The organism is Streptomyces sp. NPDC051243 (assembly GCF_044455405.1).
Taxonomy (GTDB): domain Bacteria; phylum Actinomycetota; class Actinomycetes; order Streptomycetales; family Streptomycetaceae; genus Streptomyces.
Map to the genome: position 1 here is coordinate 130,974 of NZ_JBITES010000007.1, position 57,671 is coordinate 188,644.

General features: G+C 71.2%; 44 protein-coding genes and 1 pseudogene (2 of these 45 cut by a window edge). 17 read left to right on the forward strand and 28 right to left on the reverse strand.

From position 1 onward, the window contains the following. Together ACIBAG_RS19190 and ACIBAG_RS19195 are read left to right on the forward strand one after the other, a co-directional pair. Positions 1-661 carry the 3' portion of a shikimate dehydrogenase gene (locus ACIBAG_RS19190; RefSeq protein WP_399106546.1) on the forward strand. Its footprint begins 236 nt before the window's first position, so only the last 661 of its 897 coding nucleotides appear in the window; its start codon lies beyond the left edge, outside the window; the stop codon is at positions 659-661. 109 nt (positions 662-770) lie between these two features. Then, positions 771-2,552 (forward strand): bifunctional sugar phosphate isomerase/epimerase/4-hydroxyphenylpyruvate dioxygenase family protein, encoded by a 1,782-nt coding sequence (locus ACIBAG_RS19195; RefSeq protein WP_399106548.1) that lies wholly within the window; start codon positions 771-773, stop codon positions 2,550-2,552. A gap of 1 nt (position 2,553) precedes the next feature. Here ACIBAG_RS19195 and ACIBAG_RS19200 read toward each other — a convergent pair whose 3' ends face one another. Then, a complete protein-coding gene (locus ACIBAG_RS19200) occupies positions 2,554-3,990 on the reverse strand; it encodes a pentapeptide repeat-containing protein (RefSeq protein WP_399106550.1) in 1,437 nt (478 codons plus the stop codon). Between the two features lie 54 nt (positions 3,991-4,044). Next, positions 4,045-4,368 (reverse strand): annotated as a pseudogene (locus ACIBAG_RS19205) (peroxidase family protein); the annotation flags it as partial. A gap of 123 nt (positions 4,369-4,491) precedes the next feature. On the opposite strand from ACIBAG_RS19205, the gene ACIBAG_RS19210 reads away from it, so the two are divergent. Next, positions 4,492-5,736 (forward strand): hypothetical protein, encoded by a 1,245-nt coding sequence (locus ACIBAG_RS19210; RefSeq protein WP_399106552.1) that lies wholly within the window; start codon positions 4,492-4,494, stop codon positions 5,734-5,736. An 18-nt stretch (positions 5,737-5,754) separates the two neighbouring features. Here the strand turns inward: ACIBAG_RS19210 and ACIBAG_RS19215 are convergent, their stop codons facing one another. Genes ACIBAG_RS19215 through tkt form a run of 7 tightly spaced genes read right to left on the reverse strand, consistent with a single transcriptional unit; the run spans position 5,755 to position 14,621 of the window. Continuing rightward, entirely contained in the window at positions 5,755-6,351 is a 597-nt protein-coding gene (locus tag ACIBAG_RS19215; RefSeq protein ID WP_399106554.1) for a histidine phosphatase family protein, read from the reverse strand. A gap of 6 nt (positions 6,352-6,357) precedes the next feature. Continuing rightward, a complete protein-coding gene (gene gnd / locus ACIBAG_RS19220) occupies positions 6,358-7,233 on the reverse strand; it encodes a phosphogluconate dehydrogenase (NAD(+)-dependent, decarboxylating) (RefSeq protein ID WP_399106960.1) in 876 nt (291 codons plus the stop codon). Positions 7,234-7,238: 5 nt separating this feature from the next. Next, positions 7,239-8,897: a glucose-6-phosphate isomerase gene (gene pgi / locus ACIBAG_RS19225; RefSeq protein ID WP_399106556.1), complete on the reverse strand. Its 1,659-nt coding sequence runs from the start codon at positions 8,895-8,897 to the stop codon at positions 7,239-7,241. After that, entirely contained in the window at positions 8,890-9,825 is a 936-nt protein-coding gene (gene opcA, locus ACIBAG_RS19230) for a glucose-6-phosphate dehydrogenase assembly protein OpcA (RefSeq protein WP_399106558.1), read from the reverse strand. Before opcA ends, pgi begins: the two co-directional genes overlap by 8 nt. Beyond that, positions 9,822-11,363: a glucose-6-phosphate dehydrogenase gene (zwf, locus tag ACIBAG_RS19235; protein ID WP_399106560.1), complete on the reverse strand. Its 1,542-nt coding sequence runs from the start codon at positions 11,361-11,363 to the stop codon at positions 9,822-9,824. The genes opcA and zwf overlap by 4 nt, the downstream gene beginning before the upstream one ends. Next, entirely contained in the window at positions 11,360-12,508 is a 1,149-nt protein-coding gene (gene tal / locus ACIBAG_RS19240) for a transaldolase (RefSeq protein WP_399106562.1), read from the reverse strand. Before tal ends, zwf begins: the two co-directional genes overlap by 4 nt. Before the next feature lie 19 nt (positions 12,509-12,527). Next, positions 12,528-14,621, reverse strand: coding sequence for a transketolase (gene tkt / locus ACIBAG_RS19245; RefSeq protein WP_399106564.1), 2,094 nt, complete (start codon positions 14,619-14,621; stop codon positions 12,528-12,530). A 195-nt stretch (positions 14,622-14,816) separates the two neighbouring features. Between tkt and ACIBAG_RS19250 the strand changes: the two genes are divergently transcribed. Then, positions 14,817-15,707, forward strand: coding sequence for a helix-turn-helix domain-containing protein (locus tag ACIBAG_RS19250; protein WP_399106566.1), 891 nt, complete (start codon positions 14,817-14,819; stop codon positions 15,705-15,707). A gap of 114 nt (positions 15,708-15,821) precedes the next feature. Here ACIBAG_RS19250 and ACIBAG_RS19255 read toward each other — a convergent pair whose 3' ends face one another. After that, positions 15,822-17,078, reverse strand: a complete 1,257-nt coding sequence (locus ACIBAG_RS19255) for an MFS transporter (protein WP_399106568.1) — start codon at positions 17,076-17,078, stop codon at positions 15,822-15,824. Further along, positions 17,075-18,451: a rhodanese-like domain-containing protein gene (locus ACIBAG_RS19260; RefSeq protein ID WP_399106570.1), complete on the reverse strand. Its 1,377-nt coding sequence runs from the start codon at positions 18,449-18,451 to the stop codon at positions 17,075-17,077. Before ACIBAG_RS19260 ends, ACIBAG_RS19255 begins: the two co-directional genes overlap by 4 nt. A 68-nt stretch (positions 18,452-18,519) precedes the next feature. Between ACIBAG_RS19260 and ACIBAG_RS19265 the strand changes: the two genes are divergently transcribed. Continuing rightward, entirely contained in the window at positions 18,520-19,182 is a 663-nt protein-coding gene (locus tag ACIBAG_RS19265; protein ID WP_399106572.1) for an ArsR/SmtB family transcription factor, read from the forward strand. Between the two features lie 66 nt (positions 19,183-19,248). On the opposite strand, the gene ACIBAG_RS19270 is transcribed toward ACIBAG_RS19265, so the two are convergent. Next, positions 19,249-20,646 carry a glycoside hydrolase family 16 protein gene (locus tag ACIBAG_RS19270; RefSeq protein ID WP_399106574.1) on the reverse strand — a complete coding sequence of 466 codons (1,398 nt, stop codon included), beginning with the start codon at positions 20,644-20,646 and terminating at the stop codon, positions 19,249-19,251. Between the two features lie 218 nt (positions 20,647-20,864). Between ACIBAG_RS19270 and ACIBAG_RS19275 the strand changes: the two genes are divergently transcribed. Continuing rightward, positions 20,865-21,152 (forward strand): DUF1905 domain-containing protein, encoded by a 288-nt coding sequence (locus ACIBAG_RS19275; protein ID WP_399106576.1) that lies wholly within the window; start codon positions 20,865-20,867, stop codon positions 21,150-21,152. A 33-nt stretch (positions 21,153-21,185) separates the two neighbouring features. On the opposite strand, the gene ACIBAG_RS19280 is transcribed toward ACIBAG_RS19275, so the two are convergent. The 6 genes from ACIBAG_RS19280 to ACIBAG_RS19305 all read right to left on the reverse strand — a co-directional run bounded on the left by ACIBAG_RS19280 (position 21,186) and on the right by ACIBAG_RS19305 (position 28,067). Beyond that, positions 21,186-22,535, reverse strand: a complete 1,350-nt coding sequence (locus ACIBAG_RS19280) for a HEAT repeat domain-containing protein (protein ID WP_399106578.1) — start codon at positions 22,533-22,535, stop codon at positions 21,186-21,188. A 113-nt stretch (positions 22,536-22,648) separates the two neighbouring features. Beyond that, on the reverse strand, positions 22,649-24,760 hold the full coding sequence (locus ACIBAG_RS19285; protein WP_399106580.1) for an MMPL family transporter: 2,112 nt from the start codon (positions 24,758-24,760) through the stop codon (positions 22,649-22,651). A 128-nt stretch (positions 24,761-24,888) separates the two neighbouring features. Further along, positions 24,889-25,557, reverse strand: coding sequence for a response regulator (locus ACIBAG_RS19290; RefSeq protein WP_399106582.1), 669 nt, complete (start codon positions 25,555-25,557; stop codon positions 24,889-24,891). Further along, positions 25,554-26,747, reverse strand: a complete 1,194-nt coding sequence (locus ACIBAG_RS19295; RefSeq protein WP_399106584.1) for a sensor histidine kinase — start codon at positions 26,745-26,747, stop codon at positions 25,554-25,556. The genes ACIBAG_RS19290 and ACIBAG_RS19295 overlap by 4 nt, the downstream gene beginning before the upstream one ends. A gap of 95 nt (positions 26,748-26,842) precedes the next feature. Beyond that, entirely contained in the window at positions 26,843-27,631 is a 789-nt protein-coding gene (locus tag ACIBAG_RS19300) for an IclR family transcriptional regulator (RefSeq protein ID WP_399106586.1), read from the reverse strand. A 10-nt stretch (positions 27,632-27,641) separates the two neighbouring features. Next, positions 27,642-28,067 carry a MarR family winged helix-turn-helix transcriptional regulator gene (locus ACIBAG_RS19305; RefSeq protein ID WP_399106588.1) on the reverse strand — a complete coding sequence of 142 codons (426 nt, stop codon included), beginning with the start codon at positions 28,065-28,067 and terminating at the stop codon, positions 27,642-27,644. Between the two features lie 217 nt (positions 28,068-28,284). Between ACIBAG_RS19305 and ACIBAG_RS19310 the strand changes: the two genes are divergently transcribed. The 8 genes from ACIBAG_RS19310 to fxsT all read left to right on the forward strand — a co-directional run bounded on the left by ACIBAG_RS19310 (position 28,285) and on the right by fxsT (position 40,857). Further along, on the forward strand, positions 28,285-29,202 hold the full coding sequence (locus ACIBAG_RS19310) for an SDR family NAD(P)-dependent oxidoreductase (protein ID WP_399106591.1): 918 nt from the start codon (positions 28,285-28,287) through the stop codon (positions 29,200-29,202). A gap of 11 nt (positions 29,203-29,213) precedes the next feature. Then, positions 29,214-30,089, forward strand: coding sequence for an amidohydrolase family protein (locus tag ACIBAG_RS19315; protein WP_399106961.1), 876 nt, complete (start codon positions 29,214-29,216; stop codon positions 30,087-30,089). A gap of 10 nt (positions 30,090-30,099) precedes the next feature. Then, complete coding sequence (locus ACIBAG_RS19320) at positions 30,100-31,599, forward strand: long-chain fatty acid--CoA ligase (RefSeq protein WP_399106593.1); 1,500 nt, start codon at positions 30,100-30,102, stop codon at positions 31,597-31,599. Positions 31,600-31,607: 8 nt separating this feature from the next. Then, a complete protein-coding gene (locus ACIBAG_RS19325) occupies positions 31,608-32,063 on the forward strand; it encodes a MaoC family dehydratase (protein ID WP_393444679.1) in 456 nt (151 codons plus the stop codon). 414 nt (positions 32,064-32,477) lie between these two features. Beyond that, complete coding sequence (locus tag ACIBAG_RS19330) at positions 32,478-34,610, forward strand: FxsB family cyclophane-forming radical SAM/SPASM peptide maturase (RefSeq protein ID WP_399106595.1); 2,133 nt, start codon at positions 32,478-32,480, stop codon at positions 34,608-34,610. After that, positions 34,607-35,443, forward strand: coding sequence for an aminoglycoside N(3)-acetyltransferase (locus tag ACIBAG_RS19335; RefSeq protein ID WP_399106597.1), 837 nt, complete (start codon positions 34,607-34,609; stop codon positions 35,441-35,443). Before ACIBAG_RS19330 ends, ACIBAG_RS19335 begins: the two co-directional genes overlap by 4 nt. A 52-nt stretch (positions 35,444-35,495) precedes the next feature. After that, the gene (locus ACIBAG_RS19340) at positions 35,496-36,815 is read left to right on the forward strand and encodes a TIR-like protein FxsC (RefSeq protein ID WP_399106602.1); all 1,320 of its coding nucleotides are present in this window, start codon (positions 35,496-35,498) and stop codon (positions 36,813-36,815) included. Beyond that, positions 36,802-40,857, forward strand: coding sequence for an FxSxx-COOH system tetratricopeptide repeat protein (gene fxsT, locus ACIBAG_RS19345; protein ID WP_399106604.1), 4,056 nt, complete (start codon positions 36,802-36,804; stop codon positions 40,855-40,857). The genes ACIBAG_RS19340 and fxsT overlap by 14 nt, the downstream gene beginning before the upstream one ends. Positions 40,858-40,890: 33 nt before the next feature. Here the strand turns inward: fxsT and ACIBAG_RS19350 are convergent, their stop codons facing one another. The 10 genes from ACIBAG_RS19350 to ACIBAG_RS19395 form a co-directional block, all read right to left on the reverse strand. Further along, a complete protein-coding gene (locus tag ACIBAG_RS19350) occupies positions 40,891-41,787 on the reverse strand; it encodes an alpha/beta fold hydrolase (RefSeq protein ID WP_399106606.1) in 897 nt (298 codons plus the stop codon). A gap of 171 nt (positions 41,788-41,958) precedes the next feature. Further along, the gene (locus ACIBAG_RS19355) at positions 41,959-42,807 is read right to left on the reverse strand and encodes a hypothetical protein (RefSeq protein WP_399106608.1); all 849 of its coding nucleotides are present in this window, start codon (positions 42,805-42,807) and stop codon (positions 41,959-41,961) included. Then, on the reverse strand, positions 42,807-44,510 hold the full coding sequence (locus ACIBAG_RS19360; RefSeq protein WP_399106610.1) for a PHP domain-containing protein: 1,704 nt from the start codon (positions 44,508-44,510) through the stop codon (positions 42,807-42,809). Before ACIBAG_RS19360 ends, ACIBAG_RS19355 begins: the two co-directional genes overlap by 1 nt. Positions 44,511-44,529: 19 nt before the next feature. Then, positions 44,530-46,377: a LamG-like jellyroll fold domain-containing protein gene (locus ACIBAG_RS19365; protein ID WP_399106612.1), complete on the reverse strand. Its 1,848-nt coding sequence runs from the start codon at positions 46,375-46,377 to the stop codon at positions 44,530-44,532. A 62-nt stretch (positions 46,378-46,439) separates the two neighbouring features. After that, entirely contained in the window at positions 46,440-49,373 is a 2,934-nt protein-coding gene (locus ACIBAG_RS19370) for a glycoside hydrolase family 2 TIM barrel-domain containing protein (protein ID WP_399106614.1), read from the reverse strand. Then, positions 49,370-50,308 (reverse strand): alkaline phosphatase family protein, encoded by a 939-nt coding sequence (locus ACIBAG_RS19375; RefSeq protein WP_399106616.1) that lies wholly within the window; start codon positions 50,306-50,308, stop codon positions 49,370-49,372. The genes ACIBAG_RS19370 and ACIBAG_RS19375 overlap by 4 nt, the downstream gene beginning before the upstream one ends. 25 nt (positions 50,309-50,333) lie before the next feature. Then, positions 50,334-51,206 (reverse strand): carbohydrate ABC transporter permease, encoded by an 873-nt coding sequence (locus ACIBAG_RS19380; RefSeq protein ID WP_399106618.1) that lies wholly within the window; start codon positions 51,204-51,206, stop codon positions 50,334-50,336. Next, entirely contained in the window at positions 51,203-52,087 is an 885-nt protein-coding gene (locus ACIBAG_RS19385) for a carbohydrate ABC transporter permease (protein WP_399106962.1), read from the reverse strand. The genes ACIBAG_RS19380 and ACIBAG_RS19385 overlap by 4 nt, the downstream gene beginning before the upstream one ends. Positions 52,088-52,211: 124 nt before the next feature. Further along, entirely contained in the window at positions 52,212-53,492 is a 1,281-nt protein-coding gene (locus tag ACIBAG_RS19390; protein ID WP_399106620.1) for an ABC transporter substrate-binding protein, read from the reverse strand. A 46-nt stretch (positions 53,493-53,538) separates the two neighbouring features. Then, a complete protein-coding gene (locus ACIBAG_RS19395) occupies positions 53,539-54,591 on the reverse strand; it encodes a carbohydrate kinase family protein (protein WP_399106963.1) in 1,053 nt (350 codons plus the stop codon). Between the two features lie 136 nt (positions 54,592-54,727). Here ACIBAG_RS19395 and ACIBAG_RS19400 point away from each other — a divergent pair, with 136 nt between their 5' ends. The 3 genes in view from ACIBAG_RS19400 to ACIBAG_RS19410 are tightly spaced (at most 51 nt apart) and all read left to right on the forward strand, a layout consistent with a single transcriptional unit that may run on beyond the window. Continuing rightward, complete coding sequence (locus ACIBAG_RS19400) at positions 54,728-55,492, forward strand: DeoR/GlpR family DNA-binding transcription regulator (RefSeq protein ID WP_399106964.1); 765 nt, start codon at positions 54,728-54,730, stop codon at positions 55,490-55,492. Continuing rightward, positions 55,489-56,829 (forward strand): 6-phospho-beta-glucosidase, encoded by a 1,341-nt coding sequence (locus ACIBAG_RS19405; protein WP_399106622.1) that lies wholly within the window; start codon positions 55,489-55,491, stop codon positions 56,827-56,829. The genes ACIBAG_RS19400 and ACIBAG_RS19405 overlap by 4 nt, the downstream gene beginning before the upstream one ends. A 51-nt stretch (positions 56,830-56,880) precedes the next feature. Beyond that, positions 56,881-57,671, forward strand: the beginning of a protein-coding gene (locus ACIBAG_RS19410) for an alpha-mannosidase (RefSeq protein ID WP_399106624.1). 2,266 nt of this gene lie beyond the right edge of the window; only the first 791 of its 3,057 coding nucleotides appear in the window; its start codon is at positions 56,881-56,883; the stop codon falls past the right edge of the window.

The following is a 57,671-nucleotide window of genomic DNA, read 5'->3' on the forward strand; positions in this document are numbered from 1 at the left end:
CGTCATCGAGCACCTGGACGCGCTCGCCCCGCAGGCCGAGGCGCTGGGCGCGGTCAACACCGTCGTCTTCGAGGACGGCCGGGCCGTCGGCCACAACACCGACGTCACCGGCTTCGCCGCGTCCTTCGCGCGCGGGCTGCCCGACGTACCGCTGGAGCGGGTCGTGCAGCTGGGCGCGGGGGGTGCCGGCGCGGCCGTCGCGCACGCCGTGCTGACCCTTGGTGCCGAGTGCGTGACCGTCGTCGACGCGCTGAGCGACCGGGCCGTCGATCTCGCCGGGGCGCTGAACCGGCACTTCGGCGCGGGGCGCGCTGCCGCGGCGACGCCGGATCAGCTGGCCCGGCTGCTCGGGTCGGCCGACGGCGTCGTGCACGCGACGCCTACCGGGATGGCCGCGCATCCTGGGCTGCCGTTTCCCGCGGAACTGCTCGATCCCGGGTTGTGGGTGGCCGAGGTGGTCTATCGGCCGCTGGAGACGGAGCTGCTGCGTGCCGCCCGTGCGGCTGGCTGCGCCGCTTTGGACGGGGGTGGGATGGCTGTGTTTCAGGCTGCGGATGCGTTTCGGCTGTTCACCGGGCGTGAGCCGGACAGCGTGCGGATGCTGGCGGACATTGCGGAGATGGCCGGGGTTGTCGAGAACTCGGTGGGCAAGGCCGTGTGATTGCTGCAGGTCGTCCGTGGTTGCTCGCGCCCACGCGGCGGAGCCGCATATCGACACAGCCCCGCGCCCCTGGCGGCGTTGCCGCACGGCATCTTGAAGGAGCACCCCTATGCGTACATCCATCGCCACTGTTTCTCTGAGCGGATCCCTCACCGAGAAGCTCACCGCCGCCTCCCGAGCCGGGTTCGACGGCGTCGAGATCTTCGAGAACGATCTGCTCGCGAGCCCCCTCACCCCCGAGGAGATCCGCAGCCGCTGCGCCGATCTCGGGCTCACCGTCGACCTCTACCAGCCCATGCGGGACATCGAGGCCGTGCCCGCCGACGAGTTCGCCCGCAATCTGCGGCGTGCCCGGCACAAGTTCGAGGTGATGCGGCGGCTCGGTGCCGACACCGTGCTCGTCTGCTCCAGTGTTCATCCGCTCGCCGTGGACGACGACGCCCTCGCCGCAGATCACCTGCGCCAACTAGCCGATCTGGCACAGGAGTTCGGGATCAGGGTGGCGTACGAGGCGCTGGCCTGGGGGCGGAACGTCAACACCTACGACCACGCCTGGCGCATCGTCGAGGCCGCCGATCATCCTGCGCTCGGCACCTGCCTGGACAGCTTCCACATCCTCTCCCGGGGCTCCGACCCCAAGGCAATCGCGGACATCCCCGGCGAGAAGATCTTCTTCCTCCAGCTCGCCGACGCTCCTCTGCTCGCGATGGACGTCCTCCAGTGGAGCCGCCACTACCGCTGCTTCCCCGGGCAGGGCGGATTCGACGTGGCGGACCTCGTACGGCGTGTGCTGCAGACCGGATACGACGGTCCGCTGTCCCTGGAGGTCTTCAACGACGTCTTCCGGCAGGCCGACGCCGGCCCGACCGCCGTGGACGCCCACCGTTCCCTGATCGTGCTGCAGGAGACGGTCGGTCTGGCTGCCCCGCCCGCGCCCGTCGTCCCGACCGGCGTCGCCTTCGCCGAACTGGTCACGCCGGACGCCGAACCGGTCTCGGCGCTGCTCGGCGCCCTGGGTTTCACCCGCACCGCACGGCACCGCGGCAAGCCGGTCGACCTCTGGCAGCAGGGCGAGGCCCGCGTCCTCGTCAACACGGCGGGCGCCGCGCGCCGGGACGGCACCGGCCTCGCCGCCATCGGCCTGGAGTCCCCGGACCCGGCCGGAGCGGCCCGCCGCGCCGAGGCGCTCCTCGCCCCCGTCCTGCCGCGCCGCCGAGCCCTGGAGGACGCCGCGCTGGACGCCGTGGCGGCCCCCGACGGAACCGAGCTGTTCTTCTGCGCCACGGCCCACCCCGAACTGCCCAACTGGCGGGCCGACTTCACGGACGTCGAGCAGGAGCCGCCCGGCACCCCCGCCGTGCATCGCATCGACCACCTCGCCCTCGTCCAGCCCTGGCACCACTACGACGAGGCGACCCTCTTCCACCGCAGCGTCCTCGGCCTGCACGCCCAGGAGAGCGTCGACGTCGCCGACCCCTACGGCCTGATGCGCAGCCGTGCGGTCACCAACCCCGACGGCAGCGTCCGGATCGCCCTGAGCGTCGGGGCGGCGCCCACGGACGACACCGTGCACGCCCAGCACATCGCGCTGGCCACGCAGGACGTGGTCGCCGCGGCCCGCCGCTTCCGGGAGGCGGGCGGGCGGCTGCTGCCGATCCCGGCCAACTACTACGACGACCTGGCGGCCCGGTACGAGTTCGCGGACGGAGAGCTGGAGACGTACCGCGACCTGGGCATCCTCTACGACCGTGACGCGCACGGCGAGTTCCGGCACTGCTACACCGCGACGGTCGGCCGCGTCTTCTTCGAACTCGTGCAGCGGGACGGCTACCGGGGTTACGGTGCGCAGAACGCGCCGGTGCGGCTCGCCGCACAGCACCTGACGCGGTGACCTACTGCCGGCTGACGGTCCGCGTCACGCCGGCGACGACGGTCGTGGCCAGGATCCAGCCGGCCAGCACCAGGACGTAGGACAGCCACTGCTGCCCGCCCTCCGGGGCGAACGCCGGCTCCTGGCCGAAGGAGATCACCGGCAGCAGCAGATCGAGCGTGTAGAACACCGGGTTGAAGTCCGGTACCTCGTCCGCCTTCAGCGGTGGTGGAGCGTCCACCGCGAACGCCACCGAGCCGATGGCCAGCAGGGACAGCAGCCAGCCGAGCGCGCGCATCGGCCGGAAGCCGTAGCCGACGGTGGCGTCCTGGACGTGGCCCCACAGACGGCCGTACCAGGGCAGGGTCGTGCGGTGCCGGCGCTGCTTGGCGAGCTGGACCAGGCGGGCGGCGTGGTCGTCGCCGGTGCGGCGGTAGCAGGCGGTCAACTGCTCGTAGCCGTGCGGGTCGAACGTCTCCTCGTCCCGCTCCAGCATCGGCAGCCGGTGCTCCGGCGGCACATGCGGGGTCAGGGAGGTGTAGGTGAGGTCGAGGAGGCGGACCTGGTCCGGGAGCATCTCCGGCTCCAGGTCGAGGTGTTCGATCTGCGAGCGGCGCAGGTTGAGCCTGCCCTCCATGGGCGGTCCCTTGCGCAGCCACACCTCGCCGATGACACAGCTGCTCGCCCGCATCGCGGTGCCGCCGGGGTTGGACAGCGTGCTGTTCAGCAGGTCGAGCCGGCCGGGTATGCGGGCGCCGCGCAGATCGATACGGCCGTGCGCGCGCAGCCGCCTGCCGAGGACGTTCGCGCCGACTTCGAGGGCCTCGGCGTTGAGGACGAACCCCACGGGATGACGGAGCTCGGCGTCCTCCAGACGGAGGGAACCGCTGATGGTGGCGCCGTTGAGCCGGATCTCACCGTGCGTGCGCAGACGGGACGCGCACAGGTCCTCCCCGACGGTCACCTGATGGAGCTGCAGAACCGGCCGCTCGTTTCCGTCCGGCGCGGTGACCTCGGCGCTTTCCAGGTACAGCGCCCCGGCGATCTGCGCCCCGCCGAGCCGCACCGGCCCGGTGAACCGGCAGTTCGTCAGCCGCAGTCCGCCGTCGACCCGGACGCGCGCGGACGCCAGACCCGGCAGCCGGGACCCGGTCAGATTGAGGTACTTCAGCTGGGCGCCGGAGAAGTCCGGGACGTCGTCGAAGTGGCAGTCACTCAGGCGTACGACGCTCTCGACCGTCGCGTACCGCAGGTCCAGTACACCGGTGATCCGCGCGCCCTGGAGCTTGAGGGCGGCCACCTCCCCGCTCACCGCCGGGCCGTCGAGCAGCAGAGCCCTCAACACCGTGGCGCGCACGCTCCGGCTCTCGTCCCGCGCCGCACGGAAGTCCACGGCCTCGCCCCGGGGAAAGGCCTGCCACACCCGCACTTCGGCCGGCGTCAGATCGTTGATCTCCATCAGCCGGGACTCTGACGCCGGCCGCCGAACCTGTCAACTCGCCGTCGGCCCCGGTCAGGAGGAGCCGCCCGTCGGGCGCACCGCCCGCCACGGCGCGAACGCGCTCGCCCCGCGCGGCAGCAGCGCCGCCAGCTCCGGGCAGTGCCGCAGGATCACGGAGTTCATGCCGCCCCGCTCGACCCAGTCGATGCCGAGCGGCGTGTACACCTCGGGCCGGTAGTCGACGGTGAGGAACCGGTCGGACTGCAGACGCCGGCTCGCCATCAGGATGAAGATCCGGAACGCGGTGTCGCTGAAACCGAACCCGGTCGGCGGGTTCTCCCCGAACAGGCCGACGACGGTGTCGATCTCATCGACCGAGCGGTAGACCTCCCCCAGCAACCCCATCCGGCCGCATCCGCAGTGGCCGGGCAAAGTCGGCCACGAGTCGTCCGCCGGATTGACGGCCCCGGCGGTCGGTGGTGTGCTCACCACCCGCAGACGTTCCGGGGGAGGTCCCACATGCGGGACGCACACGTCAAGGGGCCCGGCTTCGCCGAGCTGCGCCCCGCCAAGTCACCCACCGACCCGCGGGGTTTCCCGGTCTATCCCGACCTGGTGGACCGGCTCGTCGAGGACAAGCACCAGCCCGACACCGAGGGCGTCGTCCCACACGTCCTGGCGACCTGCTCTGCCTACGCCTACGCCGGATTCCAGCACCAGGGCGACCCCGAGACCGTGTCCATGATCATGGCGCGGCTGGGCCTGGAGCAGAACGCCTGCCGCGTCCTCGAACAGCGCGTGGACGCCCTGTACATCGCCTCCGCCGCCTATCTCGTCCAGGACAAGGACCGCCGGGTCGTGATCCTCGCCTACCGCGGCACCCAGCCCGAGGACATCATCAGCATCCTCACCGACGCCGACGTACGCCCGGAGATGCTCGCCGTCGAGATCCAGGGCCGCCGCCACGAGGTCCACGCCGGCTTCTACCGCAACGTCCGCGCCACCCGCCACCTCGTCGTCCGGGCACTGGAACGCTCCCTGCGCGGCGAGTCCGTCAACCCCGACGAGCACGGCACCCGGGGCGACGGCCTGGAGGCCCTGTACATCACCGGACACAGCCTGGGCGGCGCCATGGCCGCGCTCATGGCGGTGACCCTCGTCCACGAGCCCCGCTACCGGCACATCACCGAAAAGCTCAAGGGCGTCTACACCTTCGGCCAGCCCATGGTCGGCGGCCCCGACCTCGCCCGCGCCTGCGCGCAGACCCCCGGACCGCTGAGCGACCGGCTGCTGCGCTACATCTTCGACCGGGACGTCGTCCCCGCCCTGCCGCCCCGCCCGGTCGGCCCGTACACCCCGTTCGGCCGTGAGTTCCACTACCGCAGGCAGCGCGGCCCCGCCGACACCGCGCTCGCCTTCGCGGCGGACTCTGCGGTCGAGGCACTGACCCTGCCGGGGCACGTGCTGAGGGCCGCCGCGAACCGGGACTGGGAAGAACTGACGAGGCGGATCGGCACCCTCCGGCGCCGCCCGCACGGGCGGGGGCAGGGCTGGACCGAGGTGACCGAACCCCAGCTGCACTACCCCCAGATGGACACCCTCGCGGGCCTGGCCGTCATCGCCCCGCTCGCCTTCTTCGCCACCAAGCTCGCCCTCACCCGCACGATCCCCTTCAAGTACTCCTTCGACGACCACGGCCCGGGCCACTACGTCAACGCCCTCGCCCCACCAGGGGTGTTGAGCGAGTTCGGAGACGTGCTGTAGCCCGGGCCGGGGAGGAGTTCAGGCCCTGGTGGCCCTGGTGTTCCACTCCGCGATCACCGGCCGGCCGTGCTCCGTGGACAGCCGGCTCACCGTGCCCGTCGCCAGCTGGAACAGTCGCCCGTCCGCCGGGGCTAGCCCCAGTCGGCGGGCCGTCACGACGCGCAGGAAGTGGCCGTGCGCGACGAAAACGACGTCGCCGTCCGGGAGGGCCGCCTCCGCCCGGCACAGCACCCGGTCGGCGCGTGCGCCCACCTCGGCCGGTGATTCGCCGGGGTGGTCGGCCGGGCCGGGTGCCACTCCGTCGGTCCACAGGTACCAGTCGGGGCGTGTGCGGTGGATCTCGACGGTGGTGACGCCCTCGTAGCCGCCGTAGTCCCACTCGTGCAGATCGGGGTCCGGCACGACCCCTGCCACGCCCGCCAGTTCGGCGGTGCGCACCGCGCGGCGCAGCGGGCTGGTCAGGGCCAGGGAGAAGGTCCGGCCGGACAGCAGCGGGGCCAGGGACTTGGCCTGCTCCTCGCCGTCCGGGGTGAGGGGCAGGTCGGTCCAGCTGGTGTGCCGGCCCGATCTGCTCCACTCCGTCTCACCGTGGCGGACGAGGAGAAGATCCCCCACGGCCGGCTACTTCGACTCGACGGCGTGGCCGCCGAACTGGTTGCGCAGCGCCGCGATCATCTTCATCTGCGGGGAGTCCTCCTGGCGGGACGCGAACCGGGCGAACAGGGACGCCGTGATCGCGGGCAGCGGCACCGCGTTGTCGATCGCCGCCTCGACGGTCCAGCGGCCCTCGCCGGAGTCCTGCGCGAAGCCCTTCAGCTTGTCCAGGTGCTCGTCCTCGTCGAGGGCGTTCACCGCGAGGTCCAGCAGCCAGGAGCGGATGACCGTGCCCTCCTGCCAGGAGCGGAACACCTCACGGACGTTGTCCACCGAGTTGACCTTCTCCAGCAGCTCCCAGCCCTCGGCGTAGGCCTGCATCATGGCGTACTCGATGCCGTTGTGGACCATCTTCGAGAAGTGCCCGGCGCCCACCCGGCCGGCGTGGACATAGCCGTACGGCCCTTCGGGCTTGAGCGCCTCGAAGATCGGCTCCAGGCGCTCCACGTGCTCCTTGTCGCCGCCGACCATCAGCGCGTAGCCGTTCTGCAGGCCCCACACGCCGCCGGAGACGCCCGCGTCGACGAAGCCGATGCCCTTGATGCCGAGTTCGGCGGCGTGCTTCTCGTCGTCCGTCCAGCGGGAGTTGCCGCCGTCGACGACCGTGTCGCCCGGGGACAGCAGGTCCTTGAGCTCGTCGATGACGGTCTGGGTGGCGGTGCCGGCCGGGACCATCACCCACACCGTGCGCGGCGCGTCCAGCTGCTGGACCAGTTCTTCGAGGCTCGCGACGTCGGAGACCTCGGGGTTGCGGTCGTAGCCGATGACGGTGTGGCCGGCTCGGCGGATGCGCTCGCGCATGTTGCCGCCCATCTTGCCGAGGCCGATGAGGCCCAACTTCATGGCTGTCATGTCGGATTCACTTCCTTGAGTTCACGGTAGGCGGCCACGAGGGCGGCGGTGGAGGCGTCGAGGCCGGGGACGTCGGCGCCCTCGGTGATCGCGGGTTCGACGCGCTTGGCGAGGACCTTGCCCAGCTCCACACCCCACTGGTCGAAGGAGTCGATGTTCCACACGGCGCCCTGCACGAAGACCTTGTGCTCGTAGAGGGCGACCAGCTGGCCGAGGACCGACGGGGTCAGCTCGGGGGCGAGGATCGTGGTGGTCGGGTGGTTGCCGAGGAAGGTGCGGTGCGGCACCTGCTCCTCGGGCACGCCTTCCGCGCGCACCTCGTCCGCGGTCTTGCCGAAGGCGAGCGCCTGGCCCTGGGCGAAGAGGTTCGCCATCAACAGGTCGTGCTGCGCCTTGAGTTCGTCGCTCAGCTCGGCGACCGGCCGGGCGAAGCCGATCAGGTCGGCCGGGATCAGCCGGGTGCCCTGGTGGATCAGCTGGTAATAGGCGTGCTGCCCGTTGGTGCCGGGCGTGCCCCACACCACCGGACCCGTCTCCCAGCCCACCCGACGGCCCTCACGGTCCACCGACTTGCCGTTGGACTCCATGTCCAGCTGCTGCAGATACGCCGTGAACTTCGACAGATAGTGCGAGTACGGCAGCACCGCATGCGACTCGGCGCCGAAGAAATTGCCGTACCAGACGCCCAACAGGCCAAGCAGCAGCGGGGCGTTGGCCTCGGCGGGCGCGGTGCGGAAGTGCTCGTCGACGATCCTGAAGCCGTCGAGCATCTCCCGGAAGCGGTCCGGGCCGATGGCGATCATCAGCGAGAGCCCGATCGCCGAGTCGTACGAGTACCGCCCGCCGACCCAGTCCCAGAACTCGAACATGTTGTCCGGGTCGATGCCGAACCCGGTCACCTTCTCGGCGTTCGTCGACAGGGCGACGAAGTGCTTGGCGACCGCCTTCTCGTCGCCCCCGAGTCCGGCCAGCAGCCAGGAGCGGGCGGAGGTGGCGTTGGTGATCGTCTCGATGGTGGTGAACGTCTTGGAGGCGACGATGAACAGCGTCTGTTCCGGGTCGAGGTCCCGGACCGCTTCGTGCAGGTCGGAGCCGTCGACGTTGGAGACGAACCGGAACGTCAACTCCCGTTCGGTGAACGGGCGAAGAGCGTCGTACGCCATGGCGGGACCGAGGTCGGAGCCGCCGATGCCGATGTTCACCACGTTGCGAATACGGCGGCCCGTGTGGCCGGTCCACTCGCCGGAGCGGACGCGGCCGGCGAACGCGCTCATCTTGTCGAGCACGGCGTGCACCCCGGGTACGACGTTCTCGCCGTCCACCTCGATCACCGCGTCCCGCGGCGCCCGCAGCGCGGTGTGCAGCACCGCACGATCCTCGGTGAGGTTGATCCTCTCGCCGCGGAACATGGCGTCGCGCAGCCCGAACACATCGGTGGCGGTGGCCAGTTCCCGCAGCAGGGCGAGGGTCTCGTCGTTGATCAGGTGCTTGGAGTAGTCGATGCGCAGATCGCCGACCCGCACGACGTACCGCTCGGCGCGGGAGGGATCGGCGGCGAACAGCTCCCGCAGCCGGGGGCGCTGGAGGGCGTCCGCGCGGTGGTCCGCCAGGGCCGCCCATTCGGGGCGCTGGGTGAGCACGGGAGTCTCAGTCATGGGAGGGCGTCTCCTTGGCGGCCTCGCCCCGCAGAGCGACGGCGTACATCTCGTCCGCGTCGAGGCGCCTGAGCTCCTCGGCGATGAGTTCGGAGGTGGTGCGGACCTTCAACGCGAGGGTGCGCGACGGCTGGCCCGGCAGGTGCAGCGTGGCCAGTGGGCCCTCGGGACGGTCGATGACGATCTCGCCGTTCTCGGTGCCCAGACGCACGCCCGTGACGACCGGTCCGGCGGTGACGACCCGCTCGGCCGTGACATGGAGGCGGGCCTCCAGCCAGCGGGCCAGCAGCTCGGCGGCCGGGTTGTCGGCCTCGGCCTCGACGGCCGCCGAGACGATCGGCACCCGGGCCTGGTCCAGCGCCGCGGCGAGCATCGAGCGCCACGGGGTCAGCCGGGTCCAGGCGAGGTCGGTGTCGCCGGGCGCGTAGGAGCGGGCGCGGACCTCCAGGTCGGCCAGCGGTGTCTCGGTGGTGTACAGGTCGGTGATCCGGCGCTGGGCCAGCGCGCCCAGCGGGTCCTTCGAGGGGTTCTCCGGCGCGTCCACCGGCCACCACACCACGACCGGCGCGTCCGGCAGCAGCAGCGGCAGCACCACCGAGTCGGCGTGCTCGGACACCTCGCCGTACATGCGCAGCACGACCGTCTCGCCGGTGCCGGCGTCGGCGCCCACCCGGACCTCGGCGTCGAGGTGGGAGCGGGTGCGGTCGCGCGGGGTGCGGGCGTGCCGCTTGATCACGACCAGAGTGCGCGCGGGGTGCTCGTGCGAGGCCTCCTCCGCCGCCTTGATCGAGTCGTACGCGTTCTCCTCGTCCGTGACGATGACCATCGTCAGGACCATGCCCACGGCCGGCGTGCCGATCGCGCGGCGGCCCTGCACCAGCGCCTTGTTGATCTTGCTTGCCGTGGTGTCGGTCAGGTCGATCTTCATGGCCTGCGCCAGCTCCGTCCGTCTCGTGCGAGCATCTCGTCGGCTTCCTCGGGTCCCCAGCTCCCGGACGCGTACCGCGCCGGCTTGCCGTGCCTGTCCCAGTACTCCTCGATCGGGTCGAGGATCTTCCAGGACTCTTCCACTTCCTGGTGACGGGGGAACAAATTGGCGTCCCCGAGGAGGACATCCAGGATGAGCCGCTCGTACGCCTCCGGGCTGGACTCCGTGAACGACTCGCCGTACGCGAAGTCCATCGTCACGTCCCGGATCTCCATCGACGTGCCCGGCACCTTGGAGCCGAACCGCACCGTCATGCCCTCGTCGGGCTGGACGCGGATGACGACGGCGTTCTGGCCGAGCTCCTCGGTGGCGGTGGAGTCGAACGGGGAGTGCGGGGCCCGCTGGAAGACCACGGCGATCTCCGTGACCCGCCGCCCGAGCCGTTTGCCGGTGCGCAGGTAGAACGGCACGCCCGCCCAGCGCCGGTTGTCGACGTTCAGCTTGATGGCGGCGTACGTGTCGGTCTTCGACGCCGGGTCGATGCCGTCCTCCTCCAGGTACCCGACGACCCGCTCGCCACCCTGCCAGCCGCCCGCGTACTGCCCGCGCACGGTGTGCCTGCCGAGGTCCTCCGGCAGCTTGACCGCCTTGAGCACCTTGAGCTTCTCCATCAGCAGCGACGCCGCGTCGAAGGCGGCCGGCTCCTCCATCGCGGTGAGGGCCATGAGCTGGAGCAGGTGGTTCTGGATGACGTCACGGGCCGAGCCGATGCCGTCGTAGTAGCCCGCCCGGCCGCCGATGCCGATGTCCTCGGCCATCGTGATCTGGATGTGGTCGACGTACGACCGGTTCCAGATCGGCTCGAACATCTGGTTCGCGAACCGCAGCGCCAGGATGTTCTGGACGGTCTCCTTGCCCAGGTAGTGGTCGATCCGGAAGACCTGCTCCGGGTCGAACACGTCGTGCACGATCTCGTTCAGCTCACGGGCGCTCGCGAGGTCGCTGCCGAACGGCTTCTCGATGACCGCGCGCCGCCAGGACCCCTCGGGGGCGTCCGCCAGGCCGTGCTTCTTCAGCTGCTGGACGACCTTCGGGAAGAACTTCGGCGGTACGGAGAGGTAGAAGGCGTAGTTGCCGCTCGTCCCGCGCGCCGCGTCCAGCTCCTCGACCGTCCGGCGCAGCTTGTCGAACGCCGTGTCGTCGTCGAAGTCGCCCGGGATGAACCGCATCCCCTCGGAGAGCTGCTGCCAGACCTCCTCGCGGAACTCGGTGCGGGCGTGCTCGCGCACCGAGTCGTGCACGATCTGCGCGAAGTCCTCGTCCTCCCAGTCCCGGCGGGCGAACCCGACGAGCGAGAAGCCCGGCGGCAGCATCCCGCGGTTGGCGAGGTCGTACACCGCCGGCATCAGCTTCTTGCGGGACAGGTCGCCGGTGACACCGAAGATGACGAGCCCGGACGGGCCCGCGATACGGGGGAGACGGCGGTCGCGGGGGTCGCGCAGGGGGTTGTCCCAGTCGTGGTCCCAGTCGGAGGTCATGCTGCGTCAGCTCCCTTGCTGCTGAGCGACTTCTTCACGGCGTTCAACAGGTCCTGCCACGCCACCTCGAACTTGGCGACGCCCTCGTCCTCCAGACGGGTGACGACCTCGTCGTAGGAGATACCCAGCGCCTCCACGGCGGCCAGGTCGGCGCGGGCCTGCGCGTAGCCGCCGGTCACGGTGTCGCCGCTGATCTCGCCGTGGTCGGCGGTGGCGTTCAGGGTGGCCTCCGGCATCGTGTTGACGGTGCCGGGAGCCACCAGCTCGTCCACGTACAGGGTGGACTTGTACGCCGGGTCCTTGACGCCCGTCGAGGCCCACAGCGGGCGCTGCTTGTTGGCCCTGGCGCCGGCGACGGCGGTCCAGCGGGCCGAGGCGAAGACCTCCTCGTACGCCTCGTAGGCGAGCCGGGCGTTGGCGAGCGCCGCCTTCCCCTTGAGGGCGAGGGCCTCGTCGGTTCCGATCGCCGTCAGCCGCTTGTCGATCTCGGTGTCGACGCGGGAGACGAAGAAGGAGGCCACGGAGTGGATGCCGGACAGGTCCAGGCCCTTCGCGGCGGCCTTCTCCAGACCGGCCAGGTAGGCGTCCATGACCGCGCGGTAGCGCTCCAGCGAGAAGATCAGCGTGACGTTGACGCTGATGCCGAGGCCGATGACCTCGGTGATCGCCGGGAGCCCCGCCTTGGTCGCCGGGATCTTGATCATCACGCCTGGCCGGTCGACCAGCCAGGCGAGCTGCTTGGCCTCGGCGATGGTGGCCGCCGTGTGGTGCGCCAGGCGCGGGTCGACCTCGATGGAGACCCGGCCGTCCCGGCCGCCCGTCGCGTCGTACACGGGCCGCAGGATGTCGGCGGCGGCGCGCACGTCGGCGGTGGTCATCATGCGCACGGCCTCGTCGACGGTGACGCCCCGCGCCGCGAGGTCGGCGAGCTGCTCCTCGTAACCCTCGCCGGAGCCGATGGCGGCCTGGAAGATGGACGGGTTGGTGGTGACGCCGACGACGTTCCTGTGCGCGATCAGCTCGGCGAGGTTGCCGGACGCGATCCGCTTGCGCGAGAGGTCGTCCAGCCAGATCGAGACGCCTTCGTCGGAGAGGCGCTTCAAGGTGCCCGCGGTGGCGGTTGCTTCAGTGGTCACTGTGATCATCTTCCTTCTGGCGTTCGGATCAACCGCGGGCGGCGGCGCGGCCCGTAGTCGAATTCCATGCAGCCCGGGCTGCGGCGGCGACGTTCTCGGGCGTGAAGCCGTACTCGGTGAACAGGGTCCTGGCGTCGGCGGAGGCGCCGAAGTGCTCCAGCGAGACGATGCGCCCGGCATCGCCCACGAACCGGTACCAGGTGAGCCCGATCCCTGCCTCCACGGCGACCCGCGCCTTCACGGCGGGCGGCAGGACGCTCTCCCGGTACTCGCGCGGCTGCTCCTCGAACCACTCCACGGACGGCATCGAGACCACACGGGTACCGATCCCCTCGGCCTCCAACACCTCCCGTGCGGCGACGGCGAGCTGGACCTCGGAGCCGGTGGCGACGATGACGACCTCGGGGGTCTCGGTGGACGACTCCTTCAGGACGTAACCACCCTTCGCCGCATCGGGGTTGGGCGCGTAGGTCGGCACGCCCTGACGGGTGAGCGCGAGACCGTGCGGGGCCGGGTCGGTGGCATGCCGCCTGAGGATCTCCGCCCAGGCGATCGCGGTCTCGTTGGCGTCGGCCGGGCGGACGATGTTCAGGCCCGGGATGGCACGCAGCGAGGCCAGGTGCTCGACCGGCTGGTGGGTGGGGCCGTCCTCGCCGAGGCCGATGGAGTCGTGCGTCCACACATACGTCACCGGCAGCTGCATCAGGGCGGACATGCGCACGGCGTTGCGCATGTAGTCGGAGAACACCAGGAACGTGCCGCCGTAGATACGGGTGTTGCCGTGCAGGGCGATGCCGTTCATCTCCGCGGCCATCGAGAACTCACGGATGCCGAAGTGGACGGTGCGGCCGTACGGGTCGGCCTCCGGCAGCGGGTTGCCCTCGGGAAGGAACGAACGCGTCTTGTCGATGGTCGTGTTGTTCGATCCGGCGAGGTCGGCGGAACCGCCCCACAGCTCGGGGATCACCGCGCCCAGCGCCTGGAGCACCTTGCCGGAGGCGGCGCGGGTGGCGACCGACTTGCCCTCCTCGAAGACCGGGAGCGCGTCCTGCCAGCCCTCGGGCAGCTGACCGGCGACGATCCGGTCGAACAGCTCGGCGCGCTCGGCGTTGGCCGCCCGCCATGCGCCGAGCTGCTTGTCCCAGGCGGCGTGCGCCTCGGCGCCCCGGTCCAGGGCCCGGCGGGTGTGGGCGAGAACCTCGCCCGCGACCTCGAAGGACTGCTCGGGGTCGAAGCCGAGGATGCGCTTGGTGGCGGCGATCTCCTGCGCACCGAGGGCGGAGCCGTGGGAGGCCTCGGTGTTCTGGGCGTTCGGGGCGGGCCAGGCGATGATCGTGCGCATCGCGATGATCGAGGGCCGCTCGGTCTCGGCCTGCGCCGCCCTGAGCGCCCCGTACAGCGCGGCCACGTCGATGTCGCCGCCGAGCGCGGGCTCGATCCGCTGCACGTGCCAGCCGTACGCCTCGTAGCGCTTCAGCACGTCCTCGGAGAACGCCGTCGCCGTGTCGCCCTCGATGGAGATGTGGTTGTCGTCGTACAGGAAGACGAGGTTGCCGAGCTTCTGGTGGCCGGCGAGCGAGGAGGCCTCGGCGGAGACGCCCTCCTGCAGGTCGCCGTCGGAGACGATCGCCCAGATGGTGTGGTCGAACGGGGACTCGCCCTGCGGGGCGTCCGGGTCGAACAGGCCGCGCTCGTAGCGGGCGGCCATCGCCATGCCGACGGCGTTGGCGACACCCTGGCCGAGCGGGCCGGTGGTCGTCTCGACCCCTGCCGTGTGCCCGTACTCGGGATGGCCCGGCGTCTTCGAACCATGGGTCCGGAACGCCTTCAGATCGTCGAGCTCCAGCTCGTACCCGGCGAGGAAGAGCTGGGTGTAGAGGGTCAGCGAGGTGTGGCCGGGGGAGAGGACGAAACGATCCCGGCCGGTCCACTCAGGGTCGGCGGGATCGTGCCGCATCACCTTCTGAAAGATCGTGTACGCGGCCGGGGCGAGGCTCATCGCGGTGCCCGGGTGGCCGTTGCCGACTCGCTGTACGGCATCCGCCGCCAGGAGGCGCGCGGTGTCGACGGCACGCCGGTCGAGTTCGGTCCATTCGAAGCTGTCCGGTGTCTGCGTGCTCATCTTCAAAAAGTCCTCGATCGGAGCGAAGTGGCTGGTCCAACGCGTTCAAAAGTAAAAGTCTGACTTTTACGAGGGAAGGTCGGCGTGTGTCAGGCTGTGGTGAAAGTGGGACACCGCGAGGAGTGCCGCGCACGGCTGAGCGAGGGGCGCGCACGGGTGAGACGGCACGAGACGGACATGGCGGATATGGCGGATATGGCGGACGCGAGGGTTCAAGGCGGCGACGCCATACGGACGTTCCCCTTCCCGGCCGATCTGAGCGTCCTCGGGGTCGGCATGCAGGTCGGCCAGATGGGCACGGGCCGCACGTGGCACGCCGCCGACGCACCGCTGGAGCGGGTGCACCGCATCGACTTCCATGTCGTGATGCTGTTCGGCGAGGGCCCCGTCCACCACATGATCGACTTCGCCGAGTACGAGGCGAACGCCGGTGACCTGCTGTGGATCCGCCCCGGCCAGGTCCACCGCTTCTCCGGTACCGGCGACTACCGGGGCACCGTCCTGACCATGCAGCCCGGCTTCCTGCCGCGCGCCACGGTGGAGGCGACCGGGCTCTACCGCTACGACCTTCCGCCGCTGCTCCACCCCGACGAGGCCCAGCTCACCGGCCTGCGCTCGGCTCTCGCCCAGCTTCAGCGCGAGTACGAGGACACGACGACGCTTCCGCTGAGCCTGCACACTGCTGTGCTGCGGCACTCGCTGACGGCGTTCCTGCTGCGGTTGGCTCATCTCGCCGCGAGCTCGGCGCAGGCCGCGCGGGGGCAGGGGGACACGACGTTCACGCTGTTCCGGGATGCGGTGGAGAAGGGTTTCGCCACGAACCACAGCGTGAGTGCGTACGCCGACCAGCTCGGGTACTCGCGGCGGACCCTTGTCCGTGCGGTCCGTGCCGCTACCGGTGAGACGCCCAAGGGGTTCATCGACAAGCGGGTGGTGCTGGAGGCGAAGCGGCTGCTCGCCCACACGGACATGCCCATCGGGCGGGTCGGAGTGGCGGTCGGGTTTCCGGATGCCGCGAACTTCTCCAAGTTCTTCCACCAGCACACGGATGTGACGCCGGCGGCGTTCCGGGCGGAGCTGAGATGACGCGATGGGCGGTGCCGCGCGGGGCCGTCGAGCGTCTGCGGGTTCGTTGCGGCTTGTCGCGCCCACGCGGCGGAGCCGCACATCGATACAGCCCCGCGCTCCTTGGGGTGCTTCTCAGCCCGGCGTCGGCCGTGACTCGTACATCCGCACCGCTACGACCAGTCCCGAGACTGCCGTCAGGGCCGCCACCGTCCAGATCGCCGTGGTGATGCCGTAGGCGTCGGCCAGCACCCCGGCCAGCAGCGCCCCCACCGCGAAACCCCCGTCCCGCCACAGTCGGTAGACGCCGACCGCGCGAGCCCGCCAAGCCGGATGGGCCACGTCGCCGATGACGGCGAGCAGGGTCGGATAGACCAGCGCGGTACCGATGCCCAGCAGTACCTGGGCGGTGGCCCACACGGGGAACGTGGTGCCTTCCGCGACCAGACCGATCGCGGCCGCCTGGAGCAACATGCCCGCTGTGATGAGCGGTTTGCGGCCCACGTGGTCCGACCACCACCCCGTGACCAGCTGGCCCGCACCCCACACCGCCGGATAAAGGGCCGCCAGCGCACCGATCTCCGCCACCGACAGCCCGTGCGCGGCGAACAGCAGCGGGAAGACGCCCCAGGCCAGGGCGTCGTTGAGGTTGTTGACCAGGCCCGCCTGGCTGGCCGCCGAGAGCGCCTTGTCGCTGAGGCTGGTGTGGCGCGCGATCTCGGCAGTCGTGAACTCCCGCTCCCTTCCCGCCTGTACGGGATGCAGCGCGGCCTCCGCGCGGGCGTGCTCGCGGGTCTCGCGCACCGCGAGGACGGACAGCCCCAGGGCGACGACCAGGTACGCGGCGCCCACCAGGAACGGCTCGGGGCGCAGCCCGGCGTGTTCGGCGATCGCTCCCGTCGCCATCGCCGTCGCGGCCACCGCGCCGTAGCCGGCCGCCTCGTTGAGGCCCATGGCGAGGCCCCGCCGCTCCGGTCCGGCCAGGTCGATCTTCATGATGACCGTCGTGGACCAGGTCAGGCCCTGGTTGACGCCCAGCAGGACGTTCGCGGCGACGATCCAGGCCCACGACGGGCCCCACGCGAGCATCGCGGGCACGGGCAGCGCGATCAGCCACCCGGCGATCAGCACCGGCCTGCGGCCGTACCGGTCGCAGAGGGTGCCGGCGAGGAAGTTGGTCACCGCCTTCGTCGCACCGAACGCCAGGATGTAGGTGAGGGCGGCCGTGTAGGCGGACAGGTGGAAGACCTCGTCGGCCACCAGCGGCAGCACGCTGCGCTCCTGGCCGAGCATGCCGCCCACCAGGGCGTTGACGAGGACGAGCAGGCTGAACTGGGCGAGGTTGGCGCGCAGTCCGAGCCGTACGGCGCCCGCGTCGGTGTGCGCGCTCACGTGCCCTGCTGGAGTGGACGGCCGGTGGCCCGGGACCAGTCGTCGGGGCCGCCCTCGAGGACGGCGACGTCCCGGTGGCTGGCGCGCTGCAGGAGGCTGGCGGCGGTCATCGCGCGCTCCCCGTGCGCGCAGTGCACCAGCGCGCTCGACGGCGCCTCGTCCGTACGGGCGGGCAGATCGCCGAGTTCGATGCCGAGCGCGCCGGGGATGTGCCCGGCGTCCCACTCGAACCGCTGGCGGACGTCGAGCACGGGACGGTCACCGGCCCGGTCGGCCGTCATCAGGTCGACGGTCTCCGACTCGCCTCCGTCGGCAGTCCAGGCGTCCATGGTCAGCCGGCCGCACAGCCGTTCGTGCCCGGTCTTCAGGCACTGCCAGGTGAGTTCGGCCAGATCCTGGCCGGGTGCGGTGACGAAGACGAGCGGAGTGTCCTCGGGCAGCAGCCAGCCGAGCCAGGTGGCGAACTGGTCGCGCAGATGGACGGAGAGGGCGCCGGGTATGTGGCCGGCGGCGAAGTCCTGCACGCGTCGTACGTCGACGATCCGCGCGCCCTCGCCGAGCAGTCGCCGTACGTCGGCCGCGGACAGTCCGGGCAGCGAGGGGGTTGCGTCGAGCACCTCGGGGCCCCGGCGGTTGATCTCCGCCAGCCGGTCGAAGTACGCGGGATAGGACCCGAGACTGCCGAGCAGCTCCCGGACGAAGCTGTCCTCGTCGCGCGCGGCGAGCAGGGCGTTGGCCCGCTTCTGGGCGCCGATGGTCGTGGTGCGCTCGGCCCCGGGCGGGGCGGAGCAGAAGGAACCGGCGCCGTGCGTGGGCCATACGGCCGTCGCGTCCGGGAGTCGGGCCAGGCGCCGCAGAGAGCGGTACTGGGCCCGGGCGAGTTCCTCCGCGCGCTCGGCACCCAGCAGGTCGGTGCGGGCGGCCGAGCCGACGATCAGCGAACCTCCGGTGAAGACCCCCAGTTCCCGTGCGCCGTCGAGGAGCAGGAACGACAGGTGCTCGTCCGTGTGGCCGGGAGTGGCCAGCGCGCGCAGGGTGAGCCCGCCCAGATCCACCTCGTCGCCGTCGGCGAGAGCCCGGTGCGCGAAGGTGCGCCGGCCGGCGGCGGACGCCAGCACGGTCGCCCCGTCGTCGGCCGCGAGCTGGAGCGCGCCGGTGAGGAAGTCGGCGTGCAGATGGGTGTCGGCGGCGAAGGCGACGGTGAGCTCCCTGCGCTCGGCCTCGGCGCGCAGGCCCCGCAGATCGCGGGCGGCGTCCACGGCGAGCGCGCGGCCGTCGCCGAGGTCGACGAGATAGGCGCTGTTGCCGAGACCGTTGTCGACCAGCGGAACCAGGTGATCGTCGGCGAAGCCCATGGGGTCCTCCAGTGCCACGGTAAGGGTCGGGTGGCACACCTGCCCACCCCTCACTTACAATATTCCATGGAATTATGGAGGATGCCATGGGAGACGCGGTGCGCAAAGCCGCCCTGTACGACGCCTTCGCCCGCACCGGCAAGGCGCTGAGCAGCGGAAAGCGCCTGGAGCTGCTCGATCTGCTGGCCCAGGGCGAGCGCACCGTCGACGCCCTCGCCAAGGCCGCCGGCCTGAATCTGACGACGGCCTCGGCGCACCTGCAGACCCTCAGGCAGGCAGGCCTGGTCGCCACCCGCCGTGACGGCGTACGCATCCACTACCGCCTGGCCGGCGACGATGTCGCCGCCCTCTACGCCCTGCTCCGCACCGTGGCCCAGGCCCACCAGCCCGCCGTGGAACCGGCTCGCACCGCCTACCTGGGAGCCGGCGACACCGTCGCGGTCGACCGCGAGGAACTGCTCGCCCGTGCCGCCGCGGGAGAGGTCGTCGTCCTGGATGTGCGCCCGGCCGAGGAGTACACGGCCGGGCACATCCCCGGCGCACTGTCCATCCCGGTCGACCAACTGGCCGATCGCATCGCCGAGTTGCCCGCGGAGGCCGAGGTGGTCGCCTACTGCCGGGGCGCCTACTGCGTCCTCGCCCATGACGCCGTACGCCTCCTGCGCCAGCGCGGGCGCAGGGCCGTGCGCCTCACCGACGGGATGCTGGAGTGGCGGCTGGCGGAGCTGCCGGTGGAGACGGCGGCCTGAACCGGAGCCGAACGCGCCGACGCCCCGCGAGGCTTCGGTCCTCGCGGGGCATCGGCAACGCGCCGGTCAGCGGCCGAAGTGGAACCAGTTGACGTTCACGAAGTCCGACGCCTGTCCGCTGGTGAAGGTGAGATAGACGTCGTGCGTGCCGGTCACCCCGCTGATGTTCGCCGGGATCGTCCGCCACGACTGCCATCCCCCGGTGTTGGCCACCGAGAAACTGCCGACGGGTGCGTTGCTACGGCTGTCCAGGCGCACCTCGACCAGACCGCTGACGCCGCTCGCCGCACCGCTCGCCACCCGGGCGGCGAACTGGGTGGCCGCCGTGGAACCGAAGGTGACGCCCCGGTAGAGCGCCCAGTCTCCGCCTGCGAGGGAGCCGATGTTCTGTCCGCCGCCCGAGTCGGAGGTGGACTCGGTGCTGGTGCCGCTCTGGCTGTCGTACGACTCGGCCTGGATGGCGCTGTAGGCGTCACGGTTGCCCGTCGGCGGGGGTGTGGTACCGCTCCCGCCGGCCGACAGGACCTGGACGTAGTCGACGACCATGGCGTGGCCCGGCTGCGTCCCACTGTCCGGGCCGCCGCCGAAGGCGTCCGGGAAGCCGCCGCCCATGGCCACGTTGAGGATGATGAAGAAACCGTGGTTCGTCGCGTTCGCCCACGTCGTCGCGTCGACCTGATTGGCCCGCACGGTGTGGAAGGTGGTGCCGTCGAGGGAGAAGCGGATCTCCTCGGGGCTCGTCGAGCGGTCCCACTCCATCCGGTAGGTGTGGAAGCCGGCCTGGCAGGTCGTGCCGGGGCAGGTGGTGTTGCCGCTGATGCCGCTGGTCTCGTTGCAGGGGCCGCCCGGTGAGGTGCCGCAGTGCATCGTGGCGTACACGGTGTTCTGGCCCTGGGTGTTCTCCATGATGTCCAGCTCGCCGACGCCGGGCCAGTTCCAGTAGTTGCCGCGGTAGGGCGCGCCCAGCATCCAGAACGCCGGCCAGTAGCCCTTGGCGGCGGCCCCGGTCACGTTCGGCACCTGGATGCGGGCCTCCACGCGGAGTTTGCCGCCCGCGGGGGGCTCGAAGTCGGTGCGGTTGGTCTCGATGCGACCCGAGGTCCAGTTGCCGGAGGCGTCCCGGCGCGGGGTGATGCGGAGGTTGCCGTTGCCGTCGAGCGAGACGTTGTTCGTGCTGTTCGTCATCGTCTCGATCTCGCCGGTGCCCCAGTTGGCGGGACCGCCGGGATAGCCGGTGCCGGTCGCGTACTGCCAGTTGGAGGTGTTCACGCCGGTTCCCGCGGCGCCGTTGAAGTCGTCGAGGAAGACCTGCGTCCAGCCCGCCGGGGGCGTGGGCGCCGAGGCACTCGCCGACGGGACGGCCGCGGTGGCGACGGCCGCCACGAGACCGAGCGTGCCGAGTACGGCGAGGAGCGCGCGCCGTGGGGAACGGTGTCTGCGGTGTATGCCGGAGGGGTCAGTCATGGGGGTGCTGCCTCTCGGTGTACGGACTGAGGAGGGGGGTGCGGGCACTTTTGAGAGCGCTCTCAAAGTGTCGCCAATGTGCTCCCCGTCCCTCCGGTCGTCAAGAGGTGAAGCAGAGAAAACCCCGCCGTCGCAGGGGAGTTCACCCTATGAAGGCTGGAATGTGCCGCAGTATCGACGGGGGGACGCAGGTGGAGAGCACAGGAGAGACTGACCCCATGGAACTCGTCTTCACCGGCCAGGTGATCGAATGGCGCGGGCCCGCGCCGTACTACTTCGTCCGCGTGCCGGACGAGGAGTCCGCCGACATCCAGCAGGTGGCCTCCATGGCCACCTACGGCTGGGGTGTGATCCCGGTCGAGGCCAGAGTCGGCGGGGTCGCCTTCGAGACGTCGCTCTTCCCGAAGGACGGCGGCTATCTGCTGCCGCTCAAGAACGCGGTACGCAAGCCGCAGGGGCTGGGAACGGGTGACGAGGTGGCGGTGGAGATGACCGTCCGCCTCTGAAGGCTGTCTGTCGGGCTCTGCGAGAACGGTGCTTCACTCGTCGGCCGACCTCTCCTGCCGCCATTTCCACCGCCACAGCACGTCGGCCCGATGGTCGTACTCGTAGCCGGCACCGAGAGGCCCTACCCGCTCGAACGCCTCGGCGGTGCGCGGGTCGTCGCGCAGGGCGAGACCGTAGCCGGCCACCAGACGGACGAGTTGGTCCTCGTCGCCGAGCAACGCCACCAGGGCGTCGGCGACGACGGGCGTACGGTCCGGGGAGTCGGCGAGCGCCTCCGCGGCCGGGCCCCGCAGGTCGGCATCCGGTGCCTCGGCCAGCGACAGCAGAGCGGGGATGATCTCCGAAAGGAGGGCGTCGTCGCGCAGGCCCGTCCGGCACGCCCTGAGCCGCACCTCGGGCACCGGGTCGCGCACGAGGGCGAGCAGGGCGGCCCTGGCCGCGGGGGAACGGGCAGCGAAGTCCATGCAGAGGGCGTAGGGCACCTCGCGGCGGACCCGCGCATCGGGATGGCCGGCGTGGCGAAGGCCGATGGCCTCCTGGTCCGGATGGCCGTATTCGGTAAAGAGGTCGAGCGCCTTGGCGAGCACCTCGCCGTCCGGTTCCTCGGTCACCCAGACGGCCAGGAGGTCGCGCACCTGCTTGTCGTAGAGAGGGCTTGAGTCGAGGAACCCCCGCGTCCGCAGGCAGTCCAGCACGAACAGGCGATGCGCCCGCTCCGGGTCGTGCCGATGGGCCACCACCGCGGACCAGGTCTCGAAGCTGCGGCGCTGGGCGAGGATCCAGCAGACCGTCGACCAGACCACATGCTCCGCGTCCGGCTGCTCCAGAGCCCGGGCGATCAGTTCGTCGGCGGGGGTCAGCACACGGAAGGCCCACTCCAGCGAGGTCAGGACGGCGCCGTGCCCCGCACGCACGACGAGGCCGCCGTGCGAGAGCTGATCGACCCAGTTGAACTCGTCGTCCTCGACCCGGACCGTCGCGACCGGACCCGGCGCCCCCGTCCTGCGCCGGAGTTCCTCGGCCGCGCCCGTCTCGTACCAGCTCCGGGCCAGCGCGAGCAGCCGGTCACGGGCGGCCTGCGGAAGCCGCAGCCGGGGCTCCTTGCCCAGCACCGCCGAGAACGTCGCCGGGGAGCCGCCGTCGACCGCGCGCCAGAGCGGCGTGGTCCCGTCGGGCAGCACCCGGTCGGGGTTCGCGCCGCCCTCCACCAACACCTCGGCGACCGGCGCGTCGTACGCCGCCACAGCCAGACACAGCACCGGCAGCCCGTTCGAGTCCACCGCGTCCGGATCCGCGCCCTTGTCCAGCAGCTCCCGCACTGCCTCGGCGTCCCCCGCCCGAACGGCCGACCCGAGCCGGCCGTCGAGTGCACTCTCGCCCATGTTCCGTCCCCCATTTGCCAGTCGAGGGAGTCTACGGCCCGGCCTGAGACGGGCTCGGACTCGGCCCGCGCGGCACCGGCACACGCGGGACGTGTGCCGGTGCCGCGGAGGCGTCAGGCCTTCGTCGCCACGGAGGGCGCGGGGGCCGGCGCCGGTGCCTCCTCACGCAGCCCGAACCGGTCGTGCAGCCGGCGCAGCGGCCCGGGTGCCCACCAGGCGCGGCGGCCGAGCAGCGCCATCGTCGCCGGGACCAGTAGCATCCGTACGATCGTCGCGTCGATCAGCACCGCGAGGGTGAGCCCCAGGCCGATCTGCAGGATGGGTGCGAAGCCGCCCGTCATGAAGGCGCCGAAGACCACCGCGAGGAGCAGCGCCGCGCAGGTGACGACCCGGCCGGAGCGGCGCAGACCGGTGACCACGGCTTCCTGTTCGTCGCCGGTGAGTTCACGTGCCTCGCGCATCCGGGCCAGGATGAACAGCTCGTAGTCCATGGCGAGTCCGAACGCGATCGCCACGATCAGCGGCGGCGCGGTCAGGCTCAGCGCGTCGAGGCCCTCCGCGCCCAGCAGCCCGGCCAGGTGGCCGTCCTGGAAGACCCACACCACCGCGCCGAGCGCGGCACCCAGGCTGAGCAGGGTGGTGAGGATGGTGCGCAGCGGGATCAGCAGCGAGCCGGTGAAGGCGAAGAGCAGGGCGAAGATGCCGGCCAGGACCGTGACCGCCGCCCAGGGCGCCCGGTCGGTGAGCATCGCCCGGAAGTCCACCAGACGGGCGGCCGGTCCGGTGACCTCGACCGGCTCGTCGCCTCGGACGTCCCGGATCCGCTCGACCAGGTCGGTGGCCTCCTCGCCGTCGACACTGCCCGGCGGCTGGATACGGACGACGGTGGCGCCGCCGGGCAGCTCGCGGGACTGGGCCGTCGGGGACAGCGCCCGGATCCGGTCGGCGGTGGCGCTGTCCGTGCCCGGCTTCATGACGACGGTGATCGGGGAGACGCCGGTACCGGGCGGGAAGTGCGCGTCGACGGTGTCGTACAACTGGCGTGCCTCGGTGCTCGACGGCAGCTGCTTGGCGTCGCCGAGGTTGATCGCCATGCCGGTGACGGGCAGCGCAAGGACCAGCAGGACCGGGACGACGGTGGCCACGACGGCCACGCGGCGCCGCGCCGAGAAGCGGGCCAGGCGGGCGAAGACGCGGCCCTCCTCGCCCTCCGGCCGGACCTTCGCCGGGGAGATCTTCCCGCCGAACCTGGTCAGCAGCGCGGGCAGCAGCGTCAGCGCGGCCAGCATGTCGACGACGACCACGGCGGCGACGGCCAGGCCCATGCTGCGCAGGAAGACGCTCGGGAACACCAGCAGTCCGGTCAGGCTGACCGCGACCGTCAGCCCGGAGAAGAGCACGGTCCGGCCGGCCGCCGCGACCGTGCGGTGCACGGCCTCCACCACGTCCTCGGTGCCGCGGCGTTCCTCGCGGAAGCGGACCACCATCAACAGGGCGTAGTCCACGGCGAGTCCGAGGCCCAGCATGGTGGTGACCTGGATCGCGTACACCGAGATGTCGGTGACGCCGCTGAACAGGAACAGCGCAAGGAACGCCCCCGCGATCCCGCTGACCGCGATCACCAGCGGCAGTGCCGCCGTGCGCAGCCCGCCGAACACCACCAGCAGCAGGGCGAGGACGACCGGCAGCGAGATCAGCTCCGCGTTCCGTACGTCCTCCTGGGCGCGTTCGGCGATCTGCGTGCCCAGCAACGGGCCTCCGCTGACATGGACTTCGGGCGCGTCGATCTGCCTGATCCGGTCGGCCGCGGCGGTCACGGCCGCCTCCTCGGCCTCGTCGTCGAGGCCGCCTTCCACAGTGACCGGGATGATCAGGGCCCGTCCGTCCTCGGCGGTCAGACCGCGGGTGGCGTACGGATCGGGCACGGCGGCCACTCCGGAGACGGACCGCACGTCGGCGACGGCCCGCTCGACCTGGGCCCGCAGGCCGGGGTCGGACACGGCGGAGGCCTCGACGACGGCGGTGATCGACTCGCCGGTGGGGTCCGTGCGTTCGAGGTACTGTCCGGCCGCTTCGGACTCGGTGCCCGGGATGTCGGCCACGTTGTCCGAGAGCCGGCTGAAGACGCCCGTTCCCAGGCCGAAGCCGAGCAGCAGGAAGAGCACCCACAGAGCGATGACGGTGAGCGGGCGGCGGGTCGCCGCCCGGGCGAGCATGGAGAGCACGGTGCCTCCCGGCAGACGTCGGTTGCCATCGCCCCCAGACTCCTCGCGCACGGGTGGCCGGCGGATCGCCGGAAGGAGCGGTTTGCGGGCCTCCGTCGTACGGGGGAGAGGCGGCGGCACCTCCCTCGCTAGGGGGATCCCGGCGTCACCAGTCCCGTCTCGTAGGCGCAGATCACCGCCTGCACCCGGTCCCTGAGAGCGAGCTTGCTCAGCACGTTGCTCACATGCGTCTTCACGGTGTGCTCGCTGACGAACAGAGCCGTGGCGATCTCCGCGTTGGACAGCCCGCGCGCCAGCATCCGCAGCGTCTCCACCTCGCGCGCGGTCAGGATCTCCAGGCGCCGCGGGGTCACCTCCGCCGCCGCCTCGGCACGGCGGCGCCGCACGATGTCCGCGACCAGCCGCCGGGTCACGGCCGGCGCGAGCAGCGAGTCACCGGCGGCCACGACCCGCACCGCGTGCACGAGGTCGTCGCGCCGCACGTCCTTCAGCAGGAAGCCGCTGGCCCCCGCGCACAGCGCCTCGTACACGTACTCGTCCAGGTCGAACGTGGTCAGCATGACCACCTTGCAGCTCGACTCCCCGCACACCCGCCGTGCCGCGTCCAGGCCGTCCATGACCGGCATGCGGATGTCCAGGAGCAGCACATCGGGCGTGTGCCGCCGCACCGCGGCGACCGCCTCGGCGCCGTCCCCGGCCTCGGCGACCACCTCGATGTCCGGCTGCGCCTGAAGGATCATGCTGAAGCCCGCGCGCACCAGTTCCTGGTCGTCGGCGACGACCACCCGGATGCTCATCCCAGGGCCGCCTCCCGGTCCACGGCCACGGGCAGCCGTACGGCGACCCGGAAGCCGCCCTGCGGCCCGCGCCCGGCCCGCGCGTCGCCCCCGCAGGCGGCGGCCCGCTCCCGGATGCCGATCAGACCGTGCCCGCCGTGGCCGGCCGCCGGGCCCCGTCCGTCATCGGTGACCGTCACGGTCAATTCGTCCTCCGCCCAGTCGAGTTCGACGATCGCGGAGGCAGCGTACGCGTGCTTGACGGTGTTGGTGAGGGCTTCCTGGACCACGCGGTAGGCGGCGACCTCGGTGTCCGGGGGCAGTGGGCGGGGCGTGCCGGAGGTGCGCAGCTCCACGCGCAGGCCGGTGGACCCGGCGACCTGGTCGACCAGGCCGGGCAGCTCGGCCAGGCCCGGCTGCGGCAACCGCCACGAACCGCCGTTGCCCCGCGGGTCCTTGAGCACACCGAGGATCCGGCGCAACTGCGCCATCGCGTCCCGTCCGGCCGTCGCGATGGCGTCGAACGCGGCCTCCGCGCGCGCCGGGTCGCTGCGCACCACCACCGGCCCGGCCTCGGCCTGCACCACCATCAGGCTGACCGCGTGGGCGAGGACGTCGTGCATGTCCCGGGCGATCCGGGAGCGTTCCTGCGCGATGGCCCGCGCGGTGTCGGCGGCCCGCTCCCGCTCCAGGCGCCGCGCCCGGTCCTCCAGTTCGGCGGTGTAGGCCCGCTGCACCCGGGCGAGCACGCCGAAGCCGTACGCGCAGACCACGCTGAGCAGATGGAAGGCGTACTCGAACGGCTGCGGTTCCTCCTTGTGCATCATCGTGACCGAGACCCCGACCAGCCAGCCCAGCAGCATCAGGCGCCGGTGCCAGGGCCTGCCCAGGGCCGCCATCGTGTAGAGGGCGACGATGCCGCCGTACATCACGTCGGGCGGCGGCGCGTGGTACAGGGCCTGCGCCGGGGTGGCCACCGAGACGGCGCACGCGGTCGCGAAGGGTGCCCGCCGACGCCACACCAGCGGCAGCGCGGTCGCCGCGCCGATCAGCCAGCCCTGCCAGGTCAGCCGGTCGTCGCCCTCGTCGGGGAAGATCCACTGGAGGGAGACGGCGAACAGCACGAGTGCGGCGAGCAGCGAGTCGACGACGTACGCATTGGTCGTGCGCAGGCGTTCGGCCACGGGGACGATCAAGGAACGAGCGGACACGGCGGCTCCTCGGGGCAAGGGCCCTTTCAGTATCGCGAGGGACCTCGCGCCCCGTCCTCACCGGTGAGAGGGATATCCCCCCGTCGGCAGGTCGCCTACGCCCCCTTCTCCGGCCGCCATCCCAGCCCCCGAGAGATCCCGCGCGCCGCGAGCCGCACCGCCGGCGCCAGCACCGGCACCTGGGCGTCGGCCTGCGGCACGACCACCGACACGGCGGCGACGACCGACCCGCCCGGTCCGCGTACCGGGGCGGCGACGGACAGCGCGTCGTCGGTGACCTGGCGGCTGCTCACCGCCACCCCCGTGCGGCGTATGTCGGCCAGCATGCGGCGCAGCCGGGCGGGTTCGGTGACGGTGTACGGCGTGAAGGAGGCGAGCGGCCCGGCGCAGTACTCCTCCTGGAACTCCGGGGCGCTGTGCGCGAGCAGCGCGAGCCCGACCCCGGTGGCGTGCAGCGGCCAGCGCGCCCCGACCCGGATGTGGACGCCGACCGCCGACCGTCCCGACAGCCACTCGATGTAGACGACCTCGGGACCGTCCTGTACCGCCAGCTGCACGTTCTCGTGCGTCGCCTCGTACAGGTCCTCCAGGTACGGCAGCGCGATCTGCCGCAGTGCCAGCCCGCGCGGGGCGAGGGCCGCGACCTCCCACAGCCGCAGACCGACGTGGTAGAGGCCCGAGCCGTCCCGCTCCAGGGCGCCCCACTCCGTGAGGGCGGCCACCAGCCGGTGCGCGGTGGTCAGGGTCAGCCCGGCCCGCCGGCTGATGTCCGTCAGGCTGAGCGCCGGATGCTCCAGGTCGAAGGCCGCGAGCACCGCCAGCAGCCGGTCGGGCGCGGAACGCGTCCCCTTGGCGGGCGGGGACGGCAGGGCGTCGGCGGTCATCGGCGCGGCGTCACCCCAGCCCGGGCTCGGTGACTGTGCGCAGCAGCGCGTGCAGCTGCTCGCGCTCGGTGGCGTCGAGGGGCTGGAGCAGCTCGTTGGTGACCCGCTGCCCGGCCTCGTCGGTGTCCCGCAGGAAGGCCCGGCCGCCCTCGGTCAGGACGATGATCCGGCTGCGGCGGTCGTCGGGGGACGGGCGCCGCTCGGCGAAGCCCAGCTTCTCCAGGTCGTCGACCAGGCCGACGATCGCGCTCGGGTCGTAGCCGAGCGACGTGCTCAGCTCGCGCTGCAGCGCGCCCGGCGATGTGGCGAGGAACCGCAGCAGCGCGTAGTGGCGCAGGCGCAGGCCCGACTCCTGGAGGAAGGAGTTGAACAGCTGACCGGAGCGCAGGCCCAGCCGGTACAGCAGATAGCCCGTGTCCGCGTGCAGTCCGCGCATCCACGGCTCGTTCGAGTCGATCGGCGCGGGGTTCGTGGTCTGCCGGCTGGTGATGGCGGGCTCCCTGGTCGAGGCCCCGGGTGGGGCGGTGCGTACGTACTGCCCCCAGCATGACGCAAGGACGGGTCGACAACAACTATTGACGTCGACAACTATTGTTCTTACCTTCGATCCCGCAGTCGCAGTTCTTCGCACCCCCACTTGAAGGGACCCGCCCGTGCCCAGCATCGATCTCACCGGCAAGGTCGCCGTCGTCACCGGCAGTGGCAGGGGCCTCGGCCTCGCCTATGCGCAGGCCCTGGCCGCCCACGGCGCCCGTGTGGTCGTCAACGACGTCGACGAGGCCGTGGCCGAGGCGGCCGTGAAGTCCATCACCGAGGCCGGCGGCGAGGCCGTCGCCGAGGTCGTCCCGGTCGGCACCACCGAGGCCGCGGACCGGCTGGTGAACCGCGCGGTCGAGGAGTTCGGGCGGCTCGACATCCTGGTGACCAACGCGGGCATCCTGCGCGACAAGGTCCTGTGGAAGATGACCGACGACGACTTCGACGCGGTGATCGCGACCCATCTGAAGGGCACCTTCACCTGCGCCCGTGCCGCCGCCGTGCGGATGCGCGAGCAGGGCGAGGGCGGCACCCTGATCCTGGTCGGCTCCCCGGCCGGACAGCGCGGCAACTTCGGGCAGACGAACTACGCCGCCGCCAAGGCCGGCATCGCCGCCTTCGCCCGCACCTGGTCGATGGAGCTGGGCCGCGCGAACATCACCGTCAACGCGATCGTGCCGGTCGCCGCGACCGCCATGACCGAGACCATCCCCGCCTTCGCCCCGTACATCGAGGCCATGAGGAACGGCGAGCCGCTGCCCGACTTCCTGCGCAAGGGCGAGGGCTTCGGCACCCCCGAGGACTGCGCGGCCCTCGTCCCGTTCCTCGCCTCCGAGGCGGCCCGGGGCGTGACCGGCCAGTGCATCGGCATCGGCGGCGACAAGGTGGCACTCTGGTCGCATCCGCAGGAGATCGCGGCGGCGTTCGCGGACGGCGGCTGGACCCCCGACACCCTGGCCGACGTGTGGCCCACCTCGGTCGGCGCCGAACTCCAGTCGGTCGGCGTTCCGGCGCCCAAGTTCCCGGAGGCGTGATGGCCCCCTCCATGAACCCCGACGAGCTGGTCGCGATCGACGTCCACACGCACGCGGAGGTGTCCTCCAAGGGCCACTCCTCCCTCGACGACGACCTGCACGACGCCTCCTCCGCCTACTTCAAGGTCGAGGGCAAGCGGAAGCCGACCCTCGAGGAGACCGCCGCGTACTACCGCGAGCGGAAGATGGCCGCCGTGATCTTCACGGTCGACGCCGAGTCCGCGACGGGCACCCCACCGGTCCCGAACGAGGAGGTCGCCGAGGCGGCCGCCGCCAACGCCGACGTGCTGATCCCCTTCGCCTCCATCGACCCCTTCCGGGGCCGGGCGGGCGTGCGGCAGGCCCGCCGGCTGGTCGAGGAGTACGGGGTGAAGGGCTTCAAGTTCCACCCCAGCATCCAGGGCTTCTTCCCCAACGACCGCTCGGTGGCGTACGACCTCTACGAGGTGATCGAGGAGACGGGCACGATCGCCCTGTTCCACACGGGCCAGACCGGCATCGGTGCCGGAGTCCCGGGGGGCGGCGGCATCCGCCTGAAGTACTCCAACCCCCTCCACGTCGACGACGTGGCGGCCGACTTCCCGCACCTGAAGATCATCCTGGCGCACCCGTCCTTTCCCTGGCAGGACGAGGCCCTGGCCGTCGCCACGCACAAGCCCGGTGTGCACATCGACCTGTCCGGCTGGTCGCCGAAGTACTTCCCGCCACAGCTCGTGCAGTACGCCAACACCCTGCTCAAGGACAAGGTCCTCTTCGGCTCCGACTTCCCCGTCCTCACCCCCGACCGCTGGCTCGCCGACTTCGAGAAGCTGTCGATCAAGGACGAGGTGAGGCCGAAGATCCTCAAGGAGAACGCCGCCCGTCTGCTCGGGCTGACGAAACCGTAAGGGGCGTGACATGCGCAACGAGGGACTGGGGTCGTGGCCCGCACGCCGGGCCCGCAAGACCCCGCACCGCACCGCCCTGATCCACGGCGAGACGGTCATCAGCTACGCCGAGTTGTACACACGCACCACCCGGCTCGCCCACGCCCTGCGCGCCCGGGGCCTCAGGCGCGGCGATCGTATCGCCTATCTCGGCCCCAACCACCCCTCCTTCCTGGAGACGCTGTTCGCCGCGGGCACGCTCGGCGCGGTCTTCGTCCCCCTCAACACCCGCCTGGCCGGACCCGAGATCGCCTACCAGCTCGCCGACTCCGGCGCCAAGATCCTTGTCTACGGCCCCTCGCACGCGGGGCTGGTCGCCGGGCTGCCGGGCAGCACCGACGTCCGGACATACCTGGAGGTCGGCGCCGAGTACGAGGCGGCACTCGCCGAGGCGCCGCACGAGCCGATCGACGAGCCGGTCGCCGCCGACGACACCTGCCTGATTCTCTACACCTCCGGCACCACGGGCCGCCCCAAGGGCGCGATGCTCTCGCACGCCAACGCGACCTGGAACGCGGTCAACTTCCTCATCGACAAGGATCTCCACGCCGACGAGCGGGCCCTGGTCTGCGCGCCGCTGTTCCACATCGCGGGTCTGACCGTGCTGACCCTGCCCGTGCTGCTCAAGGGCGGCACCTGCGTCCTGGTCGGCGCGTTCGACCCGGGCGAGACCCTCGACCTGTTGGCACGGCACCGGATCACCTACATGTTCGGGGTGCCCGCGATGTTCGAGCAGATCGCCCGCCATCCGCGCTGGCCGGAGGCGGACCTGTCCAGCCTGCGGATGCTCAGCTGCGGCGGCGCCCCGGTGCCGACGCCGCTCATCGAGGCGTACCAGGACCGCGACCTGACCTTCCTTCAGGGCTACGGCATGACCGAGGCGCTCGGCGTGTGCTTCCTCGACGGGGAGCACTCCGTCAGCAAGGCGGGCTCGGCCGGCGTGCCCCATTTCTTCGCCGACGTACGGGTCGTGCGGCCCGACCTCACCCCGGTCGACATCGGCGAGAACGGCGAGGTGGTGGTGCGAGGCCCGGCCGTGATGTCCGGCTACTGGGGACTGCCCGAGGAGACGGCGGCCGCCTTCGCCGACGGCTGGTTCCGCACCGGTGACGCCGCCCGGGTCGACGAGGACGGCTACGTCTTCATCGTCGACCGCATCAAGGACATGATCATCTCCGGCGGCGAGAACATCTACCCCGCCGAGATCGAGGACCTGCTCCTCGGCCACCCGGACATCGTCGAGTGCGCGGTCATCGGCGTGCCGGACGACAAGTGGGGCGAGGTGCCGCGCGCGGTCGTCGTGCCGCGCGAGGGAGCCTCGCCGGACCCGGAGGAGATCCTCGCGTCCCTCGCCGGCCGCCTCGCCAAGTACAAGATCCCGAAATCGGTGGTGCTCGCGGACGAACTGCCGCGCACCGCCTCCGGAAAACTCCTCAAGTCCCGTGTCCGCAACCGGTACGGCAACCAGTAAGGAAGAGCATGAGCATCACCGTGAACGGCCTCGACGAACTGAAGAAGCTCGCGGGCAGCGACCTCGGCACCAGCGAGTGGATCGAGATCACCCAGGAGCGCATCAACACCTTCGCCGACGCCACGGGCGACCACCAGTGGATCCACGTCGACCCCGAGAAGGCCGCCGAGGGCCCCTTCGGCGCCCCCATCGCCCACGGCTACCTCACCCTCTCCCTGTTCATCCCCCTGTTCACCGAGCTGCTCGACGTCCAGGGCGTCACGACGAAGGTCAACTACGGCCTGAACAAGGTGCGTTTCCCGTCGCCGGTCAAGGTGGGCTCGCGCATACGGCTGGTCGGGAGGCTGGCGGAGGTCGAGGAGGTGCCGGGCGGGGCGCAGATCACGGTCGACGGGACGATAGAGATCGAGGGCGGGGCGAAGCCGGCGGCGGTGCTGCAGAGCGTGTCGCGGTTCTACGCCTGACCCGAGCGCGGTGCCGACGGGCGTGTGAGCGAAGTCACCTGAGCGGGCTAGAGTTCACACCCCGCGTTCGCCGCTCGTTGACCTGCGGAATGTCCCGACTCGTAGGCTTCCCCTAGGGTCGCTACGCCCCGGTAGGCGATACGGTTTGCGCTCTAGGGCTCTCCGCCGCGCGGCGCAGGGTCGATCCACCTCACCTTCCACTCTCCCGACCAGGGGACACTGTGATCAAGCGAGCAAGAACCACCGAGCGGTCGACGGCCGTCGTCGACACCCACGCCGCCGCGACGCAACTGGATGCCCCGTGTGAGCCGAAGTTCGCCCGGGGACGCCGCCGCGCTCTCTCCGCCACGCAGAACCGCAGGACGGACGGGATCACCTTCTCGTCGTCGGTTGGATGACATCGAGTCTGTCGCAATGACAAGCCCGCCGGTTCCGCTCAAACAACTCGTACTCAAGGTGCACAGTCGGTGCGACCTTGCGTGTGATCACTGTTATGTGTACGAGCACGCCGACCAGAGCTGGACCTCCCGGCCGAAAGTGATCTCGGACGAGGTCATCTCCTGGACGGCGCTGCGTCTGGCGGAACACGCGAAGGCCCACGCGCTTGCCTCCGTGCAGGTCATCCTGCACGGAGGTGAGCCCTTGCTGGCCGGCCCGGTTCGCTTACGCCGGGTCTGCGAGGAACTGCGCAACCGTCTGGACGGGGTCGCCCGGCTCGACTTACGCATTCACACCAACGGAGTCCAGCTCAGCAGCAGATTCCTCGACCTGTTCGACGAATTCGACGTCCGGGTGGGTATCTCCCTGGACGGCGACCGGGCCGCCAACGACCTGCACCGACGCTATGCCGACGGCCGCAGCAGTCACGACAGGGTGCTGGCGGCACTCTCACTCATCCGGCAGGAACGCTACCGCCGTCTGTACGCGGGCCTGCTGTGCACCGTCGACGTGCGCAACGACCCCGTCGCCGTCTACGACGCGCTGGCCGCGCAGGAACCGCCGCGCATCGACTTCCTTCTGCCGCACGCGACCTGGGACGACCCGCCCCCGCGTCCCGACGGCGCCGCCACCCCGTACGCCGACTGGCTGATGGCGATCCACGACCGCTGGGACGCCCAGGGACGTCCGATGCCGGTGCGGCTGTTCGACTCGATCGTCAGCACCCTGGGCGGCGGCCCGAGCCTGACCGAGGCCATGGGGCTCGCGCCGGCCGATGTCGTGGTGGTCGAGACCGACGGCACCTTCGAGCAAGCGGACTCGCTCAAGACCGCCTACGACGGCGCACCCGGCACCGGGGAGGACGTCTTCCGCCACACCCTGGACGAGGTGGCACTGCACCCCGGCATCACGGCACGGCAGCAGGGGCTCACGGGGCTGAGCGAGACCTGCCGGTCCTGCCCCGTCGTGCGCTCCTGCGGAGGCGGGCTCTACGCGCACCGGTATCGCGGCGACGGCACGGACTTCGACAACCCGTCGGTCTACTGCGCGGACCTCGAAGCGCTCATCCGCTCCATCGACGCACGCACCGGCGCCGGAGCGGGCCGGCCGGTCGACGGCTTCGACGCGCTGGCCGACGGCAGCGACGACGGCACGGCCGTACGGGAGCTGGCGCGGGCGAGGCAGGCCGTCACCCGGGAGTTGCTGGCCCTCATCGACCGCGAGCCGGGCAGGGACACCGGGCTGTGGGCCCGCGCATGGCGGACGGCGCTCGAGATCGGCCGACGCAACAGTGCCGCGGTGACGACCCTGCTGGCCCACCCGTACACCCGGACCTGGGCCGTGCGCTGCCTGGACGGCGCGGCTCCCACCGACCATCTCGCCGCTCTCGTGGCCGCTGCCGCGCTGCCCGCCGGCGCTGTCGACCGCGGCACGGTGCCGGTGCGGGACGGCTACGCGTACCTTCCCGGGCTGGGGCGGCTGTGGGTCGGGACCGGCGCACCCACGGTCGAGTTGACGCCCGATCGGATCGACGGCCCCGACTGGGAGCCCGTGCGATGGCTGCGGGCCGACGGACTGGAGGTGGCGCTGGACGACATCGATCCGTACCGCGACTGCTTCGGCCGGCCCGTCCAGGAGCGGCTGACGGACGAGGAGAGCGAACAGTGGCGGCATGTGCTGCCCCAGGCCTGGGCGTTGATCCGCAAGGCACTGCCCACCACGGCCGAAGCGATGGCGGCCGGCGTCCGCGTGGTGACCCCGCTCGCCGGCTCGGCCGATCCGCACCCCGCCTCGACCGGCGCGGGATTCGCCGCGCTCGGGGCCGCCCTGACCACCGACCCGGTACCCCTCGCGACCGACCTGGTGCGGGGATTCCGGCTCGGCGCCCTCGACGCCCTGCTCGACCTGTGCGAGCTCTACGACGAGACCGACACCCGCGTCGGCGACCTGCTCGCCGACGTCTACGCCCGCGTGGCGACCGACCTGCTGCGGCCCGACCCCGAAGCGGCAAGGCAGACCCGCGCCCGGCTGGAGGAGTTGGCCGCCGCACCCTCGCTCACCGTGCTCGGGCGGCGCTTCGTCGACGGTGTGCGGCGGGCCGGCGCATGACCGGGGCCCGGCTCTCCGTGCGTGATCTCGACGCCCTGGGCGTGCGAGCCGGAGAGACACTGCTGGTGCACGCCTCTCTGCGCCGGATCGGTGCGGCCGCCGACGAAGTACGGCGTGTGCTGGCCGACGGGCTCGGACCGGACGGCACGCTGGTCGTCCCGACGTTCACCGCCGGGAACTCCGACTCCTCACCGGAATACCGCCGCCACACGCGCGACATGACGGACAGTCAATTATCGGCCTATCAGGAGGCGATGCCGCCCTTCGACCTCCTGCGCACGCCCTCGCAGGGCATGGGGCGGCTGGCCGAGGCCGTACGACGCAGCCCGGACGCGGTGCGCAGCCGGCATCCGCAGACGTCCTTCGCGGCCGTCGGCGCCCGGGCCGCGGAACTGATGGCGGACCACGACGAGGAATGCCACCTGGGCGAGCAGTCGCCGCTCGCCCGGTTGTACGCCGCGGACGCGCGGGTGCTGCTGATCGGCGTCGGCTACGAGGTGTGCAGCGCCTTCCACCTCGCGGAGTACCGCGTCGCCGACCCGCCCCGGCGGGAGTACCGCTGCGTCGTGCTGCGGGACGGTCGGCGCCAGTGGATGTCGTACAAGGACGTCGACCTGAACGACAGCGACTTCGGCGCCCTCGGCGCCGCGTACGAGGCGCACGACGCCGCCCTGCCGGTGCCCGGCGTCCGGCACGGGCGGCTGGGTTCGGCCCGGGTCCGGTCGCTGCCGCTGCGGGCGGCGGTGGACTTCGCGGTCGGATGGCTGGCCGGAAATCGCCCCAGCCCGCGTGCGACGGAACGGCTGCAAAAAGCGTCCGGCTTCCTACACTGAGTGTCCACGCTCCCGGGGGGACGGAGCGGGATCGGGGGATCATGTGGAGCCGATGGTGCCGTTACGGGCGGACACGACCGCCCCGTACTTCTTCCTCAGCTACGCCCACACCCCCCGGGACGACACCGACGGCGGTGATCCGGACGTGTGGGTGCAGCGGCTCTTCCGCGACCTGTGCGAGGACATCCGGCAGCTGACCGCCGTGCCGCTCGGCGCGGCCGGATACATGGACCGTTCGATGCGCGCGGGCCAGCTGTGGACGACCGAGCTGGGGGACGCCCTCGCCGCCTGCCGGGTGTTCGTGCCCCTGTACTCGCCGCGCTACTTCCACAGCTCCTGGTGCGGCAAGGAGTGGACGATCTTCGCGACACGGTCCGCGCGGTACCGGGCCGAGGGGCGCCGGGGCACACCGGGTGCGATCGTGCCGGCCCTGTGGGCGCCGATCGAGGACCACCAACTCCCCGACTCCGTCAAGGACATCCAGTACAAGCACCCCGAACTCGGCGACCGGTACCCCGACTACGGGTTCTACGGCCTGATGAAGCTCAGCAGCCATCGCCGCCACTACCAGCGAGCCGTGTTCGAACTGGCCCGGCGCATCATCGAGGTCGGCAAGAGCGTTGTCGTCGAACCAGGGGAGACCCCCGCCTGGGACGCCGTGCGGGACACCTTCGCGACGCTGCGCACCGGGCGCATGCTGCGCATCACCGTCGCCGCGGCCTCCCTGGACCGGCTGCCCGAGGGACGCAGCCCCGACTACTACGGTCCCTCGGCGCTCGACTGGAACCCCTTCCGGCCCGAATGCCCCAGACCGCTGGCCGAGATGGCCGCCGCCATCGCCGAACGCAACGGCTTCCGGCCCGACGTCCAGGCCTTCGACACCTGGCACAGCGAGGCCGGCGGTACCCCCTCCGGGGGAGGATCGGCGGCCGTCGCCGGCCCGGAGGTCGTGCTGCTCGACCGCTGGGTGCTGCGCGACCCCGAACAGCGCACCCGGCTCGGCAAGTTCGACGCCACCCACCGCCCGGCGACCGGGCTCATGGTGCCCTGGAACGACGACGACCCGGACAGCGAGGACGCCAAACAGGCGCTGACCGCGGAGACGGCGGCGACCCTGCCGCGCACCGTCAGCCAGGCGGAGCAGGCCTGCCGGCCCGCCGTCCGCGGCATCCCCGACCACGAGTCCTTCGACGCGCTGCTGCCCCGTGTCGTGCAGTGGGCAGCGGCCCAGCACCTCAAAAACGCCCCCGCGCAGCCGCCGCCGGGCAGGGCCACCCCGCGGTTCCGGCTGAGCGTCGCGGGACACGAGGACAGCCAGCCACCGGTGCATCGCCCGCATGCCGAGGAGGAAGACCGCGATGAGCAGCCTTGACGGACGTGACGGCCGCGACGGCCGGGTCGTGACGTTCTACTCGTACAAGGGCGGCACCGGCCGGACCATGGCCCTCGCCAACACCGCCTGGATCCTCGCCGCCAACGGCAAACGCGTCCTCGCCGTGGACTGGGACCTGGAGGCGCCCGGCCTGCACCGCTTCTTCCATCCGTTCCTCGACCCGGCGACGGTCGGAGCCACCACCGGTGTCATCGACCTGCTCACCGACTACGCCTGGGCGGCCTCGGCCGACTCCACGGAGACCGGGCACCGGCCCGCCGACTGGCACCGCCAGTACGCCCGCATCCAGCGTCACGCGGTCTCCCTGGAGTGGGACTTCCCCGAGCCGGGCACCCTCGACCTCGTCTCCGCCGGCCGGCAGAACCGCGACTACTCGGCGATCGTCAGCACCTTCGACTGGGACAACTTCTACGAACACCTCGGCGGCGGGCTGTTCTTCGACGCGTTACGCGACGACATGCGCCACCACTACGACTACGTCCTCATCGACAGCCGCACCGGCCTGTCCGACATCGCCGACATCTGCACCGCCCATCTGCCCGACATCCTCGTCGACTGCTTCACCCTCAGCGGCCAGAGCATCGACGGGGCCGCCGCGGTCGCCCACCACATCGACGAACGCTTCCGCAGCCGCCGTATCCGCATCCTGCCCGTCCCGATGCGCATCGACGAGGGAGAGAAGGAGAAGGCCGACGCGGGCCGGTCCCTCGCCCGGGCGAAGTTCGACCGGTTCCCCTCCGGTATGACCGAGGCCCAGCTCACCCGTTACTGGGGCTCCGTGGAGATCCCCTACCGGCCCTACTACGCCTACGAGGAGACCCTCGCGACCTTCGGTGACGAGGCCGGGAACGCCGGCTCGCTGCTCGCCGCCTTCGAGCGGCTCACCGGAGTCATCACCGACCAGGCCGTCACCGCGCTGCCGCGCATGGACGAGGAGGTGCGCCTCGCCATCAAGAAGGCGTTCACCCGCAGCCGTTCGGCGCTTCCGGCCGACCTGCACCTCAGCTACGTCTCCGAGGACCGGATGTGGGCGGACTGGATCGCCGCGCTGCTCACCCGGGCCGGCTTCCGGGTGGTGCTGAAGTACGTGGGCTGCGAGGGCGACGGAGCCGAGAAACCGGCCGACCGCACGGTGGTCGTGCTCTCCCCGGCCTACCAGCGCTCGGCGCGGGCCCGCCAGGTGTGGGAGACCGCGACCGGAGGCGACCCGTCGGGCCGTCGCCAGGTCGTCCCCATCCGGGTGGGCGACATCCGTCCGGCGCCGATGTTCAGCGAGTGGACTCCGGTGGACCTGGTACGGCTGGACGAGACACAGGCCACCGGGGCGCTGCTGCGCGCCCTCGGCAAGCCCGCCCTGCCCGCCGAGCGCCAGGCGGACGGCCCGCCCACCGAGGCCCGCTTCCCCGGCACCGCACCCAAGTTCTGGAACGTCTCGCCCCGCAACGCCTCCTTCACCGGCCGCAGCGCCCTGCTGGAGAGGCTGCGCGACAGCCTCGGCTCCAGCACCACCGGCGTCTCCCCGGCGCCGTACGCCCTCTACGGCCTCGGCGGCGTCGGCAAGACACAGATCGCGCTGGAGTACGTGCACCGGTTCGCCGCCGACTACGACCTGGTGTGGTGGATCCCGTCCGAGCAGAACGAACTGGTCATCTCCTCCCTCGCCGAGCTCGGCGGCCGCCTCGGACTGCGGGTCGGCGACGAGGCGGCGCAGGCCGCGCAGGAGGTGCGCGACCACCTGCGCCAGTCCGGCTCCGCGCTGCGCTGGCTGCTGGTCTTCGACAACGCCGACGAGCCGCAGGAGGTCAGCCGGCACTTCCCCGGCGGCAACGGCCACATCCTGGTCACCTCCCGCAACCAGGGCTGGTCGCAGCACGGGGAGACCATCGAGGTCGACCCCTTCCTGCGTGAGGAGAGCATCGAGCACCTGCTGCGCCGGGCCGCCGACCTCAGCACCGAGGACGCCGACCGGGTCGCCGCGGCCGTCGGCGACCTGCCCCTCGCCCTCGACCAGGCCGGCGCCTGGCTCGCGGAGACCGGCACCCCCGTCGACACCTACCTGGCGGAGCTGGAACAACAGGCCGAGCTCGTGCTGTCGTTCAGCCAGCCCTCCAACTACCCGCAGCCGGTGGCGGCCACCTGGAACGTCTCCATCGAGCGCCTCAAGGAGCGCTCCCCGGCCGCCGTGCAACTGCTTCGACTGTGCGCCTTCTTCGCGGCCGAGCCGATCTCCATGAAGCTGCTCTACGGCGACGAAATGATCCGAGTCCTGGCCGAGAAGGACCCCTCGCTGCAGGAGAAGATGGTCCTCGGCCGGGTGATCCGGGAGATCGGCCGCTTCGCGCTCGCCAAGGTCGACCGGGCCACCGAGTCGATCCAGGTGCACCGGCTGGTCCAGGCCGTCATCCGCGCGCAGTTGACACCGCAGGAACAACTGGACGCCCAGCACGTCGTGCACCGCATCCTGGCCGGCGCCCGGCCGACCGGCGAGGAGCCGATCGACGCCCCGGAGAACCGCCCCGTCTTCGCCGCGATCTGGCCGCATCTGGAGGCCTCCGAGGCGAGCACGTGCGACGAGCCCAAGACGCGGCAACTCCTCATCGACCGCGTCCGCTACCTCTGGAAGCGCGGCGACCTCAACGCCGCTCTCGGCCTCGGCGAGGAGCTGCGCGCGTCCTGGGAGGAGCAACTCAGCGCCCGCAGCGCCCAGATCACCGAGCTGGAGAAACGGATCGCCGCGGGCAGGGAGCGCACGGGAAGGGCCGACGCCGAGGACGCCAAGGCGCTGGCCGAACACGAGCGCTATGCCCGGGACCTGCGGATGCAGATCCTCTATCTGCGCTTCCACATCGCCAACGTGCTGCGCTCCCTCGGCAAGTACGTGGAGGCGGAGAGGGTGGGCTCGGACACCCTGGCCCAGCAGCGCCGGCTGCTTGCCCCGGACCATCCGCACGTCCTGATGACGACCAGCGGTCTCGCGACCGACCTGGGGAGCATCGGACGCTTCACCGAGGCCCTGGAGATGGCCACGGCGGCGTACAGCGGATTCAAGGAGAGCTTCGGCGAGGACCACCCGCGCACCCTCAAGGCCAACAACAACCGTGCCGTGTGCCTGCGCCAGCTCGGCCGCTACGCCGAGGCCCGTGACGTCGACCAGGAGATCTACGACCGGTGGCGCAACGACCTCGGCGAGACGAACCCGGAGACCCTGCTGAGCGTCACCAACCTGGGCCGTGACCTGCGCGAGGTCGGCGAGTACGGCACCTCGATCTCGCTGCTGCGCCGTGGCTACACCGCCTACCAGGAGCTGTTCGGCGACACCTACCCCGAGACCCTGCGCACCGCCAAGAGCCTCGCCGTCTCCCTGCGCAAGGCGGGGCAGGTCACCGAGGCGCGCGCCATCACCCACCAGACCCGCGAGTACTACCGCACCCGCGACACCCCCACCACGACCCCCGACGTCCTGGACTGCACCCTCAACTACGCCACCGACCTGTACGCCACCGGCGCCCGCGAGGAGGCCCTCGCCCTGGCCCAGGACGTCGTGCCGCAGTACCGGACGGCACCCGGTGTGCGGCACCCGGCGACGCTGGCCGCCGTCAACAACCTCGGTATCTTCCTGCGCGGTTCGGGCGAGGTGGACAAGGCACGGGCGCTGCTGGAGGAGAATCTGGCCACACTGCGCGAGGTGCTCGGCGAACGCCATCCGTACAGCCTGGCCTGCGCCGTCAACCTCGCCAACGTGCTCGCGGAACTGGGCAGGCCGAACGAGGCCGAGGAACTGGAACGGATGGCCGTCGCCGGTTTCCAGGCCGGCCTCGGCCACGGCCACCCGGACACCGTCGTCTCGCGCGCCAACCTGTCGGTGACCCTGCGCGCACTGGACCGGATCCCGGAGGCCGACCAGCTTCAGGAGAGCGCCCGCACCGATCTGGCCCGGCTGCTCGGCGAGGACCATCCGCACACGGCGACCGTGCGCGAGGGCAAGCGGATCCACCGGGATCTGGAGCCCCTGCCGGTGTGAGCGGCGGCTCCCTCGGGCAGGGCGCGTCTCAGGTCAGTGCTGGTCGGCGGTCGCCACGGGCTGGCGGCCGCCGAGCAGCCAGGTCACGATGTCCGGCAGCACACGCAGCGAGCCGAAGTGCGCGGCGGCCGGCTGCAGGATGGCGGTCACGCTGGGGATCCGGGCGGCCAGCCAGCGGGCGTGGCCGGGCGGGGCGAAGGCGTCCTGCTCCCCGTGCCACAGCAGCACCGGCACGGAGATGTCGGCCGGATTGAACCCCCAGGGGCTGCAGAACGACAGCGCGTCGTCCACCCAGCCGTCGGCCGACATCCGCAGTCCTTCGCGGTAGTTGCGCAGCAGCATGGCGCGGACCCCGGCGTCCGCGACCACCCGGAGATCGGACTCGGTGAGGTCCCCGCGCAACTGTGCCAGCAGCCGCACCGGGTCCGAGCGGATGGCGACGGACTGTTTGCGCAGGCTGGCCGCGAGCCGGTCCGGGCTGGCGAGGGCGTTGGAGTACTCGGTGACGTTGAAGGCCGCCATTCCGGCGAACCAGTCGAGTCCGTCGGCGTCGCGGGGGGCCAGGCTCACCAGCACCGCCACCCGGGTCACCCGGTCGGGCAGCAGAGCGGCGCAGGCCAGCGCGTGCGGTCCGCCGCCGGAGCGGCCGACCACGGCGAAGCGCTCGATGCCGAGGGCTTCGGCGACGGCGGCGACATCGGCCGCGACATGGGAGACGGATCGCCCGGGCAACGGGTCCGAGGAACCGTAGCCCGGGCGGTCGTAGGTGATCAGCCGGACCCGCTGGTGGTACAGCAGCATGGGCCGGGGTGCGGGGCCGAGTCTGCTGCCCGGTGTGCCGTGCAGCAGGAACACCGGGAAACCGCCCGGATCACCGGAGATCTCAACGGCTAATCGTCGCCCGTCCCCCGTGTACACGTCTTTGAGCATGCGCGGTCTCCCCTCGAAGCCCCCGCCCGCTGTGGCATGCCGTGTGGTCGTGCAACGGCCATTCCCCATCGTGCCCCAGATCATCCCGAATGTGCGGGAGTTTCCGGGTTCTGGCGGACCGATGACCGCCGGGTGGCGCGGAGTTGTCGGTTCGGTCGCCGAATGCTCGGTTCAGTCCGTGACCTGCTTGTACGAGTACACGGCCGTCGCCACCGCGCACACCCCCGGCGGGATCATCTCCGCCCGCAGCGTGCCGCTGTTCACGTCGTAGTCGACGCCCTCCGTTTCGAAGGTGCCCGTGCACACGCTGCGCTGCGGCAGCGCGAACAGGCTCTTCACCGCGCCGGTGACCGGCTGACCGTCCAGCTTGCGCGGGAGGTCCACCTGGAGCAGCGGGCGCAGTTCGGGGAAGGACGTTCCCGTGGCGTCGTTCGAGGCGCACAGCAGGCGTGTGTCCGTGACGAAGTCGCAGCCCTGGATGTCGCGCACCGGCTTGTCCAGGGTGATCTGCCAGGCCTCCTTCAGGTCCCCGCCCGTCGGCGGGGTGGCCGGGTTGAGCAGCGGAGCGGGGAAGACCTGGAGCCTGCGCTGCTCGCCCCACTCGCCCGACACCAGCCACTGCCCGTCGGGCGAGACGGTGGCGAAGGAGTTGTTCAGCTTCTCGCCCGGGTTGAGCCGGTGGACGTACTCGTAGCGCTTCCCGGCCGGCGTCGTCACCGCGAACATCTTGGACGTGGCCGTGTCCGGGCCCTGGTAGGCGTCGAAGACGTGGCCGCGTGCGACGTCCGGGTCGCCGATGTGGTTCCAGCCCTTGATCCGCAGGTCCAGCGGGATGGAGGCGAGCCCGCGGTACAGCAGTGAGCCGTCCGCGCGGCTCGCCAGGCCCTGCCCGCCGCCCAGCGTGTCCGTGTACGCCCTGCCGGTCTCCGCCCAGCGCGGGGCACCGGCGGCGGACGCCGTCCCCGCGCCGAGCGTGAGCGCGACCGATAAGCAACCGAGGGTGAGGAAGTGACGTCTCATCAGGCTCCTGCCACGTCGACGAATACCGGGTTCGAATAGAACCACGTATCCGCCCACGGGTCACCGTTTCCGGGCTCGTGCGGGATCGGCCCGTGCGGGTCGATCGCGGCGCCGAGGTAGCCCGCGCCGTGCCGGTTGCCGTCGCTGCCGCGCAGCCGGACGTAGAACGACTCGTCCCCGGCGGTCAGCGGGATGCGCAGGGTGTACGTCCCCTTGCGGCCGCTGACGTCCTCGGTCTGCACGACCTTGGTGTCCGGCGCCTTCCAGGAGTCCCGGTCGGCCACCGGGCCGCGCACCGCGCCCCGGATGACGTCCACGTGCGCCAACTCGGGCAGGATTCCCTGCGGGTTGGCACGGGAGGCGGTCGTGACCGTCACGTACAGCGTCAGCTTCTCGCCCTTGCGCACGCGCAGCCGGCCGCCCAGCGTGACGCCCCGGCCGAAGTCGCAGTCCCGCTTGAGCCGCACCTCGAGGCCGTCGAGCAGATGCCCGTGGTCCAGCCAGACGCGGCCCGCGCGCAGGCCCGCCATCACCGAGCGGTAGCCGTAGCGGGTGACACCGACGTGCGTGCGGCTGAACTGGCCCGGCCAGAAGTCGCTGCCCGGCTGCGGGGTGTCGGTGTTCACCGGGTCGGGGAGCTTGCCGGTGCTGTCGAAGTTCTGCCCCGCCGGCCAGTCGCCGTTCTTCCAGGTGTCGAAGACGATCCGGTGGGCGTCGGAGTTCGTGGTGATCGAGAACAGGCTGCCTTCTGCCAGCATCGAGTCCCACAGGCCGCCGACCGTCGCCGTCGCCCAGTCGAAGCCGCCGTACGTCAGATACGCGTCCGCCGGGTAGCCGGCCCAGGACTGCGCCGACGGCTTGTTCTCGTACTCGCCGCGGATCGAGGTGGCACCGCGCCAGCCGGGGACGGCGGCGCCCTGGGCGCCCGGTGCGCCCTCCATGCCGATCATGATCTCGGGGGCGGCGTCCCGCCAGGCCCGCATCTCGTGCGGGGAGTCGATGCCGAGCCGCATCGGGTGGTTGGCGAGCACGAGCACGTCGTCGACGTAGCCGGTGCGGCGCTGCTCGGCGAGCCACTGGATGGCCTTGACGGCGTGTGCCTCGTTGCGGGCGGTGTTCGCGGCCCCGGCGGCTCCCTCGGTGTAGCCGAGCAGCTTGCCGTCGTAGGCGCTCTCGAACCTCGTGAGCAGGTCGACCTCGTTGGCGCCCGGCGTCGTGAAGACCGTGCAGTGCTCGGCGGCCGGGATGTACCACTCCAGGCCCTGGAAGATCAGCTGGCGAGGGTTCTCGGCTCGGGCCTTGCGGATCTCCTCGTGCTCCAGCGCGGCGCCGTACTTGGCGTGCCCGAAGTTGGAGTGCTCGGTGAACACCATCCAGTCCAGGCCGAACTCAGCGCCAGCTGCGGCCAGTTGGGAGAACGTGTACTTGGCGTCGTGGCTGTAGACGGTGTGGATGTGGTGGTCGCCGACCAGGTAGGCGAGGCGCGGGTCCTCGCCGCCCGGACGCCGGTCGCCCGGGGACGTCGACGGCGACGCGGCGGACGCGGAGGACGCCGCCGCGGGCACGGCCGCGGAGCCCAGTGCGAACGCGGCGCCGAACAGGCCGGCGCGGTGCAGGAGGCCGCGGCGGGAGACGCCCTGCGCGTCGAGGGCGGCGGGGGAGACGGACGGGTCGGCCCAGTCGGGCAGTTGCTGCTCGGTCACGGTGATCCTCGACAGGGGGTCAGTGGTTCATGAAGGAGGTGACGGGCAGCGCCCGTTCGACGATACGGACGTCGCCGAGGCGGCCGTACAGGATCTGGTCGATCTTGTCGCCGTACTCGTAGCCGCCGAGCAGCCAGGGCAGGCCGACCGAGGTGATGCCGATCGACGTCGCCCTGGGGTTGCGGACGACCGGGCAGCCCTCGACGTACATCGTCGTGTGCTCGCCGTCGTTGACGACCGCCAGGTGCCACCAGGTCTCCAGCGGTGTCTCCTGGCCCCAGTTGGTGGCGATGCCCTGCTGGTTGAGCGGGCGCATCGCCCACTGCGGCTCGCGGTCGTTGGACAGCGACAGCGTGGCGAGCGGCTCGTCCGGGTCGTCGGCGGTCTTCCCGGCGGCGCCGCCCGTGCCGGTACGGCTGACCAGACCCGACCAGGCGTTGTGGGAGGGGTCCCAGTCGGCGGGGAGACGGTAGAACGCCTCGATGGTGTAACCGGACCTGAACGTCGCCGAGTTGAGCGGGGCGCCGTCGACCGTGCGCAGGTAGGCGCCCCGCAGCGGGGACTTGAAGCCCTGGAACTCCAGGCTGCCGTGGCCGGGCTGGTCGGGGTGGTGGTCGGCGGACCACCCCAGCTTGCCGCCGCCCACGGTGACGAGCGTGAGGTCGTTGCCGCGCCCGGAGAGGTCCCGGACGGTGCCGGAAGCGCTGTCGACGGGTCCCTCGAAGCGCCAGTACGCCACCGTGCCCGGGATCAGCATGCGCGACGCGGGCCGGGGCGGGCGCGCGGGCACCGGGTCGAAGCCGGAGAAGCGGTCCGCGAAGTCGATGTCGACGGTGAACCGGTCGGCGTCACCGCTGAGTTCGATCTCCTGCCGCTCCAGCTCGTTGAGGCCCTTCGCGGCCCGGCCCAGGATCCACGGGGAGACCGTCTCGACGTCGATGACGTTCCGGTCGAGGTCGAAACGGTAGAGCCGGATCATCGCGGCGCCGCCGAAGTAGCGGTTCTGGTAGTTCGTCAGGTGCAGGTGTACGTCATTCCCGGCCGCGTTCTTGCGGGTCGCCCGGCCTGCGGGCCAGTAGTGCCCGTTGAGGGTGAGGAAGATCTGGTCGTGGTCCTCGATCAGCTGGTCCCAGAGCTGCTGTCCGTACGCGGACAGCGAGTCGTCCTCGACGACCAGCTCGTGGGTGGTGAGGACGACCGGCGTCTTCGGGTGCCGGGCCAGGACGTCCTTTGCCCAGGCGTATCCCTTCTCCGACAGCCGCCAGTCCAGCGCGAGCACCATCCACTCGCGCCCGGCGGCCCGGAACAGGTGGAAGGTGTTGTAGCCGTCGGGGGAGGCGCCCCCGAATGTCTTCCGGCCCGCGAACCGCTCCGGCCCGAACGCGTCCAGATACGGCGTCGCCCCGCGCTGGTCGGTCGTGGAGGACTTCACGTCGTGGTTGCCGGCGAGGACGCTGTAGCCCACGCCCCGCCGGTCCAGAAGGCGGAACGCCTCGCTGATCGCGGTGACTTCGGGCTGGGTGCCGTTCTGGGTGAGGTCGCCGAGATGGGACAGGAAGACGATGTTCTCCCCCCGGCCGTGCTCCAGCAGATAGCGCAGCGAGGCCTCGACCGGCGCCTTGTCGATGCTCGGCCCGTCGAAGAGGTACTGGGTGTCGGGCATCACCGCCAGCGTGAAGCGCCGACTGCTGGAGTCGGGCCGCCAGTCGCCGGTGAGGGCGTCGGCGGGTGCGGCCTCGGCGACCGCCGGGACGGCGACCGAGGCCGTCGCGGCGGCACCGAGCAGCGCGGTGGCCCGGAGGAAACTGCGTCGTCCGGCGCCGGCCTGCGCGGCCTCGCCCTGGGCGTGGTCATGCGAAATACACACGTGTGCTCCGTGAAGGGTGACGGGGAGGGGAGGCATGGGGGAGAGAGGAGGTGCGGGCGAGTTCAGAGAACGCGCAGGGTCCAGCTCCAGCGGTGGATGCCCGGTGCGACGCGATAGGAGGCGAACGTGTCGGGACCGCACGAGGCCGTGCCGAGGCCTCGGTGCGCCGCGTCGATGTGCACCACACAGCCGGTACGCGGCACCAGTTCGTCATGGTGCGCGGCGGCGGTCAGATCCTCGGCGCGGTAGCGGGTGACGGAGACCTGGCGCGGCTCGTCCAGCACCACGGAGAGTCCGGTCGCGTCGGGCGCGGACAGCGTGAACCGCCGTACACCGTGCCGCCCACCGCTCTCCTGCGGGCGCAGATAGGGCGTGAACAACTCGTCGACGGGGACGCAGTGGTGGCCCACCGGGGCGCCCGCGCTCCGGTCGGGATAGGACTCCCACGGTCCCCGCCCGAACCACTCCAGCAGGTCCAGCCCCGCCACCGTCTCGAACACGGAGCCGACCCGGGCCACATCGTGGAACTCCTCGGGCAGCTCGGCCTCTTCGTCGACCCGCACACCGCCCTCGACCGGCGTGAACACCTGCCGGTGCCGGACTACACCGGTCGTGCCGGCGTACTCCGCGGTCACCCTCACCTGCTCGGCGTCCCTGCGCACGGAGACGACCTTGCGGACCAGCGAGTCGAGCCCCCAGGACCGCCAGCGGCCCGCGATGCCGCCCAGCTCGTCGTTGTCGGTGGGCGCCCGCCACAGCGACAGCGCCGGAGCGGCCGTCAGCAGGGGATGGACGAGGAGCCCCTCGTCGTCGACCTGGACGGAACCCGCGACGACGGGCTCCTGCCGCAGCTCGGCCGCCCGCAGCAGCACCTGGGGCGTGCACACCTCCGTGCCGCGCGGCGCCCACGGCAGGTCCTTCGCCGTCGTCACCCTCAGCGTCAGCCACGCCTCGCCGCCGTCCTCCGGCAGCGCGAACGGCAGCGGCACCGCCGCCGTCTCGCCCGGGCACAGCTCGGGCAGTTCGGCCGGCGCGGTCAGCGTGCGACCGTCCTCCAGCGACAGCACCCACATGGCGGCCAGCCAGTCGAAGCCACGGAAGTGCTGGTGGTTGGTCAGGACGATGCCCTCGTGCCGGAAGCACTCGATACGCACCGGAGCCGCGATCTCCCGGTGCTCGTACATCGCCGGCTTGGGCGTACGGTCGGGAAACACCACGCCGTCCGCGATGAACGCGCCGTCGTGGATCGCCTCGCCGAAGTCACCGCCGTACGCCCAGCGGTACCCGGGCGCGGCGACACCGTTGTCGTAGAGCCCGGCGCCCCCACGCCCGGCCGGTCTTCCGTCGCTCACGCGTTGCAGAATCCCGTGGTCCCAGAACTCCCAGATGAACCCGCCCTGAAGACCTGGGGTGGCCTCGATGGCAGCCCAGTGGTCGGCCAGGGTGCCGTTGCTGTTGCCCATGGCGTGCGAGTACTCGCACTGGATGAGGGGGCGTGTCTGCCTGCCCGACAGGGCGTGGGCGACGCAGTCCTCCAGCGGCGCGTACATCGGGCAGGCGATGTCGGAGGCGTCGTCCGTCGCCGCCCAGTCGAGCTTGGCCGCCCCCTCGTACTGGATCGGCCGGGTCGGATCGTGGCGGCGCACCCAGCCGGCCGCCGCGTCGTGGTTCGCGCCGTAGTCCGACTCGTTGCCCAGCGACCAGATGATGACCGACGGATGGTTCTTGTCGCGCAGCACCATCCGCGAGACCCGGTCCACGAAGGCGTTCAGGTAGCGAGGGTCGTCCGCGATCTCGTGGGCGTGGTCGTGGGACTCGATGTCCGCCTCGTCGACGACGTAGAAACCGAGCTCGTCGGCGAGGTCGTACAGCGACGGGTCGTTCGGGTAGTGGGCGGTGCGGATCGCGTTGAAGCCGAAGCGCTTGAGCAGCACCAGATCGGCGCGCATGTCGTCGTACGACACCGTCCGCCCGGTCAGTGGGTGGAAGTCATGGCGGTTGACGCCCCGGATGAAGACCCGCTCGCCGTTGACCAGCAGGTCCCGGCCGACGATCTCGACGTCCCGGAAGCCGATCCGGTGGCGGGAGGTGTCGGCGACCGTGCCGTCGGCGCGGTGCAGGCGCACGGTCAGGCCGTACAGCTCGGGCGTCTCCGCGTTCCAGGTGCGCACCTCGGGGACGGTGGCCAGCAGCCGGGCCTCGCCGAGGAAGTCCGAGACGCGGTCGTCCTCGGCGTTGGCGCGGTCGAACTCAGCGTCCTGGGCGAGGAGTTGACCATCCAGGTCTCCGGTGAGGTACCACCCCTGGGGCAGCGCACCGCCCGCGTCCCGCACCAGACAGTCCACCCGCAGCTCACCGGTGTACCGCGCCCGCACGGTGACGTCCGCGAGGTACAGGGGATCCGTCGCGTACAGCAGCACCGAGCGGGTGATCCCACCGTGCCACCACTGGTCCTGGTCCTCGATGTGCGAGGCGTCGGACCATTTGACCACCGTGAGCCGTACGGTCGCGGCCGAGCCGGGGCGCACCAGGCCCGTCAGCTCGAACTCGGCCGCCAAGCGGGAGTCCTTGGAGATGCCGACGGGCCGCCCGTCCACATGCACCAGCAGCACACTCTCGGCGGCCCCGACCTGGAGCACGATCCGGCGGCCGGCCCAGTCGGCGGGGACGTCCACTTCGCGCTCGTACACGCCCGTCGGATTCCTGTGCTCGGGCGACAGGGGCGGGAATTCTGTATACGGCATACGGACGTTCGTGTACTGCGGACGGTCGTCCGTGGCCTGCATGGTCCAGACACCCGGTACGTATGCCGACGACCAGGCACCGCCGACCGGCGCGTCCGGAACCGGCAGCAACTGGAAGCGCCAGTCGCCGTCGAGGGGGAGTGCTCCGCAGCGCCGGTCGACGGCGTTCATGGGGAGTCGCCCCCAGGAGGTCACCTCGGGTGCCTCCCAGGGGCGCAGGGCGGTCAGGGGGTCGGGGAGTGCGTCGGTCATGACCATTCCGGAGTCGGTGTGGTGGGCCGGGGGAGGGCACGGCCCTGCAGGCCCCAGGCGGGGTCGACGGGGATGCCGAGACGGTCCAGGACGGTGGGGGCGATGTCGACGAGACGGGGCGTGTCGAGTCGGGTGCCGCCGGGCATGCCGGGCTCGGCGAGGATGACGAAGACCTCCCGCTCGGCACGCGTGTCACCGCCGTGGCCGCCGGTGTCGAGGTGCCCGTGGTCCGTGGTGACCAGCACGGTCCAGTGCTCGTCGGCGCGCGCGGGGTGCGAGCGCCGGGCGTCGATCGCCGCCAACAGCCGCGCGAGGTGGGTGTCCTGGGCGAGGAGGGCACGGTCGTACGCGGGGGAGAGGGGGCCCGTGGCATGGCCCGCCTCGTCGGTCGCGCCGAAGTACACGAACACGACGTCCGGGTCGTCCTTGGTGAGCCAGCGGACGGCGGTGCGGGCGACGCGGCGGTCCGCGGTCGCGTAGCCGCGGAACTCGCCGTTGTAGCGCACCCGCCGGCCGATGGCGGCGCCCAGGACGCCCCGGCGGACCAGCTGCGGCCAGGACACGGCGGCCGCGGTGCGCAGACCGGGCCGGGCGGTGACGGCGCGGGTCAGGAAGTCGGGGTAGCGGGCGTAGTCGGCGCCGACGAAGTCGTTGCCGGTCACCCCGTGCCGGTCGGGCCAGACCCCGGTGAGCACGCTCGACCAGCCGGGGCCGGAGTCGGTGTAGGCCATGCTGGTCGACGGCCCGTTCTCGGCCTGACCGTCCGCCTCCCCGTACGGCAGCAGGCTGGTGCCGTGGGCGCCCGCGGCCATCAGGCCGTGCAGCACCGGCGCTGTGGACGGCGAGCCGGTCAGCCGGTCGAAGCGCAGTCCGTCCATGCCCACCACGAGCACCTTGCCGCGCCCCGGGCGTCCCCCGTCGATGACATCCACCATGGTCCGCCTCCCTCCCGACACCGGTTCAGCTGCCCTGTACCGCACCTTCGGTGGCGCCCGCGATGAACCCGCGCGCGAAGATGCTGAAGACGATGACCAGGGGAAGGGCCGCCATCAGCACACCGGCCATGACCATGCTGTAGTCGGTGCTGTGGCCGAGGTTGAGCTGGGCCAGCTCGACCTGGAGCGTGACGTGGTCGGGGTTGGTGAGCACGATCAGCGGCCAGACGTAGTCGTTCCAGGCGTTGACGAAGGCGTAGATGGCGAGGAAGGACAGAGCCGGTTTGATCATCGGCAGGGCGACGTTCCAGTACTGACGGAAGAACCCGGCGCCGTCGATGCGCGCCGCGTCGAGCAGTTCGTCGGGCACGCCGTTCTCGATGTACTGGCGCAGCCAGAAGATGCCGAAGGCGTTGGAGAGGGCGGGCCAGACCAGTGCCTTGAGCATGCCGACCCAGCCGAGCTCGGACATCAGGATGAACTGCGGCAGGACCGCCAGTTGGAGCGGCAGCATCATGAACACCAGCAGCGTGCCGAAGAGCACCTTGCGCCCGGGGAAGTCGAACTTGGCGAAGGCGAAGGCAGCCAGGGAGTCGATGAACAGCACCAGGACCGTGGTGACGCTCGCGACGACGATCGTGTTGAGCATCGACCCGAAGAAATCGATGGTGTCGAGGACGTTCCGGATGTTCTCCAGCAGGTGCGAGCCGAACGTCAGCTTCGGTGGGCTCTGGTAGATGTCCTTGGTGGTGTTGGTCGCCATCACGATCGTCCACAGGAACGGGAAGACCGAGATCAGGACGGCCACGGCGAGGAGGATGTGCGCGGTCAGGCCCTTGGGGCGCCGCAGCCGCCGCTTCGCGCCCGTGGCCGGGGATGGGGTGGCGGCTGTCGTCATGACTTCCTCCCTCGTTGCACGATGCGCCAGTTGACGACGACGAGCACGATGATCAGTACGAAGAAGGCCCACACGATGGCCGCGCCGTAGCCGTAGTCGTTGTCGAGGAAGGCCGACTGGTAGAAGTACAGCAGCGTGGTCAGGCCCGCCTGACCGGGGCCGCCCATGTTCTGGTTGGCGGCGTTGCTGGCGAAGAGCACCTGCGGTTCGCTGAAGCTCTGCAGACCGTTGATCGTCGAGACGACGACGGTGAACAGGATGATCGGCCGCATGATCGGAATGGTGATCTGGAAGAAGGTGCGGACGGGGCCGGCGCCGTCCATCCTGGCCGCCTCATAGATCGACTGCGGGATGGCCTGGAGGCCGGCCAGATAGATGATCATGTTGTAGCCGGTCCACATCCAGGTCATCAGCGCCGCGATCACGACCTTGATCAGCCATGGATTGCTCAGCCACGGGATCGGCTCGATGCCGACCGTGCCCAGGATCGCGTTGACCAGACCGAAGTTGTTGCTGAACACCGCGCCGAAGAAGATCGCCACGGCGACGATCGAGGTGACGTTCGGTATGTACAGGGCGATGCGGTAGAAGCCCTTGAAGCGGCGCACCGAGTGCAGCAGCGTCGCCAGCACCAGGGCGCCGAACAGCGTGGGCACGGTCGACAGCACCCAGATCGCCAGGGTGTTGCGGATCGACAGCCAGAAGACCGGGTCGTTCCAGAGGAACTCGTACTGCTGCAGACCCACGAACTGCTTGCCGCCCAGGCCGTCGTAGCGCTGGAAGGACAGATACAGCGAATAGAAGACGGGGACGAAGGAGAACGCGGCGAAGATCAGGTAGAAGGGCGAGATCGCCAGGTACTGCCGCCAGTACGACAGCACGCCGCGCCGCTTGGGCCGAACGGCGCCCGCGGGCGGGGTGCGCCGCGGGCGGAATCGGGCCGGGCCCGGCCCGCCACGGCGCTCGTGCACCGTGGCGGGACCGGTGACCGGAGGGGACGACACCTCAGTTCACCCCCTGTCGCCGGGCGATCTGCTTGGCCTGGCCGACCGCGTCGTTCCAGGCGTCGTCGGGCTTCTTGCCCTTGGCCTCGATGCTGGTCAGCTCGGCCATGAAGGGAGCCATCACCGCGGAGTCCGCCGGTGCCTCGTAGCTCACCGGGATGGCCTCGGCGGCCGGTCCGAAGACCTCGATGATCTTCTGTCCGCCGAAGAACTCGTCGGGGCCCGTCATGGCCTCCATCGCGTACGTCGCCGGAGAGGCGGGGAAGATGGTGGCGTCGGTGTAGCTCTTGGCGTTGTTGTCCGGGCTGAGGATCCAGCTGATGATCTTGAACGCCTCTTCGGGGTTCCGGCACTGCGAGGGCAGGGCCAGGTAGGAGCCGCCCTGGTTGGCCGGCCCGTTCGGCGTCGCGCAGACCCGCCACTTGCCCTTGGTGCCCGGGGCGGCCGACTGGATGTCCAGCGCGTGCCAGGCGGCGCCGAGTTCGGTGGCCAGGTTCTTGCCGATGGCGGCGTTCCAGGTCTGGTCGTTGATCTTGGCGTCGATGCCCAGCGTGTAGGGGCGGATCGCCGTTTCCCACGCGGTGCGGATGTGGTCCTGGTCGCCGATGAAGTGGTTGTCCTCGTCGATGAACCGCTTGGTGCCCTGGCCGACCGCGATGTTGAACACCGAGCTGATGTTGTTGACCAGGAAGATGCCGGGCTGCGACTTCTTCAGCTCGGTGCCGAGCGCGAAGTAGTCCTCCCAGGTCTTGGCCTCGGCGGCGACCTTCGCCGGGTCGGTGGGCAGCCCGGCCTTGTCGAACAGGTCCTCGCGGTAGAAGAGCGCGGTGGGACCGATGTCGATCGGGAACCCGATCTGCTTGCCGTCCTTGGTCTGGGCGAGCTTGGTCTTCCACTCCAGGTACTGGGAGGAGATCTTCTTGAAGCCCAGGTCGTTCAGGTCGAGGAAGCGGTCGGCATTGGGCAGGAAGGAGGCTATGTCCTCGCCCTTGATGCCGGTGATGTCGGGCACGGAGTCGCCGCCCGCGGCGAGGGTGGTGGTGAGCTTCTGCTTGAAGTCGCCGCCGATGGAGGCGGCGGTCAGCTTGATCTGGCCGCTGAAGTGCGTCTTGGCCTCGGCGACGACCTTGTCGCTGAGCGCGCCACCCCAGTACCACACGGTGAGGTCCTTGCCGTTCTTGGTGCCGCCCGATTCGGAGCCGCCGCCGCAGGCGACGGTCAGGCCGGACGCGGCCGCGGTGAACACGGCGGCCTGGAGGAAGCCTCTACGAGAAAGGTCCACGGGTCACTCCTGTTGTTCCTGTTCGACGTGCTGAGGGGATTGGGGGTCAGTGCCGCCGTTCGGAGGCGCGTGGGCCAACGGGCGTGTGAGGGGCCGGCGGGGTGACGGGGGCATGCTGCACGGGCGGGCCGACGTCGGCCGGGATGCGGTCGGCCAGGAAGCCGTACGTCTGCTTGAGTTCGGGGTCGGTCAGGGAGCGCCACCAGCGGTCGACGCCGTACCAGCCGGGGGCCGCGAGCGCTCCGCCGTGCTGCCGGACGGACAGTCCGGCCGCCAGCACCGCGAACCGCAGCCGCTCCTCCAGTGGCCAGCCGCCGAGCGAGGCCGCGACGAAGCTCGCCCCGAACACGTCCCCGGCGCCCGTCGCGTCGAGGACGTCGACGTCCAGGGCCGGGACCTCCGCGTACTCGCCGGTGATCTGGTCGACGGCCACCGCCCCGTCGCCGCCCCGGGTGACCACGGCGACCGGCACCAGCTCGCTGAGCGTGCCGAGGGCCGCGACCGCGCTGTCGGTGCGGGTGTAGGCCATCGCCTCGGTCTCGTTGGGGAGGAAGGCGTGGCACAGGCGGAGCTGGTCGAGCAGGTCGGACGACCACCGCTGGGTCGGGTCCCAGCCGACGTCGGCGTAGACCTGGGTGCCGTTCGCGGCGGCCTTGGCGATCCACTCGCGCGGTTCGGCCTCGATGTGCACGAGGGCCGTGCGCGCCTCGGGCGGGTCGCCCATCAGCGCGTCCTGCGAGTAGGGGGGTTCCTGGCCGTGGGTGACGAGCGCCCGGTCGTGGCCGTAGGCGAGGGAGACGGTGACCGGGGTGGGCCAGCCGTCGGCCGTACGGGACAGCGAGAGGTCGATGTCCTCCTGGTCGCACAGGACGTCCCGGCAGTACTCGCCGTACAGGTCGTCGCCGAACACCGTGGCCAGCGAGGTCGTGAGGCCGAAGCGGGCGGCGGCCACCGCCAGGTTGGCGATGCCGCCCGGGCCGCAGCCCATGCCGCCCGTCCAGATCTCCTCGCCCGGCGTCGGCGGCTTCCCCAGCCCCGTGAGGACGAGGTCGTAGAAGAGCAGCCCGGTCAACAGCACATCGGGCCGGTCGTCGTCCACGGATACGCCCTCTCGTCGTCGCTCGTCAAAACTCTTCATTTCGTGACCGGAATCGTGCGCCGCTCCGCGAGATTGGTCAATACCCGAGCAGAAGTGAGCATGGATTTGATTGAAGATGACGAGTAGTGTTCACGCCATGCTGGCGGAACGACGACATCAACTCATCCTGCGGGCCCTGCGCTCCGGCGGCCCCGCGGCTGTGACCGACCTCTCCGAGCAGCTGGGTGTGAGCCCCGCCACCATCCGGCGTGACCTGCTCAAACTCGAGGAGGACGGGCTGCTGACCCGGGTGCACGGCGGCGCCGTCGTGGAGGAGGGCGACCAGCCCTTCGCCGAGGTCGCCGAGGTGCGCGTGCCCGAGAAGGACGCCATCGCGGCGCACGCGGCCTCGATGATCGAAGACGGTCAGTCGGTGCTGCTCGACATCGGCACCACCGCCTTCCGGCTCGCCCGTCAGCTGCACGGCCGCCGTCTCACCGTGATCACCAGCAACCTGGTGGTCTACGAGGAGCTCGCCGACGACGAGGGCATCGAGCTGGTGCTGCTCGGCGGCATGGTCCGCCGCGAGTACCGGTCCCTGGTCGGCTTCCTCACCGAGGACAACCTGCGCCAGCTGCACGCCGACTGGCTGTTCCTCGGGACCAGCGGGGTGCGGCCGGGCGGGCAGGTCATGGACACCACGGTCGTCGAGGTGCCGGTGAAGCGGGCCATGATCAAGGCCGGCGACAAGGTCGTCCTGCTCGCCGACGCGGCGAAGTTCCCCGGGCACGGGATGGCGAAGGTGTGCGGTCCCGAGGATCTGGACGTGGTGGTGACGAACGCGCCGGTCGACCCGGCGACGCGGGCCTCCCTGCAGGAGGCGGGCGTCGAGGTCGTCGTGGCGGGAAAGGTTCAGACGTGAAGCTGACGATTCTGGGCGGCGGCGGGTTCCGCGTGCCGCTCGTGTACGGGGCGCTCCTGGCGGACCGCGCCGAGGGCCGGGTCACCCACGTCGTGCTGCACGACCTGGACTCCGGGCGGCTCTCGGCCGTGACCCGCGTCCTCGCCGAGCAGGCGGCCGGGGTCCCCGACGCCCCCGAGGTGAGCGCCACCACCGACCTCGACGAGGCCCTGCGCGGCGCCGACTTCGTGTTCTCCGCCATCCGCGTCGGCGGCCTCGAAGGCCGGGCGAACGACGAGCGGGTCGCCCTCGCCGAGGGTGTCCTCGGTCAGGAGACGGTCGGCGCGGGCGGCATCGCCTACGGTCTGCGGACCGTACCGGTCGCCGTCGACATCGCCCAGCGGGTCGCCCGCCTCGCGCCGGACGCCTGGGTCATCAACTTCACCAACCCGGCGGGCCTGGTCACCGAGGCCATGTCCCGCCACCTAGGCGACCGCGTCATCGGCATCTGCGACTCGCCGGTCGGCCTCGGCCGCCGTATCGCCCGCGTGCTCGGCGTGAAGAACCCCGGTGAGGCCTGGATCGACTACGTCGGCCTCAACCACCTCGGCTGGGTCCGCGGCCTGCGTGTCGCCGGGCGCGACGAACTCCCGCGTCTGCTCGCCGACCCCGACCTGCTCGGCTCCTTCGAGGAGGGCAAGCTCTTCGGCACCGAGTGGCTGCGGTCCCTGGGCGCCATCCCCAACGAATACCTGCACTACTACTACTTCAACCGCGAGGCCGTGCGCGCCTACCAGCAGGCCGAGAAGACCCGCGGCGCCTTCCTCGCCGACCAGCAGGCCCGCTTCTACGAGGAGGCCCGGCGCACCGACGTCTCCGCCCTGGAGGTCTGGGACCGCACCCGCGCCGAGCGCGAGGCCACCTACATGTCCGAGAACCGGGAGACGGCGGGTGCCGGCGAGCGTGACGCCGACGACCTGTCCGGCGGGTACGAGAAGGTGGCGCTCGCCCTGATGCGGGCCATCGCCCGCGACGAGCGCACGACCCTGATCCTCAACGTCCGCAACCAGGCCACCCTGTCCGTCCTCGACACCGACGCCGTCATCGAGGTTCCCTGCCTGGTCGACGCCAACGGCGCCCACCCGGTCGCCGTCGCCCCGCTGCCCGACCACGCCACCGGGCTGGTCTGCGCGGTCAAGGCGGTCGAGCGCGAGGTACTCGCCGCCGCCGAGTCCGGCTCCCATGCGACGGCGGTGAAGGCCTTCGCGCTGCACCCGCTCGTCGACTCCGTGAACGTGGCCCGTCGGCTCGTCGACGGCTACACCTCCGTCCACCCAGGGCTCGCGTACCTTAGGTAGGCACCCCGCCGGAAAGCGCTTTCCCGCACCCGCTCTCTCTGGAGACCCCTCATGCACGACGAACGCCGCCGGATCGAAGAGCGCGTCGAGCGCCTCCACAACCAGCGCATCAAGCCCGCGATCTACGCGGCCACCGTCCCCTTCGAGGTCGAGGCCTGGCAGGCGCCGGGTGAGCCGGTCTCCTTCGAGGAGGCCGCGGCGGCCCCGTACGAGCCCTTCGCGATGGACACCCCGTGGGGCCCGCCCTGGGGCACGACCTGGTTCCGGATGCGCGGCCGGGTGCCCGCCGAGTGGGCGGGACGGCGCGTCGAGGCGGTCATCGACCTCGGCTTCGTCGGCGACTGGCCCGGCAACCAGGCCGAGGCCCTGGTCCACCTGCCCGACGGCCGCCCTCTGAAAGCGGTCAACCCGCTCAACCAGTACGTGCCGATCGGCAACCCGGTCGCGGGCGGCGAGGAGATCGACTACCTGGTCGAGGCCGCCTCCAACCCCGACATCCTGGCCGACAACTTCTCGAAGACCACGCCGCTCGGCGACGTCCTGACGGCCGGCGACAAGCCCCTCTACACCTTCCGGCGCGCCGACATCGCCGTCCTGGACGAGGAGGTCTGGCACCTCGACCTCGACCTCCAGGTGCTGCGCGAGCTCATGGTCCACCTCGCCGAGCACGAGCCCCGCCGCCACGAGATCATGCACGCCCTCGACCGGGCCATGGACGCCCTGGACCTGGACGACATCTCCGGCAGCGCCCCCGCCGTACGCGAGATCCTCGCGCCCGTCCTGGCCAAGCCCGCGCACGCGAGCGCTCACGTGGTGTCCGGCGTCGGCCACGCCCACATCGA

Bases quoted from the DNA above. Each gene is read 5' to 3' on its own strand.
- ACIBAG_RS19195 (WP_399106548.1), top strand. From the start codon at position 771: ATGCGTACATCCATCGCCACTGTTTCTCTGAGCGGATCCCTCACCGAG.
- ACIBAG_RS19200 (WP_399106550.1), bottom strand. From the start codon at position 3,990: ATGGAGATCAACGATCTGACGCCGGCCGAAGTGCGGGTGTGGCAGGCC.
- ACIBAG_RS19210 (WP_399106552.1), top strand. From the start codon at position 4,492: ATGCGGGACGCACACGTCAAGGGGCCCGGCTTCGCCGAGCTGCGCCCC.
- gnd (WP_399106960.1), bottom strand. From the start codon at position 7,233: ATGAAGTTGGGCCTCATCGGCCTCGGCAAGATGGGCGGCAACATGCGC.
- pgi (WP_399106556.1), bottom strand. From the start codon at position 8,897: ATGACTGAGACTCCCGTGCTCACCCAGCGCCCCGAATGGGCGGCCCTG.
- opcA (WP_399106558.1), bottom strand. From the start codon at position 9,825: ATGAAGATCGACCTGACCGACACCACGGCAAGCAAGATCAACAAGGCG.
- zwf (WP_399106560.1), bottom strand. From the start codon at position 11,363: ATGACCTCCGACTGGGACCACGACTGGGACAACCCCCTGCGCGACCCC.
- tal (WP_399106562.1), bottom strand. From the start codon at position 12,508: ATGATCACAGTGACCACTGAAGCAACCGCCACCGCGGGCACCTTGAAG.
- tkt (WP_399106564.1), bottom strand. From the start codon at position 14,621: ATGAGCACGCAGACACCGGACAGCTTCGAATGGACCGAACTCGACCGG.
- ACIBAG_RS19250 (WP_399106566.1), top strand. From the start codon at position 14,817: ATGGCGGACGCGAGGGTTCAAGGCGGCGACGCCATACGGACGTTCCCC.
- ACIBAG_RS19265 (WP_399106572.1), top strand. From the start codon at position 18,520: ATGGGAGACGCGGTGCGCAAAGCCGCCCTGTACGACGCCTTCGCCCGC.
- ACIBAG_RS19270 (WP_399106574.1), bottom strand. From the start codon at position 20,646: ATGACTGACCCCTCCGGCATACACCGCAGACACCGTTCCCCACGGCGC.
- ACIBAG_RS19275 (WP_399106576.1), top strand. From the start codon at position 20,865: ATGGAACTCGTCTTCACCGGCCAGGTGATCGAATGGCGCGGGCCCGCG.
- ACIBAG_RS19280 (WP_399106578.1), bottom strand. From the start codon at position 22,535: ATGGGCGAGAGTGCACTCGACGGCCGGCTCGGGTCGGCCGTTCGGGCG.
- ACIBAG_RS19290 (WP_399106582.1), bottom strand. From the start codon at position 25,557: ATGAGCATCCGGGTGGTCGTCGCCGACGACCAGGAACTGGTGCGCGCG.
- ACIBAG_RS19300 (WP_399106586.1), bottom strand. From the start codon at position 27,631: ATGACCGCCGACGCCCTGCCGTCCCCGCCCGCCAAGGGGACGCGTTCC.
- ACIBAG_RS19305 (WP_399106588.1), bottom strand. From the start codon at position 28,067: ATGCGCGGACTGCACGCGGACACGGGCTATCTGCTGTACCGGCTGGGC.
- ACIBAG_RS19315 (WP_399106961.1), top strand. From the start codon at position 29,214: ATGAACCCCGACGAGCTGGTCGCGATCGACGTCCACACGCACGCGGAG.
- ACIBAG_RS19320 (WP_399106593.1), top strand. From the start codon at position 30,100: ATGCGCAACGAGGGACTGGGGTCGTGGCCCGCACGCCGGGCCCGCAAG.
- ACIBAG_RS19325 (WP_393444679.1), top strand. From the start codon at position 31,608: ATGAGCATCACCGTGAACGGCCTCGACGAACTGAAGAAGCTCGCGGGC.
- ACIBAG_RS19330 (WP_399106595.1), top strand. From the start codon at position 32,478: ATGACAAGCCCGCCGGTTCCGCTCAAACAACTCGTACTCAAGGTGCAC.
- ACIBAG_RS19335 (WP_399106597.1), top strand. From the start codon at position 34,607: ATGACCGGGGCCCGGCTCTCCGTGCGTGATCTCGACGCCCTGGGCGTG.
- ACIBAG_RS19340 (WP_399106602.1), top strand. From the start codon at position 35,496: ATGGTGCCGTTACGGGCGGACACGACCGCCCCGTACTTCTTCCTCAGC.
- fxsT (WP_399106604.1), top strand. From the start codon at position 36,802: ATGAGCAGCCTTGACGGACGTGACGGCCGCGACGGCCGGGTCGTGACG.
- ACIBAG_RS19350 (WP_399106606.1), bottom strand. From the start codon at position 41,787: ATGCTCAAAGACGTGTACACGGGGGACGGGCGACGATTAGCCGTTGAG.
- ACIBAG_RS19355 (WP_399106608.1), bottom strand. From the start codon at position 42,807: ATGAGACGTCACTTCCTCACCCTCGGTTGCTTATCGGTCGCGCTCACG.
- ACIBAG_RS19370 (WP_399106614.1), bottom strand. From the start codon at position 49,373: ATGACCGACGCACTCCCCGACCCCCTGACCGCCCTGCGCCCCTGGGAG.
- ACIBAG_RS19375 (WP_399106616.1), bottom strand. From the start codon at position 50,308: ATGGTGGATGTCATCGACGGGGGACGCCCGGGGCGCGGCAAGGTGCTC.
- ACIBAG_RS19380 (WP_399106618.1), bottom strand. From the start codon at position 51,206: ATGACGACAGCCGCCACCCCATCCCCGGCCACGGGCGCGAAGCGGCGG.
- ACIBAG_RS19400 (WP_399106964.1), top strand. From the start codon at position 54,728: ATGCTGGCGGAACGACGACATCAACTCATCCTGCGGGCCCTGCGCTCC.